Here is a 55,601-nt window from a genome sequence, read left to right as displayed (position 1 = left end):
CAGGTCAATTGGGTGTTCGCGCTCTTGGCGCTGTCGACCCTGATTGTCTCGGTGATCTACGCGACGCGGCTGCTGAAGGGGCTGGTGTTCGGCCTGCCGCAGCCGAAGCCGCCGCTCGCCGACATGACCTGGCGGGAGTATTGGCCGATCCTGGTGATGGGCATCGGCACGCTGATCGTCGGCCTTTATCCGCAGAGCCTGCTGGCGCTGCTCGAGCCGGCCATCAAGGCCGCGCTGATCCACACGCCGTGATCGCCGCGCCATGACCGCAGCCCAATTCGCCGCGCTCTCGCCACTCGTGGTGCTGGCCATTGCCGCCGTCGCGGCGATGATGCTGGTGCCGCTGGCGCGGCTGCAAATCGTGCAGGCCTCCGCGGCGGTCGGGCTGGCCCTGGCCGCCGCGCTGGTGCTGCTGCGGATCGGCGCACCCGCAGCGCCGATGGGGGCGCTGTTCACCGACGACGGGCCGGCGCGGTTCGGCATCGTGTTCGCGTGCCTGGTATCGCTCGGCGCGCTGGTGTTTCTGCGCACCGGCCACCCTGCCAAGGAGGCGCCGTCGCTCTTGGTGCTGGTGGCGATCGGCGCCGCGACATTGGCCGGCGCCGGCCACGCTGCGACGCTGTTTCTCGGCATCGAAATCCTCAGCCTGTCGCTGATCGCCTTGTTCGCGTTTCGGCTGACCCGGCAGGGGCTGGAGGCCGCCTACAAGTTTCTGGTGATGAGCGGGCTGGCGTCTTCGGCGCTGCTGCTCGGCATCGCGCTGATCTTCGCCGAAACCGGCGCGCTCGATTTCGCCGGCTGGGGCGGCCGCGGCGCGCTCGCCGCGTTCGGCACGGCGCTGCTGCTCGCCGGCCTCGCCTTCAAGTTCTCGCTGGTGCCGTTTCACATGTGGACGCCGGATGCGTTCGAAGCCGCGCCCGCCAGCGCCGCGACGCTGGCCGGCGTGGTGTCGAAATCGGCCGTCGCGATCGTGATCCTGCGGCTCGCACTGACCGCGCATCTGCCGGAGCCGGTGTGGAGCGAAGGGCTCGCCGCGCTTGGCGGCGCCTCGGTGCTGATCGGCAATCTGTTGGCGCTGCGGCAGCCGCAACTGCCGCGGATGCTCGGCTATTCGACCATCGCTCATTCCGGCTACATCGCGCTGATCATCGCCTCCGGCACGCCGCATGCCGGTGAGGCGGTGCTGTTCTATCTGGCGATCTACGCGCCGGCGATGCTCGGTGCGTTGTGCGTTTCCGCCGCGCTCGGCCGTGCGCCGACGCTGCCCGATCTGCACGGGTTGATGAAGCGGCGGCCGCTGGAAGCGGTCGCACTGTCGCTGTCGCTGTTGTCGCTCGCCGGCCTACCGGCAGCCGGTGGCTTCATCGCCAAGCTGTTCCTGCTGCGGGTGCTGATCGACGGCAGCCTTTGGGTGCTGGTGGGGATCGTGGTCGCCGGCTCGTCGCTCGGCTTCTTTTACTACGCGAAGTTCTTCACCGCGCCGCTCGTCGGCCACACCCACGACGAGTCCGAGCCGCTGCCGCAGCTCGATCGCGTCCTGTTGATTGTCTGCATCGCGCTGATCGTGATCTTCGGCGTAGCTCCGGCCGGGCTGCTGAACGTGGTCACTGCTACGATGGCGCCGTAGCTCCGACGTCACCTCTCCCCGCGCGCGGGGAGAGGTCGGATGGCGCAGCCATCCGGGTGAGGGGGCCTGTCCGCGAGGTCGAGAGTCAGTGGTCGCGTCAGCCCTCACCCCAGCCCTCTCCCGCAAGCGGGAGAGGGAGCTTGCTGCACCGGGAAAGCGTATCGCTTCCCGTTCTTACGCCGCGTTCGCCAAGCGTCCGGCGGCGAGGCCGCGGTCGATGTCGGCGAGGATGTCGTCGATATGCTCGAGGCCGATCGACAGCCGCACGTAGCCGTCCGACACGCCGGTCGCGAGCTGCTCTTCGGTGGAGAGCTGCGAGTGGGTGGTCGAGGCCGGGTGGATCGCCAAGCTGCGGGCGTCGCCGATATTGGCGACGTGATAGAGCAGCTCGAGCGCGTCGATAAACTTGCGACCAGCCTCGCGACCGCCGGCGAGTTCGAAGCCGACCAGACCGCCGAACTTGCCCTGGAGATACTTTTCGGCGCGCTCGCGGGCGACGCCGCTCTGCTTCGACGGATGGATCACCTTCACGACCTCGGGGCGCTTCTCCAGATAGTCGGCGACCTTCTGGGCGTTCTGGACGTGACGTTCGATCCGCAGCGGCAGGGTTTCCAGACCCTGAATGATCTGGAAGGCGTTGAACGGCGACAACGCCGAGCCGAGGTCACGCAGCAGGGTGGTGCGGGCCTTGATGATGTAGGCCACGGGGCCGATCGGCTTCACCGCCTCGACCCAGACCGCGCCGTGGTAGCTCGGGTCCGGCGTGTTCAGCGCCGGCTGGCGCTGCGGGAACTGCTCCCACGGGAAGTTGCCGCCGTCGACGATCAGGCCGCCGATCGAGGTGCCGTGGCCGCCGAGATATTTGGTCGCCGAATACACCACGATCGCGGCGCCGTGCTCGAGCGGCTTCACCAGCAGCGGCGCTGCGGTGTTGTCGACGATCAGCGGGATGCCGTGCTTGCGGCCGATCGCGGCCACTTCCTCGATCGGAAACACCGCCAGCTTCGGGTTCGGCAGGGTCTCGGCATAGTAGGCGCGGGTGCGCTCGTCGGTGGCGCGCTCGAACGCCTGCGGGTCGGACGGATCGACGAAGCGGACTTCGATGCCCTGGTCCTTCAGGGTGTTGGCGAACAGGTTCCAGGTGCCGCCATACAGGTCGGTCGACGACACCACGTTGTCGCCGACGCGGGCGAGGTTCTGTAGCGCAAAGGCCGACGCGGCCTGGCCGGACGCCACCGCGAGCGCGGCGACCCCGCCTTCAAGAGCCGCGACGCGCTGCTCCAGCACATCGGTCGTCGGATTCCCGATCCGGGTGTAGATGTTGCCGAGCTCCTTCAGCGCGAACAGGTTCGCCGCATGCTCGGTGTTGTGAAACTGGTACGAGGTGGTCTGGAACAGCGGCACAGCGACCGAGCCGGTTGCTGGATCGGCGCGCCAGCCAGCATGCAGGGCGAGGGTTTCGGGGTGGAGCTTCTGGGTCATGGCGAGATCCTTCCGGCAATGAAATTCGGGCTGTAAACTGCGCGCTCATGACGGCAACGCAGGTCCGCGGGCCGTCATCAGGACGCCGCAGGGTGCCCAAGTCAATCAATGGGCAGAAATAAAAATCTCCGTCTCGGCAGTATGGCCATGGCGGTGCGTTCATTCCTCACCGATTGTGGGAGGAAAGAGAAAAATTTTCCCAATCCATGCAATTGAGAAGCCCAGCGCGGGGACGGCCCCGGCGCAAACAGAAAAGGCCACCATTGCTGGTGGCCTATCTGTCCGATCCGATGAAAGAGATGCTCCGGCGGGGATACCGCCGAGGTAGGCTTAGGCGTCGAGATTGCGAAGCTGGGCGCGGTTGCGCAGTTCGATCTGGCGGGCGCCGGAGAAGCCCAGGATACCCTTGCTCTGCAGCTGCGACAGCGCGCGGGAGACGGTCTCGAGGGTGAGGCCGAGATAGTCGCCGATGTCGCGGCGGCACATCGGCAGTGCCATCATGCCGGCGACGGCGAGGCGGCGGTCCATTTCCAGCAGGAAGTTGGCGACCCGCTCCATCGCATTCTTGCGGCCGAGCAGCAGCATGTGGTCTTCGGCGTGGCGCAGCTCACCGGCGGTCATCGACCAAAGGCCGCGGGCGATGTTGATATCGGTGGCGGCGGCCTGTTCGAGGCTGCGGCGCTTGATCAGGCGAACGGTGGTGTCGACGATCGCTTCGGCGGTGAGGCGGTGGGTCGGTCCCGACTCCAGCCCGAACACGTCGCCCGGAAGATAGAAGGCGCCGATCTGGCGGCGGCCGTCGGACAGCAGCTTGTAGCTGCGCACGGCACCGGACACCACCTGGTAGACGTATTCGGACGGCTCGTCCTCGCCGTAGATTTCCTCTTCCTTCTTATAGGTGAATTCGGAGGCGATCAGACCGGCGTGACCGGTGGTCGCGAAGAACTGCTCTGCCGGAGAACACGAAGAGGGATCGATGGGCGCGTGGGCGGTGGCGGGCGTCCTGAGCGACTGGTTCAGCATCTGGCCATCTCCTTTGATCGGATGGCCAGGGTTGTACGGAAGATTCCGAGGACGAGGTATTTCGCTCCATATCTTAAGTGGGTTCCCCTAAGTAGGTTTACGGAGGCTGGGAGCGTGCGCCCCCGTCCGCTTCCGCGGGGAAACTGAAGTCTTAACAGGATCTTAAGATTAAAGAGCGAAGGAGCCGGCGCGGCCCGCTCAGGCTGCGGCGCCGCTCTCTTCGAGAGCGGCCCGGATATGCCAAACTAGGCTCTCTTCGAGGTGTGGTTTCACCACCACGTGCTGCACGCCGACGACGCTGGCGCGGCTGGAGATCGTCTCGTCCGGATAGCCGGTGATCATCACGATCGGCGCGCGCACCTTGCGCTCGCGCAGCCCGCGGGCGAGGTCGATGCCGTTCATGCCGGGCATCTTGTAGTCGATCACGATGCAGTCGACCGGGCCTTGGTCGATGGCGTCGAGTAGCGCCGGCCCGCTCCGGAACGTGCGCACCGCGAAGCCATCAGTTTCCAGCAAGAAACGCAGCGATCCGAGCACGCCCTGATCGTCGTCCACGACGTAAACGATGGTTTTTGCGGGTGCGTTCGGCATTACCAAACCTCACGCACCAATGAGCGCTGCGAAAACTGTCATACTGGTAGCATACGGGCTACCAACGAAGCCGGATTGATCTGTCTCAATCCTTGATAACGCCACCGCGCATCGCCATCCGCACGAGTTCCGACAGGCTCGAGGCTTGCATCTTGGTCATCACGTTGGCGCGATAGACCTCGATAGTACGCGGGCTGATATCGAATTCGCGCGCGATCACCTTGTTGGACATGCCGGCAATCAGGCCGTCCATCACCTGGCGTTCACGCGGGCTGAGCGACTGGATCCGTGCCGCAATATCCTGCGCCACAGCTTCGCTCTTGGCGCCTTCCTGGGCCTGTTTCAGCGCCGTTTCGATCAGTCCGATCAGGCGGTCGTCGTCGAACGGTTTTTCGATGAAGTCGGAGGCGCCGAGCTTCATTGCCTCGACCGCCAGCGGCACGTCGCCGTGGCCGGTCATGATCAGCACCGGCAGCTTGCTGCCAGCCGCTTTCTGGCGCTTCAACAGGTCGAGACCATCGATCCCCGGCATCCGGACGTCGGACAGGATGCAGCCGAATTCCACGTCCGGCAGGTCGAGAAATGCCTGCGCGGATTCGTACAGTCGGACCTCGTAGCCGGCCGAGCTCAGCAGGAAGTCGATCGATTCCCGCATCGCCAGGTCGTCGTCGATCACATGCACGGTTCCCTTAGGCATCAGTCAAATCCCCGACAGGCGCCAGCGGCAGCGTGAAGCGGAACGTCGCGCCGCCGGCGCTGTTCGTTTCCGCCCACATCCGGCCGCCATGAGCCTCGATGATCGAACGGCTGATCGAAAGTCCGACCCCCATTCCGGTTTCCTTGGTGGTGAAGAACGTCTGAAACAGCTTGGCTTTGACCTGCTCCGGCAGACCGCTGCCGGTGTCCGAGACGGTGACCTCGACCATGTCGTCCGCCACGCGCGCATTGCCGGCGGACAACTCCTTCTTATCGGAATTGGCCATCGCTTCCAGCGCATTGCGGAACAGATTGACCAGAACTTGCTGGATCTGCACCCGATCAACCAGCACCAGGTCATGGGCCGGGTCGAGATTGAAGCGCAGCACGACGCCTTGTTCCCGGGCGCCGGTGAGCCCGAGCGCGCCTGCCTCCTCGATCAGCTTGGCGAGGCTCTCGACCCGTTTTTCGGATTCGCCGCGCGCGACGAAATCGCGCAGCCGGCGGATGATCTGCCCGGCGCGCAGCGCCTGCTCGGCGGCACGTTCCATCGCGCTTTCGATCTTGACGGTGTTCGGATCGGTGCTGCCGGCGAGCAGCCGGCGCGAGCCCTTCATGTAGTTGCTGATCGCCGACAGCGGCTGGTTCAGTTCGTGCGCCAGCGCCGAGGCCATTTCGCCCATCGCGGTCAGCCGCGAGACATGGACCAGTTCGGCCTGCAATTCGTGCAGCCGCGCCTGGGTCTGCTGATACTCGGTGAGGTCGCGGATGAAGCCGGTGAAGTAGCGCTCGCCGCCGGATTCCATCTCGCCGATCGACAGATGGATCGGGAAGGTGCTGCCGTCCTTGCGGCGGCCGGTGACGATGCGGCCGATACCGATGATGTGGCGTTCGCCGGTGTTGTTATAGCGATCGATGTAGTTGTCGTGACGGGTGGCGTCGGGGCGCGGCATCAGCACGCTGATATTCTGGCCGATCGCTTCGCGCTCGGACATGCCGAACATCCGCTCCGCCGCCCGCGAGAAGAACCGCATGATGCCGCGGCCGTCGATCAGGATCATCGCATCCGGCACGGTGTCGAGGATCGAGCGAAGCTGGCCCTGCTGCAGCCGCAGTTCCTGCTCGAGCATCTTCTGCTGATCGATGTCGAGCACGATGCCACAAAGATAGGAGGCGCCGTCCTCGTGCACGACGCCGCCGCGGGCGCGCAGCCAATGGCTGGGGCGGTCTTTCTCCGCCACCCGGTACATCACGTCGATCTTATCGCCGTGCTCGATCGATTGCTGCAGTGCGAGGGCGATTTGCTCCCGATCGTCCGGATCAACCAGGGAGATGAAGGTGTCGTAGGTGAGGGGAGCGTCCGCCGGCACGCCCAACAGCTTCCGCGCGGTCGCCGAACACGCCAATTCCTGGGTGGCGAGATTGAGCTCCCAGGTGCCGACGCCGTACCCGTCGATGCCCTGCTGCAACCGGCGATCGCGCGCAAGGAGTTCGGTCGACGGTGGGGCTGGTTCGGTCACGCGACGCCTGAAATGCTCTCTTTGCCGCTCTTAACACAACGGCATTCCGATCCGCAACACGGCGCGCGGACGCGACTTCACAACCAGCGGAAGGCGGGGCGCCCGCCGCTGTGAGGGTCACTTAAACGGCGGCGGCGCGCGGATTTCAACTCGCTTTTTTGGCCGCCCGATCGTCTTCCGGCGAGTTCAGGTAGAACCCGGACATGGTATCGACCCAGCACAGATGATCGTGCACTTCACGCACCCCGCAGACGTTCTCGGCGACCACCACCGCGGCCTGCCGCGACCGCTCTTCGGTGATCACGCCGTTGAGGTGCACCACGCCGTCCCGCACCAGCACGCTAAGGCCGAACGGGCGCCAGTCGTTGCGTTCGATTTCGGCGATGATCTTGTCGCGGATCTTATCGTCCGCCGCGTTCGGCTCGGGGGCTTGGCGCGCCAGGTCGGCGACCGCGCGCAGCAGGTTCTTGCGGGTGACGATTCCGACCAGCAGATCGCCGCGCATCACCGGGAAGCGCTTGACGTGATGCTTCTCCATCAACTTCACGATGGTCTCGATCGAGGTGTCTTCGCTGACCGTGTAGGGATGGTGCGTCATCACCTCGCCGACCTTGCGGCCGTGCTCGTGGACGAAGTCGCCGGCACAGGTGCCGGGGCCGAGCAGCATCCGCAGCCAGCGGCCGCGCCTGCGCTGGGTGCCGATTTCGGCGCGGCGGATGAAGTCGCCTTCCGAGATGATACCGATCAGCTTGCCGTCGTCGTCGACCACCGGCAGGCCGCTGACGTGATTGTCGATCATCGCATTGGCGGCATCGACGATCGACGCATCCGGGCCGATCGTGACAAGTTGCCGGGTCATGATTTGGTGAGCACGCATATCCAGTCTCCCCTAAGCCGCGGCGGCAATCCGAACGCCACGCCGGTCGCACCGTGGCTTGTTGTGTCGCTGACCTTCGCGACGCGTCAATGCGAGATCAACGCGGGCAAGGTCAGCGATTTGAAGATGCCTCTCGTCACACCGCCGAGGATGAACTCGCGCAGCCGCGAATGGCCGTAGCCGCCCATCACCAGCAGGTTGGCGCCGCTGTCGGCGGCGAACGACAGAATGGTGTTGTGGATGCTGCCGGGCGGCGAGGTGAGCTGGTGTCCGGTCGCCGCCAGATCGTGGCGCATCAGGTGGGCCAGCAGTGCAGTCGACGACGCCTGTCCGACCACGTCCTCATCTTCGTTGACGGAGACGACGTCGATCATCTTCGCCCGGGTGAGGAACGGCATCGCGTCATGCACTGCGCGCGCCGCGGGACGTCCGCCGTCCCAGCAGATCAGGATGCGGTCGAAGGCGAGCGGGCCTGAATGGATATAGGGCACCATCAGCATCGGCTTGCCGGAATTGAACAGCACCGCTTCCGGCAGCGGGTCCTGGTGACCCGGCTTGGCGCGGTCCGGCTGCACCAGGACGGTGAGGTCGTAGAGCCGCGAGATTTCCGACAGGGCCTGATTGGCCAGCACCGGCGTATCGCAGACCGAGCGGGCGCCGTGCGTGACGCCGGCGGCGCGGGCCGCGATCTCGAATTGATCGAGCCGTGCGGCGGCCTCATCGGCATCGGTGTTTTGCTGGGTGGCGGCAGCATAGTATGCGGCCGATGCGCCCACCATGATGGCCGGATTGATCGGCTGATAGGTGCAGACGATGCCGTCCAGATGCGCATCGAATGCCTTCGCGACCGAGACGGCGCAGGCGACCACGCCGTCGGCCGGTCGATCGGCCGGGATGTGGGCGACGATGTCACTCAGCATTGCAGGACTCCCGCTTCCAAGCGTGTCGGATCGGGAGCGGAATATATGGCGGTGCTTGCGGGTTACTTTGATCTAGCTCATCGTATCTGAAAGCTCTGTTGCGGGATCATGGCTCCGTTGCAGTGGCCGGAAGCGGTGAGCGGTTGGCTGCAGGATTGTGGTTGCCGCGGTGGTTCCCGGGAGGTGCCCGATGACGTACTCGACGGTGATGGTCGCGCTCGCGTTCGACCAGCCCAACGCGTGTCGTCTCAGCATCGCGGCGGAATTGGCAGAGCGCTTCGAGTCGCGCCTGATCGGGATTGCGGCTTCCGAACTGAGCCCGCCAGTGTACTACATGTCCGGCAGTCAGGCCGAGCGCCTGATGGTGGAGGGCCTCGCGACCATCAAGCAGCGTCTGTCGGATCTGGAAGCCGAATTCCGCCAGGCGATGAGCGGCCACACCCGCGAACTGCAATGGCGCAGCGCCATCGAACAGCCGTCGCGCTACATCGTGCAGCAGGCGCGCGCCGCGGACATCGTGGTGTGCGGCGCCGGCGTGTCGAGCCTGCTGTCCGATCCGTTCGCGTCAGCGGCTCCGGCCGACCTCGTGATGGAGATCGGCCGCCCGCTGCTTGTGGTGCCGCCGAACGTCTGCCGGATCGATCTGTCGAGCGTGCTGGTGGCGTGGAAGGACAATCCCGAGGCGCGGCGCGCGATCGTCGACGCGCTGCCGCTGCTGCGCCAGGCTAGCCACGTCACCGTGGTCGAGATCGTCGAGAGCGAAGAAGACCATGGCCGCGCCGCCGCGCTTGCCGGCGTGCATGACGTCGTCGATTGGCTGTCGCGTCATCACATCCATGCCATCGGTGAGGTGCCGGAGCACACCGGCGATGTCTCCCGGCAGATCACCGACATCGCTCGCCAGGTCGGCGCTGGCATCGTGGTGGCAGGCGCCTACGGGCGTTCGCGCTTCCGCGAATGGATTCTCGGCGGCGTCACCCAACATCTCTTGGAGCAGACCTCGCGCTGCGCCTTCCTGGCGCGTTAGCGATCTTCAAACACAATTGGCTGTGCTCCGGCGCCACAAACTCGGCGTCGGCGTGTCTAATGCCGGGGATGCACGGCGTGCCGCCGCCGGCCGCGGTGACTGCTCAGATTTGCCAGCGCCAGCCGTTTGGCGAGCTCGGCGCAGATCAGATAGCAGATCACGATCACGGCCAGCATCAAGCCGAGCTGTGCCCCGATCGGGGCGAAGCCGAACACCGATCGCAATGGGCTCATCACCAAGGCGATGGCGAAGGCGAGTGCTCCGAGCGATGTCGCTGCCAGGATCCAGTGCGGGCGGCTGGTCCAGAACGGGCCGCTCGAACGGATCAGGAAGATCACCAGGATCTGGGTCGCGATCGATTCCACAAACCATGCGGTCTGGAACGTTGCTTCCTGGGCGTCGAAGACGTTCAGCAGCACCGCGAAAGTGGCGATATCGAACACCGACGATACTGCGCCCATGATCATGGTGAAGCGCAGGATGCTCTTCATGTCCCAGCTGTGCGGCCGTTCGACATCGCCTGAATCGACGCTGTCGAACGGAATGCCGATCTCGGACAGGTCGTAGAGCAGGTTGTTGAGCAGGATCTGCATCGGCAGCAGCGGCAGGAACGGCAAGACGATCGAGGCCAGCGCCATCGACAGCATGTTTCCGAAATTCGAGCTGGTGCCCATCCGCACGTATTTGAGGATGTTCGCAAACGTCCGCCGTCCTTCGCGGACGCCGTCCGCCAGCACGGCGAGATCGGAATCCAGCATGATCATGTCGGCGGCCGCACGAGCGACATCGGTGGCGCCTTCGACCGAGAGGCCGACATGGGCCGCCCGGATCGCCGGTGCATCGTTGATGCCGTCACCCATGAAGCCGACGACGTGACCCCGGCGCTGCAGCGCCTGGATGATTCTGGTCTTCTGGTCCGGATCGACCCGTGCGAACAGATCGACGTGCTCGATCCGCGCGGCGAGCGCGGTCTCGCTGAGCTCCGCGATCTCGGCGCCCGTCAGCATTTGCGCATTCGGCAGACCGACCGCATTGGCGACATGCTGTACCACTGCGCCGTGATCGCCCGAGATCACCTTCAGCCTGACGCCGAGCGATTGCAGCGTCGCGATCGCGGCGGCGGCATCCGGCTTCGGCGGATCCGAGAACACGCAGAAGCCCATCAGGACGAGGTCGCGTTCGTCGGCGAGGCGGATCGCGGTGGTGCCGGCCGGCATCCGCTTCGCCGCAACCGCCAGCAGCCGGTAGCCAAGCGTCACCTGAGCCTGTTGCTGCTGCTCCAGCGCGGCTCGCGCAGTGTCGTCGAGCGGCCGGACCGTGCCATCGCCGCCATCAAGCCCGGTGGCTCGCGACAGGATCGCCTCCGGGGCGCCTTTGCTGATCAGCCATGGCCCATCGCCGTCGGCGGCGAGCACCGAGACGCAGCGGCGTTCGAAATCGAACGGTACTTCGCCGAGCCGCTGCCAGGAGCCAGTTTCCGGCAGGTTCGGATGGGACAAAACGGCCTGGTCGAGCGGGCTCCGGACGCCTGTTTCGAACCGGCTGTTGATCGTGGCGAAGGTCAGCAGCCGATCACTGGTGGCGCCGTCAGGGCCAAGGTGATCGACAAGTGTCACGGTGGCTTGCGTCAGTGTGCCGGTCTTGTCGGTGCACAAGACGTCCATCGCGCCGAGGTCGTGGATCGCCGACAGCCGCTTGACGATCACCTTCTTGGCGGCCATCCGCAGCGCTCCCCGCGCCAGCGTCACCGTCATCACCATCGGCAGCAGCTCTGGCGTCAGGCCGACGGCGAGCGCCACCGCAAACAGGAACGACTCGATCGGCGGGCGGCCGGCGACCAGATGGGCCAGCAGCACGAACAGCGTGAGAAACACAGTGAGCCGGAGGATCAGCAGGCCGAGGCTGTGCACCCCTTTTTCCAGCGCGGTCTCCGGCTCATTCGCTGCCAGCGCGGTAACGATGCCGCCGAACCGGGTGTCTTGCCCGGTCGCCACGACCAGCATCACGGCGTTGCCTCCGACCATGCTGGTCCCTGCGAACAGCGCGTTGGCCGCGTCTGCCGGGGTCGGACTGTGGCACGGCCCGCTGTTCTTTGCCGATGGAAACGCCTCGCCGGTCATCAGGGATTCGTTGACCTGCGCGTTATGGGCCTCGATCACGACGCCATCGGCCGGGACCAGATCGCCGGCGCGTAGTTCGACCACGTCGCCGGGCACGATGTCCTCGACCGGAAGTGCGGTGAGCTTGCCGTCGCGATAGACGTCGGCCCTGACTGCAACCGAGCGGCGGAGGTTCTCGGCCGCCGCTTCGGCATGATGCTCCTGAACGATGTCCAAGGTGATCGAAAAGGTGATCACCGTCAGGATGATGACGAAGCTGCCGAGATCGCCGCTGATGCTCGAGATCGCGGCGGCGACGAGCAGGATCGCCACCAGCGGATTGAGCATCCGCTTGGCGATCTTGGCGAGCAGCGATTGGCCGGCCGGCGGGTGGAAGGCGTTGCGGCCGTAGCGTGCGAGCCGGTGTACGGCCTCCTCGGAGCTCAACCCTTCGCGCCGACTCTCGAACTGGGCGAGCAGCGTCTCGATCGGTTGGAGCCAGAACAGCGGGCGATCTTGCACGTGAAAACCGATGTGTTGATCGGCATCAAGGGACGGAATATCGCCAGATGCGATCATGTCGCAAAAGTTCGACGCTACACCCGCTTAACCATCGGGCAAGCCTCAATGGATTCCACGGACGCGTGACTAAGCGATGACATCTTCGTCGTCCTATATGTCGGTGGCAATACCCGCTGCGAATCCGGTCAAATGACCGCATATTCGAGTGCGTCGAAGTATCAGTACGAGGCCATGATGCTGCAGACACCGGTCACCCCCTTTGCTGCCGAACCGCCCGCCCCCAAGCCGCCGGCCCGGCACCTCGGCCCGAGCGACAGTGACCGCACCCTGCATGCGACGCTGGCGCCGCTGACCGGCGGGTTGTCGCCGACGGCGCTGACGCTTGCCTATGCCGACTGGCTGTCGCATCTGTTCTGGGCGCCGACGCAGCGGATGGATCTCGTCAACGATGCGCTGCGCCGCGGGACGCAACTCGCCGAAGCCTCGGTCGGCCAGACCGAGCCGTGGTCGCTGATTGCTCCGCAGCCGCAGGACCGACGCTTCAGCGCGCCGGAATGGCGCGAGCCGCCGTTCAACCTGATGGCGCAGGGCTTTCTGCTGGCCGAGCAGTGGTGGCACGACGCCACCACCAACATTCGCGGCGTCTCGGAGCAGAACGAGAAGATCGTCGAGTTCGCGACCCGGCAGATGCTCGACGTCTTGGCGCCGTCGAACTTCGCCCTCACCAACCCGGAAGTGCTTCGCCGGACCGTGTCGACCGAAGGGCGCAATCTCGCCGACGGCTTCCGCAACTGGTGGGAAGATCTGCTCGAACTGATGGCGCACGAGCCGAAGCACGATTTCGTCGTCGGCAAGGACGTCGCGGTGACGCCGGGCAAGGTGGTGTACAGCAACAAACTGATCGAGCTGATCCAATACGCGCCCGCCACCGAGACGGTGCGACCGGAGCCGATCCTGATCGTGCCGGCCTGGATCATGAAGTACTACATTCTCGATCTGTCGCCGCACAATTCGTTGGTGAAGTATCTCACCGATCACGGCTACACCGTTTTTATGATCTCGTGGCGCAATCCGACCGCCGCGGATCGCGATGTCTCGCTCGAAGATTATCGCCGGCTCGGTGTGATGGCGGCGCTCGACGCGATCGGCGCGATCCTGCCGGAACGGCCTGTGCATGCGGTCGGCTATTGCCTCGGCGGCACGCTGCTGTCGATCGCGGCGGCCGCGATGGGACGCGACGGCGACAGCCGGCTCAAATCGATCACGCTGTTCGCGGCCCAGACCGACTTCACCGAAGCCGGCGAGCTGACGCTGTTCATCAACGAGAGCCAGGTCGCCTTCCTCGAAGATATGATGTGGAATCGCGGCGTGCTCGACACCACGCAGATGTCCGGCGCGTTCCAGATCCTGCGCTCCAACGATCTGATCTGGTCGCGGCTGGTGCATGAATATCTGATGGGCGTGCGCTCCGAGCCGAACGACCTGATGGCCTGGAACGCCGATGCCACGCGGATGCCGTATCGGATGCACTCGGAATATCTGCGCAAGCTGTTCCTCGACAACGATCTGGCCGAGGGCCGTTACACCGTCGATAGCCGGCCGATCGCGCTGTCCGACATCCACACGCCGATCTTCGTGGTCGGAACGCAGCGCGATCACGTCGCGCCGTGGCGGTCGACGTTCAAGATCCATTTGCTGGCCGATGCCGATGTCACCTTCTGTCTGACCGGCGGTGGCCACAACGCCGGCATCGTCTCCCCGCCATCCCCGAAGGCGCATGGTTATCAAGTGATGACCAAGGAAGCCGATGGTCCGTATGTCGGGCCCGACGATTGGCTGAAGCAGGCGCCCCATGCCGAAGGCTCGTGGTGGACCGAATGGGTGCATTGGCTCGGCACCCGTTCCGGCGAACCGGTTGCGCCGCCGCGCATCGGATTGCCGGACGTCGATCCGGGCGCCCTGCCGGACGCGCCCGGGAGCTACGTGCTGCAGACCTGAGCGGCCTGCGGCAGCGCCGCCAGCGCCCGCGACAGCGTCTCGGCCGGCGTGCCGCCGGCGTCGATCGTGGTCCAGCCGACCACGCCCTGCGCGTAGGTTTGCTGCTGCCGGACGATCTCCGGCGTCGCATCGGACGCATCGCCGGTGCGGCCGGCGACCCGTGCGATCCGCGTGGCGAGATCGGCAGTGAGAAACAGGCCGTGGAACGGGATGCCGAGCCCGGTCGCAACGCTTTCGATCGCGTGGCGCTCCTCGGGCTTGGAGAACACCGCATCGACGATCACCGAATGTCCCTGTTTCAAGATATGCGCGGCGCGCTCGGCCAGACCGCGATACACCGCCTCCGTCACTTCAGCGGTGTAGGCTGTTGCCGGGAGCCGCTCGGTGTCGGCGACGCCGTGCAGCCGTTTGCGGGCCACATCCGAGCGCAGCACCACGGCGCCGGGCAGGGGCGGGACGTGGCCTGAGAGAGCGCGAGCCAGCACCGATTTGCCGGTGCCGGATAGCCCGCCGACCGCGATCAGCCGGGGCGGTGGCGGCGCGATCAGCCGCAGCGCCAGATCAAAATAGGATTCGGCAATCGCCCGATTGGCTTGCCTGATCGTCTCATTGGCGGCGGGCCGTGCCAGCATCACCTTGGCGCGGATCGCGGCGCGCATCGACAGAAGCAGCGGCAGTGCCGACAGCGCATCGAGATTGTCCGCGCTCGTCACCGCGAGATAGCGATTCAAAAGTTGTGCGGAGTCGCTGCCGTGGCCGTAGTGCAGCAAGTCCATCAGCGGGAAGGCGAGATCGTACAGCACGTCGACCGAGGCGAAGGCCGGGTCGAACTCGATGGCGTCGAACAGCGTCGGCTTGCCCTCGATCACCACGATATTGGCAAGGTGCAGATCGCCGTGGCACCAGCGAACGAAGCCTGCGGCACCGCGCTGCTCCAGCAATGGACGCAGCCGGCCGAGCGCATCGCGACTGCTCGTGTCGAGCATCGCAACGTCGGCTGCAGCAAAACCGCCTGCAGCAAGCTCGTTGGTGTCGTCAGCCAGGATCGGTTCGATCGATGCGACCCAAGGCACAGTCGCCGCCAAAGGCGCGGCCTGATGCGAGGCGGCGATCGCATCGGCGACGGCGTCGATCAGCTCGGGGCCGAGCGAACCGGCGCGGGCGAGATGATCCAGCGTGGCGCTGTCGTCGAAGCGCATCATCTCGACGGCCCATTCCACCGCGGGCCCGTCGCCGCCGATCTGTAACGCACCCTTGTCAGTGCGTGTGATTGGCACGACACGGCGATAGATCGCGGGCGCGAATCGGCGGCCGACTGCGAGCTCCTGCTCGCAGGCGATCTTTCGTTTGGCGAGGGTCGAATAATCCAGAAATGGGAATTTGACGGCGCGCTTGATCTTCAGCGCCGGTTCCCTTCGAGAAAAACCGCTGCGCCATGGGTGTCGATCTGCACCACGGGCGTGTCGCCGGCACCACGGCCCAGGAAGTCGAAGACGTCTCGTTGCTGGGGCGCGGCGGAGGTGGCGTCTGGGGCGGACATCGGGACTACTACTTAGGCGGCTGCGGAACTGTCCGAGGATGGATCACGTTGCATCCCGATTGCGCAATCCGGGCGGGCAGATCATGAGCATTGTTGTAGGAAAAACAAGCGGCGCCCCGAATTGCCGGTGGTTTGACCTTGATCAATTCAATTCGCCAAAGCTGCGGTCAATTTGCACACCAACGACGATTAGCAGGGCCGCCATTGGGTCGCCACAAATCGTTGGCGAAAATTCCGAGTGATTGGGTCCGGTCTTGTATAAGTTTCTAGAGGCAACCGTTGCCGACCATATGACGCGAGCGGTGAAATCCGTGTCGCGCGAATTGACCATGCGCGAGCTGGAGGACAAATTCGAACACGACGACTTCAACGCCTATCCGGTGGTGGAGGACCAGCGTGTCATCGGCATGGTGACAAAGTACGATTTCTTGAGTTGTTTTGCGTTCCACCCAACCCAGATGCTGCCGCATTACGACGACCTGATGAACCGGACCGTCGGCGACATCATGTCGGGGGACTTCCTCTACGTGCACTCCGATACCAAGCTCACCCGGGTGTTGCAGTTGATGGTCGAACATCAGACCCGCAGCATCCCGGTGTTGGACGCCGATCGCAAGCTGGATGGTATCATCTCGCGCGAGGACGTCATCAAGGCGCTGGCGACCTTCACCAAGGTACGCTAACTGCGCGAGCAGTACGCGTCCCTCCGTCGCGCCAAGCCGACATTGGATTGTTGCAGCAACTGTCGTACACCTTTCCCGCGCAGATTCCGGATCGTGCGACGGCTGCCGTTCGCGGCCGGCCGTCCGGTGTCGAGGTGAGATGTCGACCTATCGATTGAGCACCCTGCTGTCGCCCGGAGCCGTGGCGGTCGTCGGCGCCAGTCCGCGGCCGGCCTCTCTTGGCCGCGCCGTTCTGACCAATTTGCGCGAGGCGGGATTTAAGGGGCAGATCGGAGTCGTCAATCCGCGCTACCCGGAGATCGGCGGCATCAAGACCGTCGGCTCGCTCGCGGAACTCTCCTTCGTTCCGGATCTGATTGTCATTACGGCGCCGCCGCGCTCGGTCGCCAAGGTCGTCGCCGAAGCCGGCGAACTCGGCGTGGCCGGTGCGATCATCATCAGTTCGGAGATGGGGCGCGGCAAAGGCTCCTATGCGGAAGCCGCGAATCGCGCCGCGCGCAAGTCGGGCATCCGGCTGATCGGGCCGAACTGTCTCGGCATCATGATTCCGGGCGTCAATCTCAACGCCAGCTTCGCCGCCCACATGCCGCGGCGGGGCAATTTGGCGCTGATCTCGCAGTCGGGCGCCATTGCGGCCGGTATGGTGGATTGGGCGGCCGTCAAGGAGATTGGCTTCTCCGGCATCGTCTCGATCGGCGATCAGCTCGACGTCGATATCGCCGACATGCTCGACTTCTACGCGGCCGATCTCGAGACCCGCGCGATCCTGCTTTACATCGAAGCCGTCACCGACGCCCGCAAGTTCATGTCGGCGGCGCGCGCCGCGGCACGGGTCAAGCCGGTGGTGGTGGTGAAGTCGGGCCGCATGGCGCACGGCGCCAAAGCGGCCGCGACCCACACCGGCGCGTTCGCCGGCGCCGATGCAGTGTACGAGGCCGCGTTCCGCCGCGCCGGCATGCTGCGGGTGTACGATCTGCGCGAGCTGTTCGACTGTGCCGAGACGCTCGGCCGCGTCAGCGCGCCGCGCGGCAAGCGCGTCGCGATTCTCACCAATGGCGGCGGCATCGGCATTCTGGCGGTCGACCGTCTGGCCGAACTCGGCGGCGAGCCGGCGACGCTGTCGGCCGATCTGCACAAGAAGCTCGACGCGATCCTGCCGACCTCGTGGTCCGGCTTCAATCCGATCGACATCACCGGTGACGCCGACGCCGAGCGCTATGCAGCGACGCTGTCGATGCTGCTCTCCGATCCGGACAATGACGCGATCCTGGTGATGAACGTGCAGACCGCGGTGGCGTCGCCGCGGGATATCGCCCGCGAAGTGATCCGTGTGGTTGGTGAGGAGCGGGTTCGTCGCACGTTGTTCAAGCCGGTGTTTGCGGTCTGGGTCGGCGCCGAGGAGGCGGTCACCCATGCCTTCGACGCCGCCTCAATCCCGAACTATCCGACCGAGGACGACGCGGTTCGCAGCATCATGAACATGGTGCGCTATCGCGAGGCGGTGCAGCTTCTCACCGAAGTGCCGCCATCGCTGCCGAAGGATTTCGACCCCGACACCGAGACGGCCCGCGCGATCGTCGAGAAGGCGCTGCGCGAAGGCCGCACCTGGCTCGATCCGCTGGAGATCAGCGGTCTGTTTGCGGCGTATCAGATCCCGATGATTCCGACGCTGGCGGCCACCAATGCCGAGGAAGCGGTGTCATGGGCGTCGTCGTTCCTGTCGCAGGGCGTCACCGTAGTGGTGAAAGTGCTGTCGCGCGACATCCCGCACAAGTCCGATATCGGCGGCGTAGTGCTCAATCTCACCAGCGTCGAAGCGGTTCGCGTTGCGGTGAACGAAATCATGGCGCGCGCCGCCAAGCTGCGCCCCAACGCGCGGCTCGAAGGCGTGATGGTGCAGCCGATGATCCTGCGCCCGAAGGCGCGCGAGCTGACCATCGGCATTGCCGACGATCCGACCTTCGGTCCGGTGATCGCGTTCGGTCAGGGCGGCACCGGCGTCGAACTGATCGACGACCGGTCGCTGGCTTTGCCGCCGCTCGATCTGCCGCTCGCCGAGTCGCTGATCGCGCGTACCCGTGTCTCCAAGTTGCTTTGTGCCTATCGCGACGTGCCCGAGGTGAAGCGGAGTGCGGTGGCGCTGACGCTGGTGAAACTGTCGCAGATGGCGGCCGACCTGCCGGAGATCCGCGAGCTCGATGTCAACCCGTTGCTCGCCGATGAAAGCGGCGTGGTGGCGATCGACGCCCGCGTCGTGGTGCGCCCGCCGGAGCGCAAATTCGCCGGCCTCGGCAATTCGCACTTCGCCGTGAAGCCGTATCCGACCGAATGGGAGCGGCATCTGACAGTGAAGGACGGCTGGCGCGTGCTGGCGCGGCCGATCCGTCCGGACGACGAGCCGGCGATCCACGAATTCCTCAAGCACGTCACGCCGGAGGATCTGCGGCTGCGGTTCTTCGCGGCGATGAAGGAGTTCAGCCACGCTTTCATCGCCCGGCTCTCGCAGATCGACTACGCCCGCGCGATGGCGTTCGTAGCGTTCGACGAAATCACCGGCGAAATGCTCGGCGTGGTCCGCATTCACTCGGACTCGATCTATGAGAGCGGCGAATACGCGATCCTGCTGCGCTCCGACCTGAAGGGCAAAGGCCTCGGCTGGGCGTTGATGAAACTGATCATTGAATACGCCCGTTCCGAAGGCCTGCACTATGTCTGCGGCCAGGTGCTGCGCGAGAACACCGCGATGCTGCGGATGTGCCGCGATCTCGGCTTCGAAGCCAAAACCGATGCGTCCGAGCCGGACATCCTTAACGTTCGGTTACCGCTGACCGAAGAAGCCGCGCGCGCCGCCAGATCGGCGTGACGACAGTGTCGCCTGAGAGCGCCCCCTCGTTATGAAGCTCTGCCGTGCTTGCTAGAGCCGGTTCACCGAGACCACACGGAAAGTGTGCATGTCACCTTCCTCGCGCAGTGACACGTACTCGCCCTGGACGAAACGTTCGTCGGCGAAGTGATAGCCGGCTTCGTCGGGCAGTTTCGTGGCACTGTCATATTGAAATGCCCATGATCCACCCGGACGGTGCACCAGGTGACCGAGGTTGTCCGGCTGATGTGGCCGCTGCCGCGCCACACGGCAGGCTTCGCGGTGCTTCTTCCAGATTTCGGCGTCGATTCGGTCATCGCCGTTGAGCGGAGCGATGATCACATAGGCGATGTTCGCTTCGCCTTCAGGATGTCCAGGTTCTCGTGCGAGTTCGAGCCTGATCTGGCGGAAGCACGCCGGCAACGAGGTGTTGAGGATTGCGGAGGGCGTAGCTTTGGTCATTGTTTCGCTCCTGGCATCGCGCAGGATGCTGACGCAGAGCAGAAGCGGCATAATTGATTTGCATCAATCGCGGTACACGACGCAAACTGTGCGCTGCAACGCGTCGGGGCGAATCGAAACGGAGCAGCGCATGCTGGCCTTCGAGACCGGATGGGACCAGCCGTGAGCCTCGCGCCTGTGCTGAATGCCAAGACCGATGGCGATACGCTGGAGCTCAAGCCGAAAGGGGCTTGGACCGCGACCAACAGCAAATTCATGGAGCAATTGTCTGACGACGTTGCTCCTCAGATCGCGGCGGCGAAGTCGCTCACCATCGATATGGCGGAGATCGGCGAGATCGACACGATCGGCGCCTGGGTGCTCGAAAAGCTGTCGCGCAGCGCTGCACAGGCTGGCCGCACCGCGCAGTTCAAAGGCATTTCCGCGAGCTACGCGGAGCTGATCGATGAGGTGCGGCAGCTCAATCGTCGTGGGCCGACCCCGCATCCGAAGCCTAATCCGATCATCGCGAAGCTCGACGAAATCGGTCGGTCGGCCTGGAGCGCAACTACCGATATTGCGGTGTTTCTGGAAATGCTCGGTGCCCTGGGTGCCGCGCTGCTGGGTGTGCTGCGGCGACCGCGCTCGCTGCGACTGACCTCGTTGACTTACCAGGTCTACAGGGTCGGCTGGCAGGCGATCCCGATCATGGTGCTGATCACCTTCCTGATCGGCGCGATCATCGCCCAGCAGGGCATCTTCCACTTCCGCAAGTTCGGTGCTGATTCTTATGTCGTCGACATGGTCGGCATCCTGGTGCTGCGCGAGATCGGCGTGCTGATCGTCGCGATTATGGTCGCCGGCCGGTCGGGGAGTGCCTATACGGCCGAACTCGGCTCGATGAAAATGCGGGAAGAGATCGACGCGCTCTCGACCATGGGACTCGATCCAGTTGAGGTGCTGATCCTGCCGCGGATCATCGCGCTGGTGATCGCGCTGCCGATCCTGGCCTTCATCGGTTCGATGGCGGCGCTGTATGGCGGCCTGCTGACGGCGTGGTTCTATGGCGGGATGCAGCCCTCGGTATTCATCGCCCGGCTGCATGAGGCGGTGTCGCTCAATTCCTTCCAGGTCGGGATGTGGAAGGCGCCGTTCATGGCGCTGGTGATCGGCATCGTCGCCTGCAGCGAGGGCCTGCGGGTCAAGGGCAGTGCCGAGTCGCTCGGCCTGCAGACCACCACGTCGGTCGTGAAGTCGATTTTTCTGGTGATCGTGCTCGACGGCTTGTTCGCCGTGTTCTTCGCGTCGATCGGGATGTAGCGATGGACGCGCTCGCTCAACTCTACGCCATCCGCGTCGCCGACCTCGTGGTCGGGTTCGGCCGGCAGACCGTGCTCAATCATCTGTCGCTCGATGTCCGCCGTGGTGAAATCCTCGGACTGGTCGGCGCTTCGGGTGGCGGCAAATCGGTGCTGATGCGCACCATCATCGGGCTGATCCCCAAGCAAAGCGGCCACATCGAAGTGATGGGCCACGATACCGAGCGCGGCTTCGGCCGGGCGCGCGGGGCGGTGGCGGCGACCTGGGGCATCCTGTTTCAGCAGGGCGCTCTGTTCTCCTCGCTCACCGCGCGGCAGAACGTGCAGTTCCCGCTGCGCGAGATGCTCGACATGTCGGAGAAGCTGCAGGACGAGATCGCCACCGCCAAGCTGGAGATGGTCGGCATCGCGCCCGACGATTGGGACAAGTATCCGTCGCAGCTGTCCGGCGGCATGACCAAGCGTGTGGCGCTGGCGCGCGCGCTGGCGCTCGATCCTTCGATCGTGTTTCTCGACGAACCCACCAGCGGCCTCGACCCGATCGCGGCCGGTGACTTCGATCAACTGATCAAGACCCTGCAAACCACGCTCGGGCTCACCGTGTTCATGGTGACCCACGACCTCGCCAGCCTCAACGTCGTCTGTGATCGCGTCGCGGCGTTGGCCGACGGCAAGATCGTGGCGGTGGGGCCGATGCGCGAATTGCTGCAATCCGAACATCCCTGGGTGCGGGCCTATTTCCACGGCAAGCGCTCGGCGATGCTCCAGCCCAGACAGGACTAGGACGCCACGCCATGGAAACTCGTGCTCCTTTCGTGATCGTCGGTGCGTTCGTACTCGCGGCGATCTTTGCGGTGTTCGGCTTCGTGTTCTGGCTGCACAACACTTCGGGCGTCGGTGCGCGCACCAGCTACCACGTCCAATTCCGCGATCCGGTGCCGGGGCTGCTGGTCGGCGCCGCCGTGCTGTTCAACGGCATCCGCGTCGGCGAGGTCACGGCGCTGTCGCTCGCTTCCGATGATCCGCGGCGGGTCGATGCGACCATCGCGGTGGCGCCGTCGACGCCGGTCCGTCCGGACACCAAGGTCGGCTTGGACTTCCAGGGCCTGACCGGCGTGCCGGTGGTGGCGCTGGAAGGCGGCAAGCAGCTCAGCGGCTCGGCGATCGCCACCACGCTGGTGGCCGAGCCGGGAGCCGGCATGAGCATGACCCAGGCTGCCCGCGAGGCGCTGCGCAAGGTCGATACCGTGCTCGGCGAAAACTCCGGTCCGCTGAAAGACACCATCGCCAACTTCAAGACGTTCTCGGAGTGGCTGGCGGGGAAGACCGAGAAGCTCGACGGCATCCTCGGCGGCGTTGAACGGATGACCGGGGCGAACGAGCCGGTGGTGAAGAAGGTGGTGTACGACCTGTCGGCCGCGACCGGCTTCCCGCCGCCGTCGCCGCCGCTCAAGGCGCAGCTCACCATTCCGGAATCCAATACGGTGGTGCTGTTCGACAGCCAGAAGATGCTGCTGGCGCCCGGTCTGGACGTTCCGGCCTTTGCCGGCGCGCAGTGGAGCGACAGCCTCCCGAAGATGCTGCAGGAGAAGCTGATCCAGAGCTTCGAGAATTACGACATCGCCCACGCCCCGATGCGCCCGAACGATGCCGTGCAGCCGGACTATCAACTGCTGACCGACATCAGGAGTTTTCAGGTGATCGGTGAAGCGGATGCGCTTCGCGCTGAGATCGCGTTCAGCGCCAAGATCATCGACAAGGAAGGCAAGCTGGTTGCGGCCAAGCTGTTTCAGCAGGCGACGCCGCTCGACAAGCCTGAACCGGCTGCGGCCGTCACCGCGTTCGACAAGTCATTCGATACCATCGCCAAGGAGCTGGTGCCGTGGGCAGCGCAGGCGCTCGCAGCCGGTCACGCCGACACAGAGCCGGCTTCGACGCCCCCGGGCAGGCCGATTACCGCTCCAAGGTCTTCAGGTACGACAAAAGGTCGTTGATCTGGTCCGGATCGAGTTCGAACGCCGGCATCCGCGGGTGGCCGGTATAAATACCTTCAGCAAACGCCTCTGCCAGCGTCTCGACAGGATAGCGCGTGTGAAGCGTACGGAACGGCGGGGCCTGTTCGAGCCGACTTTTACCGCTGCGGCCGATGGCGTGGCAGCGAGCGCAGTGTGATTTGGCGAAGCTGTGCCCGCGGCGCTCCGACGGAGTCGCGGCGGCCGCCGCTTGGCTGGCCACAATTAGCAGGATCGCCGTGCAGGCAAGTAGTCGTCCCATGAGCCGCCCGGTCGGTAAAAACAGGTCGCCAAACAACGACTTGCACGATGCATGACGGTCGTGTCATGACCTTGATCTGTGTCAAGCTGCCTTGACGAATTGCCGACATATTAACTCTTCTGGCGCAGAATGGGCGGTCAGTTGACGGCGATGCGCGCCAGGAGAGTTCAGTCTGGCGACCGCATGGAGTGATGGATGCCGCATCTCGCTTATCCGACGACGACTTGCGAGGGATTTCGCTGTGAGACGCACTGCGCGGTGCGTGGGCTGGCGATCTGTGGCGAACTCGGCCCTGCCGACCACGAAGAGTTCGAACGTCTTGCCCAGCATGTCCGCTATGGACCGAAGGAAGCGCTGTTCTCCGAGGACGAAGTTGCTGATTCGGTTTACAGCCTGATCGAAGGAATCGCCCGCCTGTACAAGCTGCTGCCCGATGGCCGTCGCCAGATCATCGGCTTTGCGCTTCCCGGCGATTTCCTCGGAATGGCACCAGGTAACCGCTACTCCTTCTCGGCCGACTCGATCGGCGGCGTGACCGTCTGCAAGTTCTTCCGCGGTCCGTTCCTGCGCTTCATCGAAAATCGCCCACAGATGTTGCTCCGCATGAACGACTTCGCCACCCGCGAACTCAGCCTTGCCCAGGATCAGATGCTGCTGCTCGGCCGCCGCTCGGCCGAGGAGAAGGTCGCTGCCTTCCTGGTCGGTTGGCGCGATCGTCTGGCCCGGCTGGAAGGCGTCACCAAAACCGTCAGCCTGCCGATGGGCCGTCAGGATATCGCCGATTTCCTCGGCCTGACGATCGAAACCGTAAGCCGCACCTTCACCAAGTTGGAGCGGGAAAAACTGATCGTGATCGTTCCGGACGGGGTACGCGTGCTGGACCCGAAACGCTTCGACGCGCTCGCCGCGGCCTGAAACGCTTCACTTTCGGCCGCGCATCCGCCCGGAATCCCACCCGAGGCTACCGATGCGCGACGAAACGCCGGCCTATCTTCGAGCCCGGCATTACTTCTACGAAATTCTTGAATCCCAGGCGCAGACCTCGCGCATGGGCGTCGTCGTCAATCGCTTCATCGTCTTCTTCATCGTGCTCAGCGTCGGGATCACGGTGATGGAGTCGGTGCCGGCGATGCGCGACGACTACAGCCGGCTGTTCCAGGCGCTGGAGTTGCTGTGCCTGGTGGTGTTCTCGATCGAATACTACATCCGGATCTGGATCGCGCCCGAGCATCTGCCGTACCACCACATGAGCCCGCTGCGCGCTGCGTGGGCCTACATGGTCAGCCCGCAGGGCATCGTCGATTGCATCTCGGTGATGCCGCTTTGGATCGCGCTGTTCGGTCCGGACGACCTGCGGGTCTTGATCATCCTGCGGATGCTGCGGCTGCTGAAATTCGCCCGTTATTCGTCGGGCATGCGGTCGCTGCTGGAAGTGCTGGAGAGTGAGCGCCGGGCGTTGATGGCCTGCCTCGTGATCCTGGCCTGTGCCACTCTGGTCTCGGCGACCGCGATGCATATTGCCGAGGGGCACGTGCAGCCCGAGAAGTTCGGCACCATTCCAGACGCGATGTGGTGGGCGATCGTGACGCTCAGCACGATCGGTTATGGCGACGTTGTGCCGGCGACCGGAGTCGGCCGGATGATCGCCGCCGCCACCATCATCTGCGGCCTGATCATGATCGCGTTGCCGGTCGGCATCGTCGCCAATGCGTTCTCCGAGGTCATCCACCGGCGCGATTTCATCGTGAATTGGAGCATGGTGGCGCGGGTGCCGCTGTTCTCCCATCTCACGGCCGGCGACATCGCCCACATCATGCAGCTATTGCAGGCGCGGCAGATCGAGCGGGGCGAAGTGGTGTTTCGCCGCGGTGAGCCCGCGACCGCGATGTACTTCATTGCCGAAGGTGACGTGGAGATCGAGCTGGGTCCTGAAGACAAGGGCCGCCGCATCCGGCTCGGCACCGGACACTTCTTCGGCGAGATTGCGGTGCTGAAGCGGGTCGAGCGCTCGGCGACCGTGAAGGCGGTGTCGCGAACGCGGCTGCTGGTCCTGGATGGCGCCGATCTGCGGGCGCTGATTACTCGCGAACCGAGCATCGCACGCAAGATCAACCAGATTGTCGAAGGCCGCACCGGCCGTAACCTCAACCTCGAGATCGCCGATCTCGAGGGGCAGGCCGACGTGTCGGTGGAAGAGAACGTGTAAAACGCTAAAGGCGCTTATTCCGCCGCCATCGCGTACAAGCCCGCGATCTTGATCGGGCGATGCTTGCTGCGGCGCTTCGGAAATTCACTGGGGCGCGTCAGCGAGCGCTGGGCAGCCAGAAACGCCATCACTTTATTTCCGGCGTCAGCAAACGAGGCGCCGAGCGGCAGGCCGAACTTGCGGCAATCTTCCGGCGACAGCGGCTGTCTGGCGTGGCGGAGCGCCATCGCCGGTCCCCACCACCAGCCCGGAGCCGGAGACCGGTCGTCCGCCGGAACGGCGCGCCAAGCCGCCATTTCCTGAGCCAACCGGTTGAATTCGATGTGCTGTGCCGGATGCATGTCGTACGTCCCTGTTGTGCCGGCATAACGGCCGAAAGCTCAAAAGGTTGCAGGTCGCTGGCGTCCGCCACCGCACGCGCAATGGTCCGGTACCGTTCTCAGTCGGGAAAACTCGTGCTAACCATTCGCATATGAACCAGCGTGCCGCGATCGACATCCGCCATTCCACCTGTCCGCACGACTGCCCCTCGGCCTGCGCACTCGACGTCGAAGTGATCGACGGCTCGACCATCGGCCGGCTCCGCGGCTCGAAGCGGCAGACCTACACGGCCGGCGTCGTCTGCGCCAAAGTCGCCCGCTACGCCGAGCGCATCCATCATCCCGACCGGCTGACCTATCCGATGCGCCGTATCGGTCCGAAGGGCTCCGGACAATTTGCGCGCATCTCCTGGGACGAGGCACTGGACGAGATCGCAGCGCGGTTCGATGCCGCCGAGGCGGAGTTCGGCGCGGAGTCGGTGTGGCCCTATTACTATGCGGGCACCATGGGGCTGGTGATGCGGGACGGCATCAACCGGCTTGCCAACGTCAAAAAGTACTCGCGGTTTTACTCGACGATCTGCGCAAATGTCGCCTGGGCGGGCTTTGCGGCCGGTGTCGGCAAGGTCGCCGGCGTCGATCCGCGGGAAATGGCGAAGTCGGATCTGATCGTGATCTGGGGGACTAATCCGGTCTCGACCCAGGTCAACGTGATGACCCACGCCGCTCGGGCCCGCAAAGAGCGTGGCGCCAAGATCGCGGCCATCGATATCTACGATAATGAGACGATGCAGCAGGCCGATATCCGGATCATCCTGCGTCCGGGGACCGATGGGGCCTTCGCCTGCGGCGTGATGCACGTGCTGTTTCGCGATGGGCTCGCGGATCGCGGCTATCTGGCGCGCTACACCGACTGTCCGGACGACCTCGAAGCGCATCTTAAGACGCGGACGCCAGCATGGGCCTCTGCGATCTGCGGCGTGCCGGAGGCGGAGATCGAAGCATTTGCGCATGCGGTGGGCCACACCAAGCGCAGCTTCTTCCGGCTCGGCTATGGCTTCACCCGCAGCCGCAACGGCGCCGCGCAGATGCACGCCGCGCTGTGTATTCCGGCGGTGACGGGGGCGTGGCAGCACGAAGGCGGCGGCGCTTTCTTCAACAATGGCGCGATCTTCGGCTTCGACAAGACTTTGATCGAGGGGCTGGATCAGCTCGATCCGGCGACGCGGGTACTGGATCAGTCCAAGATCGGTCGCATCCTCACCGGTGATGCCGAGGCGCTGGATGGCGGCGCGCCGGTCAAGGCGATGCTGATCCAGAACACCAATCCGATGACCGTCGCGCCGGAGCAGGAGTTGGTCCGCGCCGGCTTCGCCCGCGAAGATCTGTTCGTTGCGGTGCATGAGCAGTTCATGACCGAGACCGCGCTGGTGGCCGATATCGTGTTGCCGGCGACGATGTTCTTGGAGCACGACGACCTGTATTACGGCGGCGGCCATCAGCACATCTCGGTCGGCGCCCGGCTGGTCGAACCGCCCGGCGAATGCCGCTCCAATCACGAGGTGCTCCAGGGGCTGGCGCAGCGGCTCGGCGTCGATCATCCGGCGTTCGCGATGACGCCGCGGGAGGTCATCGATACGACGCTGAAAGCCAGCGGCCATGGCGGCATCGAGCAGCTCGAGGCCGATCTTTGGCGCGATCTGCAGCCGGATTTCCGCGCCTCTCACTTCCTTGACGGTTTCGGGCATCCGGACGGCAAGTTTCACTTCCGGGTCGACTGGGGTAACGTCAACCTCGCGCGCAAACTGCGGCTGGGACCGTGGCAGGAGATGCCAAGCCTGCCGGATCACTGGGCGGTGACCGAACAGGCCGATGCGCAGCATCCGTTCCGGCTTGCTACGAGCCCGGCCCGCAGCTTCCTCAACACGACCTTCAACGAGACGCCGTCGTCTCAGGCACGCGAAGGCGAGCCCAACGTGATGATGCACCCGGCCGATGCTGCCGAGGTCGGCGTCGGTGAGGGCGACCTGGTGATGCTGGGGAATGCCCGGGGAGAAACGATGCTGACGGTCCGGCTCAGCAGCGGACTGCGGCGCGGCGTCTTGATCGCCGAATCAGTGTTTCCGAACCGGGCTCATCGCGGCGGACGTGGAATTAACGTTCTGACCAGCGCAGAATCAATCGCGCCGCACGGCGGTGCGGCGTTTCACGATAATAAAGTCTGGGTAAAGAAGGCCGATGCGCCACTCGCGAAGCGCGACTGAGGTCCGATTAATCCGGTCGTAACCGGAGGTCGGCAGTCGTTATCGCTTCGCGAGTTGCGCGTTCAGGCTCAGCGCTGGTGGCCGAGGCCGATACCGAGCTTCAGCGCCTTCTGGCGCAGCGAGCCGACGGTCCGATTGGTCAGACGGGCGATTTCCGCCACCGGAGTGCGCGCCTTCGAATGCGCCTTCAACTCCTTGATGTCTTCCTTGGTGTACTCGCGGCGAGTGATCTTGCCCTTCTTGGCGGCCTTGGCCTTGGTAGCGGTCTTCGCCGCGGCCTTGGTCACGACCTTCTTGGCCTTCTTCGACTTCGCTGCGGTCTTCGCAGTCTTTGCTTTCGCTTTCTTTGCCACGCGTAGGCTCCTTTAGTGAAGCGCCCTTCTACTACACCCATTCCGTGCCGACAATTCGGAAATTGAGAATTTCGAACTGATCGAGGCGGCTTCGGTTAGCATTAGTTTAAGTGTGTGTAGTTGGCAATTTGGCGAAATTAGGTACTCGCGCGTAGTGACTATCGCCGTTTTGTCGATGTCTTGGCTCGTTGACACCGGTCAAACTGCTGCAAATCACTACACCGGCCCGGTTCGTGCCGGGTTTTCTCGCAAAGTGGAAACTTGCCACCCAAGAGTGCAAATCGGTGCCCGTCAGCCGTGTATTTCCGAGGGTCGGTGCTGCTGATGGAGACGATTTGTCGCGAATAACGCGGTGGGACGTGGTCGCGCTTAGTGTGCGCGGGCTACGCAATCCATCCAACCAAAGGCGTATCGGGGGGCGCCGGCGAGATATCAGCGCGACGAGAACAGTTGAATGCGATTGATCAGCGCGGCTGTTTCGCGTTTGGCGCGAGTGCGGCGCGAGTGCGGGCGAGCGTGCGCTCGTAATAGTCCTCGCGCTCTTGCTTCAGGCTGATCTGCAGATTTCGGAAGGCTGCAATGCGTTTCGCGATCTCTTCGCGTTCTCGCGATGCAATCGTTTCAGGACGAGACACTTCAGCCTCGGAGTGTTGGGTCGCCGGAGGTATTTGCGCCCGTGAGTCGGTTTGGAACTCGGTATTTCCGCGAGCCCCGGTCTGAATGCCCGCCGCAGCCGCGTCCTCAGAGCCATTATCCAGGCTGCTGCTTTCGCTGAAATCAGCGGACTCGGAGTTTGGCAGTTGCGGCGTCGTCATTGCTCTTCCTAAAATTCATCATTGGGAGCGCTGATCAGGGGCGTCAATCGAAATCGCCGCCAACGGGCTGCGGTGGTGGATAAATCGTACGGTTGGTTGCGGTGAAAGCGGTACTCGGTAGCCCAGCGCGAAAGTTGAAGCGGGCACCAATGGCCAAGATCGATCTCGACTTCCTGAGCATCGAAGAACTCGCCGCCTTGCGGGACGAAGCGACCGATATGCTCGCCGAGAAGGTTGCGGCGCGCCAAGCCGAGCGCGCGATGCTGTTGCGCTACGGCAAGATCACCAAGAAGGGGCCCGCTGCCGCCAAGGCAAAGCCGCGGAAAGAAGCCAAGGACGCTGGATATTCCTCGAAAGATCAGTCCGCAGCGGCGTAAGCAGCCAGCTGCTGCGACCTATAGGGCGCCGACTAAGGATGTAGGCGGTTGTTTGAGTCCGGCGCGATGACGCCGCGGCGCTGCTCACGGCTTGCAATCTCTTGCCGCATCGTTCTTATTTCCGGCTCGCGGTGACGATTGATCGGTTTTGCGCCGCGTGGCTGCTTTCCTCAGATCTCCTACCGGAAATCCATATGTCGGATCATCACGGCCCTCTCCGCGTCGGCATCGGTGGCCCCGTGGGCTCGGGCAAGACTGCGCTGATGGACCTGCTCTGCAAGTCGATGCGCGAGCGCTACGACATCGCGGCGATCACCAATGATATTTACACCAAGTGGGACGCCGAATTCCTGGTGCGCTCCGGCTCGCTGACGCCGGACCGCATCGCCGGGGTGGAGACCGGTGGCTGCCCGCATACCGCCATCCGCGAGGATGCGTCGATGAATCTCGCCGCCGTGGCCGAGATGCGCAGCAAGTTTCCGGGGCTCGATCTGGTGCTGATCGAGTCCGGCGGCGACAACCTGGCCGCGACATTCTCGCCCGAACTCGCCGACATCACCATTTATGTGATCGACGTCGCCGCAGGAGACAAAATCCCCTCCAAAGGCGGCCCAGGTATCACCCGGTCCGACCTCCTGGTGATCAACAAGATCGATCTGGCGCCCTATGTCGGCGCCTCACTGGAGAAGATGGATACCGATGCCAAGCGAATGCGCGGCGCGCGGCCGTTCGTCATGACCAATCTGAAGAAGAGCGACGGACTCGATCGCATTATCGGCTTTATTGAAGAGAAGGGGGGCCTGACGCCGCGGCAGTCGGCCTGAGCCTCCGCCGGCGCAGCTAGCTGCGGTATCTCCGCGTGCGCTGCAGTACCAACTTCGTGATCGTTGGGACGGGAACGAAATCAGGCCGGGCGTGGTTGAACCGCTCTTGGAATTCGTGCCCCACCGACCGTCCTCCAGGATCGTTCAGTTGCGCTCAGGTCGACGCTTCTTCATGGTGGGGCCGGTTTCGATACGTTGAATAGGTGAGGCGGACGCTCCGCCTCGGACAACGAGTAAGAGCGTGGTTCGGCTTGGCTTCATCATCGGCTTGATCGCTATCATCGGGGTGGTGCTTTCAGGCTTTTCCGCATCCCGCGTCTATGAGCAGGAAGCGGCGATCCAGCGCATTGCGCTCGGACGGGCCATCGACGTCCATGCCAGCCAGGTTCAGGACCGCCTCACCGAGCGCGAACTGCTCGGCCGGGTCGCTTCAGGCCTGTTTCGCAAGCCCTCGGTGATCAAGGCCGACATGCTGCAGCCGCTGCGGTCGTCGATTTACACCTTCAAGACCGATTTCGTGCTGGCGACCTGGGTGGCACGGCTGAAGCCCGAGGAAGTGCCGGCCGCCGAAGCCGAGCTGACCAAGGCTGGTTTTCCCGATCCGACCGTGCGCGACTATGACGGCAAGCCGCTCGATCTGAGCAGCCCGGTGCCGCTCGACGTCGTGATGGATGTCGAGCCGCGAAACGCCGAGACCATGGCGCTGACCGGCCGGATGCTGGATCATGATCCGGTGCTCGGCCGTACCTTTGCGCAGGCCCTGGCCGAGGGCCAGCCGCACGTCTCCGATCCGGTGCCGCTAACGGGCAGCGGTCCGGTCGGTGTCGTTCTGGCGGCGCCGGTGATGAACACCGACAGCTCGGACATCGTCGGCTTCGTCACCTTCTCCTATAAGCTCGCCACGCTGATGCTCACCAACGACGATCTGTCGTTGTTCTCGGTGGTGCTGAAGGATCCGAGTCGCGAGGGTTATGAACTGCTCGCCGACGAGAGCGGCGAGATCACCTCGCGGGTGGATAATCGCGAAGGAGCCAATCCGATCATCGTTCGCACCGTGACCTTCGGTAATCGGGATTGGTCGCTGGCCTATTACCCGAAGATCGATCCCTATGACCGCGCTCAGAAAATGGCGCTGATCATCGGGCTTGCCGGTCTGGCGCTGACGCTGATCGTCTGCGGGCTGTTCGGCTATGTCAGCTACAGCAACATCCGGCTGCGACGCGAAATCCAGATGCGGATTGGTTTCGAGCGCCGCTTGACTGCGGTGATCGACGAGCTCAACCACCGGGTGAAGAATATTCTGGCGGTGATCCAGTCGATCGTGACCCGAACGCTGCGCCACGGCTCGGATCTCGACGTCGCGCGCGAGCTGCTGATCGGGCGGATTCATGCCATGTCCAACGTCGTGTCGCTGCTCAGCGACAGCCAGTGGCAGGGCGTGATGCTCAAGGGCCTGTTCGAAGGACGGGCAATCCCGCATGCCGACCGCATCGAGGTTGACGGTCCTGATATCGCGGTCAGCGCGCGGGCGGCACAGAGCCTGTCTCTGCTGTTCTTCGAGCTGGCGTCGCATTCCGATGAAGGCTTGGCCGTGGTCGGCAAGCACCCGCGGGTGGTTGCGAGCTGGACCGTCACAGGCGAAGCCAAGGACGCAACGTTTCATTTCCGCTGGGAAGAATTCAATACCAGTGCGGCGACCCGGCGTCCGGATAGCGAGTTCGGCATTATCCTGCTCGACCGCGTGGCGCCCGAAGCGCTCGGCGGCACGTCGAAGCGCTACTTCACCGACGTCAGCTATGTCTATGAGCTGACCGCGCCGCTCGATACTGTCGTGGACGTCAACGAGCGTGATCGCACCGGGCAGATCACTGCGCCGGTGCGCCCGATCCGTAAATCCCCGAAACAGCCGCGCTAGTTCGCACGCAAACAGCCGGATCTGGCCGAAGCATGCTCGGGCAGATCTCGGTCTGTTGGCGAGGGGAGCCCCGCTTGGATCGTGTTTGGGGAGTGATACCGGCGCCAGAGATCGCTCGATGCGTCATTGGATCGAGCGATCCCCGCCGGGTCGGCGGTGGATCAGCCGTTGCCGCCAATCACGGCACGGACGGTGTCGTCGGGTCCGAAGTCTTCAGCACCGTCGACATAGAGCAGCGCGCTGAGCTTGGATCTGGCCCGGTTGACGCGGCTCTTGATAGTGCCGACCGCACAACCGCAGATCGCGGCGGCGTCTTCGTAGGAAAACCCGGAGGCTCCAACCAGGATGAGCGCTTCACGCTGGTCCTGCGGCAGCTTGTCGAGCGCAGCGCGGAATTCCTCGAATTCCAAATGTGCGGTCTGCCCCGGCTGCGACTTCAGGGTCTTGGCGTAGCTGCCATCGGCGTCTTCGACCTCCCGGCGCCGCTTGCGATAGTCGGAGCGGAACAGGTTGCGAAGGATCGTGAACAACCACGCGGGCAGGTTCGAGCCCGGCTGAAACGAGTCGATGTTGGCGAGCGCTCGCAGCAGGGTTTCCTGGACCAAGTCGTCAGCACGATCGGCGTTGCCGCTCAACGAGATGGCGAACGCGCGCAGGCTCGGCACGGCGGCGAGAATGTCGTCACGAAGGGAATCGGTGAGAGGCATTAGTCCCTCCCTTCGGTCGCGGTCGAGTCCGAGGCATTGGCCGCTTCGGCCGCCTGCTGCGGATCGTCGAGCTTCTTGATCAGCTCCGCGAACCGATCAGGAACGCCTTGCCGGACCACGTCGTCGTACATCGCGCGCAATTGATGTCCGATCCGGGCCTGGATTTCGGCGTTGAGACCTCCCTTAGTGCCTGGAGCCGACTTCTTCATGGTTTGAGCCTTGAATTCTTGCATGACTGATCCAATGTTTTCCCCATGGTCAAGTCCCCTGAACTTCGAGGGTTTTCTTGATCTGTCGCCGTTCACGGGACCCTAATGCGATCCCGGCATGAAAGTTCCACACGGGAATGGAACTTTTGCCCCGCTCGGGCGTAGTTGCCCTCGCAGAGGTGCCGGCCCGCCGCTGGCGATGGCCGAATGACTGATGGAGTGGGGATGTCGAGATCACAGGTTGTTGCAGAGCATTTGCCCTTGCTGCGCCGCTATGCGCGCGCGCTGACCGGTAGCCAGACCTCCGGCGACGCTTACGTAGGCGCCATGCTGGAGGCGCTGCTCCAGGATCCGGCCCTGCTCGACGAGCGGCACGGTCCTCGGGCCGGTCTTTTCCGTTTGTTTACCCAGATTTGGAACTCGGTCGCCCTGAACGACGAATCCGACGTTCGGACGCTGCCGATGCCTTCGGAGCGGCGCCTGTCGGCGATCACTCCGCTCCCCCGCCAAGCCTTTCTGCTGCTGTCCCTCGAAGGTTTTTCGGAAGAGGAAGTCGCCTTCGTACTGCAGGCCGAGGTCACCGAAGTCCGTCAGTTGGTCGAGACCGCCGGCAAGGAGATGGCCGAGGAGATCGCCACCGACGTTCTCATCATCGAGGACGAGACCTTCATCGCGATGGATCTCGAGAGCTTGGTCAAGGGCTTGGGCCATAACGTGATCGGTGTCGCCCGCACCCACGCCGACGCGATCGCGCTGGCACGGACCAAGAAGCCCGGCCTGATCCTGGCCGACATCCAGCTCGCCGACGGCAGCTCCGGCCTCGACGCGGTTAACGAACTGCTAAGGACCTTCGAAGTGCCCGTGGTGTTCATCACCGCCTATCCCGAGCGCTTCCTGACCGGCGAACGTCCTGAGCCGGCCTTCCTGATCTCCAAGCCGTTTCAGCCTGCGATGGTCTCAGCGGTCGCCAGCCAGGCGCTGTTCTTTCAGCGCAACTCGCGCAACCGTAAGCCCAACGCGGTCGCTTCCTGATCACTCCGCCATTACGCCGAAAACGACCAACGCCGTCCGGCTCTGCCGGGCGGCGTTTTGCTTTTGCGAGTGCGTGATCCTTCGGAATCAAACAGGGCGCGGCTGGCATCACACAGCCGCGCCCTGTATCGCCGGCTTCGGGGCAGGGGGACTTAACCGGCGCCGGATGAACGCCGGTAGGCAAAAACCGTTCCGCGTCAACTGCTAAAAACGTTAACACGCTCTGTTGATCGATGGTTATCGAACCGCTTTGCCGCTCTCGCGATTAATCATTGTGTGCATCGCGAACGCGTAGTTGGCGGTGCCGCAACAGGGAAAAGCGGCATAACGCCAGCTACAACAAAGCGGCAAGATACCATGTCACAGATCGTGCGGGGAATTTTGGGCGCCATTGCTATCACCGGAACGCTTGGCGCGGCTCAACTGGCTGTCGGCGAAGACCTCGGTCACGCCGGACTGATGCATCAGGCGTCAGTCGCCGCACCGGCGGCCCAAGATGTCAACCGTTTGGGCAAAGCCGATCGTGCTGGTATCAGCGGCGATATGCAGCCCGGCCAGACCTTTTCCGTGACGCTGATCGGCCAATCGGTTCTCGTCCGAATCCCCAAGGAGCAGGCCGATGGAGCGGCGGGGAGCGCGCCCGCGGCCACCACCAAGCCGTCGATGGCGCCGAAGCGGATCGTGGCCTGCGAGCCGGTGGTGAGTGTCCTCACCGAGGTTGCCAAGCAGCTCCAGCCGGGACGTTGCGTCGCGTAACGCTTTCATCAGACAACAGAGCATCCGACATCCGCCCCTGGGGCGGATGTTTTCGTTTGAGGCGTTCGCGGTCAGCGGGCGTTAGGCCGGCGTGCCGGCCTCAGTCGCCGCCGGGAAGCTGCGGTGTGTCCTCGGGCATCAGGTGCTCCTTGAGCACCAGCCCGACGATCAGCAGCGGGGAGGCCAGGAAGCTTCCCATCGGCCCCCACAGCCAGGTCCAGAACGCCAGGGTGATGAATACCGCCAGCGCGTTCAGCGACAGCCGCCGCCCGATGATGGTGGGGGTGATGAAGTGGCCTTCGAAGAAGGTCAGGAGCGTGAAGCCCAACGGGGCCAGCAGTCCGGCTCCCAGGGTCGGCATGCTGATGATGCCGACCACCGTGAGCACCACGAACATCACGAACGGCCCGATGATCGGGATGAAATTCAGCACCGCGGCCAGCGCCCCAAGGCCGGCCGGGTTCGGCATCCCCGCGGCGGCGCAGATCAGGCCGGTGGCGGCGCCGTAGCACAGGTTGATGACGGTGACGGTCAGCAGATAGGCGCCGAGGCTGCCTTCGATCTCGTTGAGGATCCGCAGCGTCCGCAGCCGGGCATCGCGACCGGCGAACACCATCACCAGCGATCGGCGGAGATCCTTCCAGCTCGCCACGAACAGCACCAGCATGACCAGAAACAGCAGCAGTTCGGTCAGGGTCGGGGACAGGAATTCGAACACCCAGTCGATCTTCGGCATCTGAACCGAGCTCTGCGGCAGGCTTTCGGAGCCGCTCAACGAGCTTTGGATCTGCCGCCACATCTGCAGCGGCCGATCGAGCACGTGCAGCTTTTCGCGCAGCAGGGAGCCGACCTCGGGAATCCGGCTGCTCCACTCGATCAGCGGCGCCGAGATCAGCCCGATCATGAAGGTGACTGTGCCGAGCCCCAGCGCCACGATCAGCACCGCGCTGACCGCGCGGGGAATCCGGAAGCGCTCCAGGAAGCTCGCCGCCGGCGACACCATGGTGCCGACCACGAAGGCGGTGACCATCGGCAAAAAGAATGGCTTTCCGACGTACAGCAGGCCGACCAGCAGGATCACCAGCAGGGCGACCAAAGCGAGCGCAACGACTTCGGTGCGCCGGATCAGCGGCGGCCGCTCGTCCTTGCTGTCGGGAAGCGGCGTGCCGGCAGGCTCGGCTGGAAGTACGCGCAATGGACCACCCAGCGTCTGAGTTATGTGTGGAGACGTGGAAGTCGACGGCGAGCGGGCCGGATGACGGCGCAACCATCGAAGACTGCCGCTGCGTGCAACGACGATCGACCAAGAAGGTTCCGGGCTCGCTGCTGACGACTTCACGCATCGCTTGAACCAGATATGGGAACGGACTGGAGCGGGACCGCGTTCTCTCGCCGACGCCGAACGGACGTCGCAACTAACAGCGGGGACTCTCCATGATCACCACGATGCTGTCTGCATGCGTTCCGCAGCGGGGACGCGCGTTCAATTCGGTGGCGGCGACCGGTGCTGCGCTTTTGCTCGCGCTTGCGCTTCCGGCGACGCCGGCTGCCGCCCAGGCGCTCGGCTATGCGGCGCAGCCCCCACAGTTCGCCCCGTTCGAATCCGACGAGGCGGTGATTGCGCCGTCCGAACCCGCCGATAACGATGTTGCGGTCGACGCGAACGAGGACGCGCAGCTCCATGACCGGCTGCGCCGGACGGTGGTGAGCTATCCGAGCAAGGAGCCGGCCGGCACCATCGTGATCGATACCTCGAACACCTATTTGTATTACGTGCTCGGCGGCGGTCGGGCGATCCGCTATGGCGTCGGCGTCGGCCGCGAAGGCTTCACCTGGGCCGGCGTCCAGACCATCACCCGCAAGGCCGAGTGGCCGGACTGGCGGCCGCCGGCGGAGATGATTGCGCGTCAGCCCTATCTGCCGCGCTTTATGGCCGGCGGCCCGGGCAACCCGCTCGGTGCGCGGGCGATGTATCTCGGCTCCACCGCGTACCGCATCCACGGCACCAATGATCCTTCGACGATTGGCAAGTTCGTCTCCTCGGGCTGCATCCGGCTGACCAATGAGGACGTCGAGGACCTGTTCAGCCGGGCCGGGATCGGGACACGCGTCGTGGTGCTGCCGAAGTCGGGCTCGCATCCGATCGAAGCGCGCGCGACCCCGCGGCCCGGCCGGCAGGCCATGAACATCTCAGCCTCGTCGATCGACTAACGCCAGACAGCCGGAGACCGTCATGCGCAAGCTCGCCTCACGCCACATCGGAATCGGTGCCGCGGCACTTGCGGGTGTGACCGTGGTGACGCCTCCGGCGCATGCGCAGGATTTCTTTCAGGCGCTGTTCGGCGGCTTCCAGGCGCCGCGCTATCAGCCGCGGATGCCGGCGCTGCCGTTCGCCGACGATGGGTATGGCCGGGACACCCGTGAGCGGATGTCACGTCCGAGCGCACGCACCTATTCGACCGGCGGGCAGGCGTACTGCGTCCGCACCTGCGACGGCCGCTACTTCCCGATCTCGTCCAGCGGCGGCGATACCAAAGCCGAGACCTGCAACAGCTTCTGCCCGTCGAGCGACACCAAGGTGGTGTACGGCTCGTCGATCGAGAACGCCCGCACGTCCAGCGGCAAGTCGTATTCCGAATTGCCGAACGCCTTCAAATTCCGCACCGAGATCGTCGCCGGCTGCACCTGCAACGGCAAGGACCAGTTCGGCCTTGCCAAGATCTCGATCGAGGATGATCCGACGGTGCGCAAGGGCGACATCATCGCCGGCAAGGACGGCCTGATGGTCGCAGCCCGTAACGCCTCCGGCAACGACGGCAAGGTGGCGCTCGCCCCGGCCTCCGGCGCCGATCACGTCCGCGCCGGCTATTCCAAGGTCCCAGTGCTGGCTCAGGACTAATCCCTCGGCTGCCAACAGTTGGGAAGCCGCGCGTCTGCCGCGCGGTATTTCTCATGGGAAGTTACGCTAGTTCCGAATTTGGAACTGATCAGCGTCTTGGCGATTGATCCGGTGCGGCGCGACCGCGGGTTGGAGCTAGGAAGATGAGCATTCTGATCGGAATTCTGATTACATTTCTCGTCGTCATTTTGGTGCTGTATCTGATCAACATGCTGCCGATGGACGGCCGCGCCAAACAGATCGCACGGATCATCGTCATCATCATCGGCGTCGTATCGCTGTTGAAATATCTGGCGGTGTTCTAAGTCAGCAATCCGGCCGGGCGATCGCCCGGCCTTTTCTTTGGTCGCCGCAAAGCAGAATCGCCGTCAGTTATCTCGATACTGCCGACAAGCAAAAAGCCCCGGCTCTCGCCGGGGCTTCGCGTGTCGAGCTGTGATGTCGATCACTTAAGGGTCGAGAACCAGTCGTCGACGTCTTTGCGGACCTGGTCCTTGGCGTAGCCGTAGCGCTCCTGCAGCTTGCCTTCGAGCTGGTCGCGGCGGCCTTCGATCACGTTGAGATCGTCGTCGGTGAGCTTGCCCCACTTCTCTTTGACGTTGCCCTTGAACTGCTTCCAGTTACCTTCAACGCGGTTCCAATCCATCCTGTCCTCCAGTGTTTGGATGCCGGTCAACGGGCAGTGCTGAGGATGGTTCCGGCTTCCGCTGCGGCAAGCCGTCACCCGAGGCTTGCGGTCTGCGGCCTTGAAATCAGCAGCAAGTAACGAGCTACCAAAGCAAAAGACCTCCCCCTGGCGGGGGAGGTCTCGTGACTGCGGAAATAATAGGTCTGATGCCTTAGTGCGCCGAGTCGAGGTGCGCCGCCTTCGCTTCGCGGCGGCGCTCATGCAGGATAAACTCGGTGTAGCCGTTCGGCTGAGCGCGGCCCTTGAAGATCAGGTCGCACGCGGCTTCGAACGCGACGCCGTCGAAATCCGGCGCCATCGGCCGGTACAGCGCATCGCCCTCGTTCTGCTTGTCGACCACCACGGCCATCCGTTTCAGCGAATCCATCACCTGCTCCTTGGTGACGACGCCATGGTGCAGCCAGTTGGCGAGGTGCTGGCTGGAGATCCGCAGCGTGGCGCGGTCTTCCATCAGGCCGACGTCGTGGATGTCCGGCACCTTGGAGCAGCCGACGCCCTGGTCGATCCAGCGCACCACGTAGCCGAGGATGCCCTGGCAGTTGTTGTCGATCTCCTGGCGGACATCGTCCGGCGCCCAGTTCGAATTCGACACCGGGATGGTGAGGATGTCTTCGAGCTTGGCGCGCGGGCCGCCCTTGGCCAGTTCCTCCTGGCGCGCGATCACGTCGACCTGGTGATAGTGCAGCGCGTGCAGCGTTGCTGCGGTCGGCGACGGCACCCAGGCGGTGGTGGCGCCGGCCTGCGGGTGGCCGATCTTCTGCGCGATCATGTCGGCCATCTTGTCCGGCGCCGCCCACATGCCCTTGCCGATCTGGGCATGGCCGGGCAGGCCATCGACCAGACCGGTGTCGACGTTCCAGTCCTCGTAGGCCTTGATCCAGGGCTGCGCCTTCATCTCGTTCTTGCGGATCATCGGACCCGCTTCCATCGAGGTGTGGATCTCGTCGCCGGTGCGGTCGAGGAAGCCGGTGTTGATGAAGCAGATCCGCTTGCTCGCATTCTGAATGCAGGCCTTGAGGTTCACCGTGGTGCGGCGCTCCTCATCCATGATGCCGACCTTCAGCGTGTTCTCGGTCAGTCCGAGCATCTTTTCGACGCGGCCGAACAGCTCGACGGTGAGGGCGACTTCGTCCGGACCGTGCATCTTCGGCTTGACGATGTAGACCGAGCCGGTGCGGCTGTTGCGGGTCTTGCCGAGGTGCTTCAGATCGTGGATCGCGATTAGGCCCGACACCGCGGCGTCGAGGAAGCCTTCCGGGATCTCCTGACCTTCGCTGTCGAGCACCGCATCGGTCCACATGTGGTGACCGACGTTGCGCATCAGCAGCAGGCTGCGGCCGTGCAGCGAGATTTCCTTGCCGTCCGGCGCGGTGTAGGTGCGGTCGCCGTTGAGCGCGCGGGTAACGGTCTTGCCGCCCTTCTCGAAGCTCTCCGACAGCGTGCCGTCCATCAGGCCGAGGGTGTTGCGATAGATCAGCACCTTGTCGTCGGCGTCGACGGCGGCGACCGAGTCTTCCATGTCGAGAATGGTCGAGACCGCCGACTCGATGATCAGGTCGGCGACGCCGGCCGGGTCGTCTTTACCGATGGCGCTGGCGCGGTCGATCTTGATCTCGATGTGCAGGCCGTTGTTGACCACCAGCACCGCGCTCGGACCAGCGGCATCACCGCGGAAGCCGGCGAACTGCGCCGGCTTCTTCAGACCGGTGGCATTGCCGCTCTTCAGCTTGGCCGATAGCTGGCCGGCGATCACGCTGTAGCCGGTGACGTCGCTGTGGCTGCCGGTGGCAAGAGGCGCGGCCTGGTCGAGGAACGCCTTGGCCTTGGCGATCACCTTGTCGCCGCGGGCCTTGTCGTAGCCCTTGGCCTGGGTGGCTTCCTGCGGGATCGCGTCGGTGCCGTAGAACGCGTCGTACAGCGAGCCCCAGCGTGCATTCGCGGCGTTCAGCGCGTAGCGCGCGTTCGACAGCGGCACCACCAGCTGCGGGCCGCACAGCTTGCCGATCTCTTCGTCGACATTGGCGGTCTCGACCGGCGCGGTCGCCGGCTCGGGCTGCAGGTAGCCGATCTCCTTCAGGAACGCGGTGTAGGCCGCCATGTCCTGCTTCTTGCCCTTGTTGGCGAGATGCCACGCATCGATCTTGGCCTGCAGATCGTCGCGGGTCTTCAGCAGCGCGCGGGTCTTCGGCGCCAGATCACGAACGATCGCAGCGAGTCCGGCCCAGAATACGTCGGGAGCGATGCCGGTTTTCGGCGCGGCCTCCTTGGCGATGAAGTCGAACAGCACAGGCGCGATTTTCAGTCCGTGGGCGTCAATACGATTCATTTTTGGATGTCTCGCGAGAAAACGGCGCGCTGGCGCCTTTTCAGGGGTCAAATGACCGGTCGCCGCGTAGCGGCGCCGGGTGCTCCTTTTAGCGTCAAAGGTCGCCAAAAGAGAAGGCCCGCCCTGTCTGGCCGCGGTCAGGCGCCGCCGGGAACCCCTTTCGTTCCCGGCCCCAACGCCGATCTGCCGGGAGTCGCGGCAGGAAGGCGGGCGGCATGGCCCTTGCTCAGCTCAGACTCCAGATGCGGCCGAGAAAGACTGTCTCTGATAAGTGGCGACGAGGGCTGAAATTTCTCTACGGATCGGCGGAGGTGGAATGGAATGATTTTCTTCCGACCCTGCTTGTGTCGCGGAAGCGGAGAAAATAATTCTAAACAGCCCCAGGTGGCGATGGAGCGGACATGCGATTTCTTCCAGTGTTTCTGGATCTGGCGACGGGACCCGTGGTGCTGGTGGGTGCCGGCGAGATGGCGCGCGCCAAGCTGCGGCTGTTGCTCGGCGCCGGTGCTTCGGTCCGCTGGTACGTCACCGATGGCGACCGCGATCTGGCCGGCCTGACCGAGGCCGAGCGGGCGCGGGTGAGTTTCCCGGACGGCGATCCGGCCGCCGCCGACCTCACCGGGACGATCGCGCTGCTGTGTGCGGGCGCTGGCGAGATCGCCGCCCCGCTGGCCGCGAAGGCGCGGGCACTCGGCGTGCCGGTCAATGTCATGGACGAGCTGTCGCACTCGACCTTCATCTTTCCCGCGATCGTCGATCGTGGCGACGTCGTGGTGGCGATCGGTACCGGCGGGTCTTCGCCGGTGGTGGCGCGCCGCCTCCGCGAACTGATCGAAACCGTGGTGCCGGCGCGGATCGGCGAACTGGCCGCGCTGATCGGCCGCTGGCGCACGCCGATCAAGGCACGGATTCCTGAATTCCCGCTGCGCCGCCGGTTCTGGGAGCGCGTCGTCGACGGTCCGATCGGCCGCGCGGTGCTCGACGGGCGGCTGGCCGATGCCGAGACCGAACTGAAGAAGATCGACGATGCCACCGACTACGCGCGGCATTCGCTCGGCCGCCGCGCTGACGGTCACGTCAGCATCGTCGGCGCCGGTCCCGGTGATCCTGATCTCCTCACCTTGAAGGCTCTGCGGGCGCTGTCGGACGCCGACGTGGTGTTCTACGACGAGCTGGTTTCGCCCGAGATCCTCGACCGCATCCGGCGCGACGCCAAACGCGTGCCGGTCGGCCGCCGTGTCGGCCAGCCGGGCATCGGTCAGGACGCGATCAACAAGCTGTTGATCGAAGCGGCCCGGTCCGGCCAGCGCGCGGTGCGGCTGAAGGGCGGCGATCCATTCGTGTTCGGCCGCGGCGGCGAAGAGGTCGAAGCGCTGCGCGAGGCCGGCGTGTCTTACGCGGTGGTGCCGGGCATCAGCGCGGCGCTTGGTGCGGCCTCGCAGTTCGAGGTGCCGCTGACCTATCGCCACGAGGCGCTCCGCATCACCTTCCTCACCGCCCACAAGGCCAAGGATGCCGAGGCCGTCGACTGGTCGGCGCTGACTGATCAGAGGATGACGGTCGTGGTGTATATGGGCATGAGCGCGGCGCCGACGATCCGCGAAGGGCTGCTCGCCGCCGGCCGCGCGGCCGATACGCCGGTCGGCGTGTTCGCGCGGGTGACGCGTCCGGACGCTGGTTCGGCTGTCGGCACGCTCGATGAGCTGCCGGCGCTGGTCGAGCAGGTCGACGGCGGGCCGGCACTGCTGGTGATCGGCGACGTCGTCGCGCACTCGGCGCCGTGGCGCCAGCAACAACTCCTGCAACTCGTTTCGACCTATCAGATGGCCGCCGAATGACGTCCCCGCTGCAACAGAAGATCAAGATCACCGGTCCCTCGGTGGTGACTGCAAACCGCACCACCGATGGCGTGGTGATTTACCGAACCGCGCAGAGCGGCTGGTCGACCGATCTGGCCGACGCCGCCATCGTGCGCGAAGCCGAGCCGGCGCGGGCGCTGCTCGCCGCTGCGACCGCCGACGATGTCGGCGCGGTCGGTGCCTATATCGCGCCGGTGGAAATCGGCGCCGACGGGGCAATTAGTCCCGGCAATCTGCGCGAGAAAATCCGCCGCGACGGCGTCACCATCGCGCTGCCCGTCCAGGCTTGAGGGCTGTTTCATGTATGCTTATGACGACATCGACCGCGCCATCGTTCACGAGCGGGTCGAAGAATTCCGCGACCAGGTGAGCCGCCGCCTGTCGGGCGACCTCACCGAGGACGAGTTCAAGCCGCTGCGGCTGATGAACGGCGTCTACCTGCAGCTTCACGCCTACATGTTTCGCGTCGCGATTCCGTACGGCACGCTGTCGTCGGCGCAGCTCCGGAAGCTGGCGCATGTGGCGCGGACCTACGACCGCGGCTACGGCCATTTCACCACCCGGCAGAACATCCAGTTCAATTGGATCGCGCTGAAGGATCTGCCCGATGCGCTTGCGGATCTTGCTGAAGTCGGCATCCACGCGATGCAGACCTCCGGCAATTGCACCCGCAATGTCACCGCCGATCAGTGGGCTGGCGTTGCGCCGGGCGAGGTCGAGGACCCGCGGGTCTGGGCCGAGATCCTGCGCCAGCACACCGCGCTGCATCCGGAATTCTCGTTCCTGCCGCGCAAGTTCAAGTTCGCCATCACTGCGTCCGATCACGATCGCGCCGCGATCAAGATCCACGACATCGGCCTGAAGCTGGTCAGGAACGACGCGGGCGAGACCGGCTTCGAAGTTCTGGTCGGCGGCGGGCTTGGTCGCAGCCCGTTCATCGGCCGCACCATCAAGTCGTTCGTCGCAGGCCGTGACATCCTCAGCTACATCGAGGCGATCCTGCGCGTCTACAATCAGTACGGACGCCGCGACAACATCTACAAGGCGCGCATCAAGATCCTGGTGCACGAACTCGGTATCGAGAAGTTCGCCGCCGAGGTCGAGCAGGCGTGGCGCGAGATCGCCGACGGCCCGCTGACGCTCGACGACGAGATGATCGAGGACATCCGCTCGCGCTTCATCTATCCGGCCTATGAAAAGCTGCCGGCCGAACCGGACGAGCTGCGCGCTGCGGCCGGCGACCCGCGCTTCGAAGCGTGGCGCAACAACTCGGTCGCGCCGCATCGCCAGGATGGCTATGCCATCGTGACGTTGTCGCTGAAGCCGGCAGGCGGCCCGCCCGGTGATGCCACCGCCGAACAGATGGATGCGGTCGCAGATCTGGCCGACAAATACTCGTTCGGCGAGATCCGCGTCGGCCACGAACAGAATTTGGTCCTGCCGCACGTTGCCAAGCGCGACCTGCCGGCGCTGTGGGCCGCGCTCGACAAGCTCGGCCTCGCCACGCCGAACGTCGGTCTGGTCAGTGACATCATTGCTTGCCCGGGCCTCGATTACTGCTCGCTGGCGAATGCGCGGTCGATCCCGATCGCTCAGGAACTGTCGCGCCGGTTCGCCAGCCCCGAGACCGCCGCGCTGATCGGGCGGCTGCACATCAACATCTCCGGCTGCATCAATGCCTGCGGCCATCACCACGTCGGGCATATCGGCATTCTCGGTGTCGAGAAGAACGGCGAAGAGTTCTATCAGATCACCATCGGCGGTCGTGCCGACGAGGGCGCTGAGCTCGGGGTGCTGATCGGCCCCGCGGTGCCGTACGGCGAAGTCGCCGACGTGATCGAAGATATCGTCGAGGCCTATCTCAGCCTGCGGCAGCGGCCGGACGAATTGTTCGTCGACGCCGTCAAGCGCCTCGGCGTCGAGCCCTTCAAGGAGCGGGTCTATGCCACTCGTTAAGAACGGACAGATTGCGACCGATGAGTTCGTCCTCGTCGCCGACGACGCAGAGTTGCCGGCCGCTGGTTCGGTGTTGATCTCGGCTACGCGCTTCCTGGCCGATCCCGAGCGGCTGGTGGCGCGCAACAGCCCGCTCGGCGTGATCTGGCCGAACAACCGCGATGTCGCCGAGCTGAAGCCCTGGCTCGACCGCCTGGCGCTGATCGCGCTGGTGTTTCCGACCTACAAGGATGGCCGCGCCCACAGCCAGGCGCGGCGGCTGCGCGAGGTCTATGGTTATCGCGGCGAACTGCGCGCCACCGGGCAGGTGCTGCGCGATCAGTTCACCTTCCTGGTCCGCAATGGCTTCGACGCGCTCGACGTCAAGAAGGAATCCGACGCGCACGCCTTCGGCGAAGCGACGCATCGCTACACCGAGTTCTATCAGCCCACCGGCGACGGTCACCGCAGCGCGCTGCAGCTCCGCCGCCAGCGGCATCTGACGTCGGCGAGTTAAGCCGCAGTTCTCCACGCTGTCATTGCGAGGAGCGTAGCGACGAAGCAATCCAGAGGCCGCACGCGTGGCTCCTGGATTGCTTCGCTTGGCTCGCAATGACGGGGAGAAGCTTCGACCATCACGCCGCCGTTGACCTGGTGCGCGCTTTGCATCAAATGCGCCGCCATGAGCAATCAGCTTCTCGACCGTATCGTAGCCGAAATCGCCGATGAGATGGCGCAGCGGACGGACCGCGGCGAGGTGGCGAGCTACATTCCGGAACTGGCGCGGGTCGATCCGAAAGCCTTCGGCCTCGCGGTGATCGGTGCCGACGGCCATGTCGCCGCCGCCGGTGATGCCGACGTGCCGTTCTCGATCCAGAGCATCTCGAAGGTGTTCACGCTGACGCTGGCGCTCGGCAAGGCCGGCGATCGGCTGTGGCGGCGGGTCGGCCGTGAGCCGTCGGGCTCCGCCTTCAACTCGATCGTGCAGCTCGAGCACGAGCGCGGCATTCCGCGCAATCCGTTCATCAATGCCGGCGCGATCGCCGTCACCGATCTGATCCTGTCCGGGCATCAGCCACGCGAAGCGCTCGGCGAGATCCTGCGCTTCATGCAGTTTCTGGCAGGCGATTCCACGGTCGCGATCGATGAAGCGGTGGCGAAATCCGAGCAGCGCACCGGGTTCCGCAACGCTGCGCTCGCCAACTACATGAAATCGTTCGGGGTGCTGGACAATCCGGTCGAGTACACGCTCGGCGTCTATTTCCATCATTGCGCGATCGCGATGAGCTGCCGGCAGCTGGCGATGGCCGGCCGCTTCCTGGCGCATAACGGCCAGAACCCATCGACCGGACTCAACGTGGTGTCGAGCGAACGCGCGCGCCGCATCAACGCGCTGATGCTGACCTGCGGCCACTATGACGGTTCGGGCGAATTCGCCTATCGGGTCGGCCTGCCGGGCAAGAGCGGAGTCGGCGGCGGCATCCTTGCGGTGGCGCCGGGCAAGGCCTCGATCGCGGTGTGGGCGCCGGGGCTCGATGCCGCGGGCAACTCCCATCTCGGGCGCGTCGCGCTGGAGGCGCTGACCAAGCGCATGGGCTGGTCGATCTTCGGCGTCTGACGATCCGGCGGGCGACCCGGCGCAACAAAAAGGGCCGAACGCGTGCGCCGGCCCTTCGTCAGTCGCTCTGATGATCGCGGCGGCGGCGCCGCGCAAGCTGCGGTGTCATGGCCGCTTGGTGGACTGCTCTTCAAGCATCGCGATCTCGTGATACCAGCTCGAGCAGGTCAGGATATTGGCCGGATTCGACGTCGCCTCGCTGCTCGGAAGCGCGGTGCGGTTGGCTCCATCCCGGCCGCCGACCGGGAACTGGTAGATCTTGGCGGAGGTCTGATTCAGGCTACTCACGCGATCTCTCCTTTCTCTCCTTCGGGTCGATGAAGCTGGCTCGACGAGCGGTCCGGCCGCGCGTCGCAACGGATGATAACGCGATTGCTTCGCGTGCAGGCAGAATGATCAACAAAGAACCAGCCGTTGGCGTTTCTTTGCGCATTCGCCCGTTTGCTGACGAACTCGGCACTGGATTGATGCAACGCGGCCGGGATGGCTTGGTTGCGCATTCCCCCTTCCGAGAAAATCCTGCGCCCGAGGGGTTAATTTTGTTCACCGCCGTGGGTGCGGGGAAATACGGAGGAATCTGGCGTTTCGCGCTCTACGACGGGGCAGGGCCGATACGGTCTTGCGCGTCGAAGTTGCCGCGGGACCGCCGCGGACCTGCCTGCGGCGATTTGGCTCATTCTGGCATATTAAATGCTTCATGTTCGCAGGACCGAAGGCCGCCGGGTGCGGTTCCGTGTCCGTCATCGGCCGAATGCCGGTGGCATCTCCAACGAGAGGACCGCATGACCAAGTACAAGCTCGAGTACATTTGGCTCGACGGCTACAAGCCGACGCCGAACCTGCGCGGCAAGACCACCATCAAGGAATTCGAGATCTATCCGACGCTCGAGCAGCTTCCGCTGTGGGGTTTCGACGGCTCGTCCACGATGCAGGCCGAAGGCCATAGCTCGGACTGCGTGCTGAAGCCGGTTGCGATGTACCCGGACGCTGCGCGGAACAACGGCATTCTGGTTCTGTGCGAAGTGATGATGCCGGACGGCGTCACCCCGCATCCGACCAATACCCGCGCCACCATTCTGGACGACGAAGGCGCCTGGTTCGGTTTCGAACAGGAATACTTCTTCTACAAGAACGGGCGCCCGCTCGGCTTCCCCGAGGCCGGCTATCCGGCGCCGCAGGGCCCGTATTACACCGGCGTCGGCTACAAGCACGTCGGTGACATCGCCCGCCAAATCGTCGAAGAGCATCTCGACCTCTGCCTCGCCGCCGGCATCAACCACGAAGGCATCAATGCCGAGGTGGCGAAGGGCCAGTGGGAATTCCAGGTGTTCGGCAAGGGTTCGAAGACCGCCGCCGACCAGATGTGGATGGCGCGCTACCTGATGCTGCGTCTCACTGAGAAGTACGGCATCGATATCGAGTTCCACTGCAAGCCGCTCGGCGACACCGACTGGAACGGCTCGGGCATGCACTGCAACTTCTCGACCAGCTACATGCGGGAAGTCGGCGGTAAGGAGTATTTCGAATCGCTGATGAAGGCGTTCGAAGACAACCTCGACGACCACATCGCGGTGTACGGTCCGGACAACCACATGCGGCTCACCGGCAAGCACGAGACCGCACCGTGGAACAAATTCTCCTACGGCATCGCCGATCGCGGCGCCTCGATCCGCGTGCCGCACTCCTTCGTCAACAACGGCTACAAGGGCTATCTGGAAGATCGCCGCCCGAACTCGCAGGGCGACCCCTACCAGATCGCGTCCCAGGTTCTGAAGACGATTTCGTCGGTCCCCACCTCGAAGTCGGCGGCCGCCGCCTGAACCTCCACGGCGACTGCTCGCGGCCCGGACGCAAGTCCGGGCCGTTGCCGTTTTGATCCTCAGCCCGATTGCTCTGGTTTTGCTTTGGCGCGTTTTTTCGCGCGGACTCCTGGTCCATTCGGTCACCAGCCCTCGGCCGCCATCTTCACCTTTCAGCCACTGTTGACGTGCAACAACTGCCCGGCGCGTCGTGAGCCGGTGACGGGCCGGCAGTGCCGATCGCGCGCGAATGGGGAATCTGGACAATGTTTCGCGGGGTGATGGCCGTTCTCGGCCTGTTGGTGCTGGCCGGTTGTGCCGGCGGCGATGTCGCACCGTCGGTCGATACGCCGTCGATGTATCAGAGCATGGCGCGCGAGGGTGCCAAGGTCGATGTCGCCGCAGCGGCCGTCATGATCTCACAATATCGCCAGAACAACGGGCTCGGCCCGGTGACGGTCGATCCGGCGCTGACCAAGCTGGCCGAGGACCAGTCCTCGACCATGGCAAGGCGCAACAAGCTCGACCATGACGTCAAGGCGCCGCTGGCCCAGCGGCTGAACGCCTCGGGGTATCCGGCAGCGGTTGCGGTCGAGAACGTCTCGGCGGGCTATCACACGCTGGCGGAAGCGTTTTCGGGCTGGCGGGATTCGCCGCCGCATCGGGCCAACATGCTGAAGAATGGCGTCGACCGGATCGGCATCGCCGCCAGCTATGCGCCGGGCACCAAATACAAGGTGTTCTGGACCATGATCCTCGCCTCCACCGACACGCCACGATAAAGCGGGCGTGATCGACTCCCGCCGTTGGCGCAATTGACGCTGGCGCCGCGCATCGCCAAGTTGCCGGCGTTCTTGCTTAAGGTGCGACCGACCAGATGGACTCGACACCGCACAGGAAGGCCGCAAGGCCCTGCGACGCGCGCCGCGTGCTGGTGCTGCAAGGCGGCGGGGCGCTCGGCGCGTATCAGGCCGGCGCCTATCAGGCGCTGTGCCATCACGATTTCGAGCCGCAATGGCTCGCCGGCATCTCGATCGGCGCCATCAACGCTGCGATCATCGCCGGCAATCCGCGCGAGCAGCGCGTCGAGAAGCTGAAGCAGTTCTGGGAGATGGCATCGTCGCCGGTGCCGTGGCAGCCGCTGCTGCGCGATGATCATGTGCATTCGTTGTTCAACGAGACCTCGGCGGCGATGATCGCCACCTTCGGGGTGCCGGGCTTCTTCACCCCGCGGTTTCCGCCGACGCACCTGCTGCCGTCTGGCAAACCCTCCCACCTCAGCTATTACGACACCGCGCCGCTGCGTTCGACGCTGGAGCGGCTGGTCGATTTCGACCGCCTCAACCACAACGGCATCCGCCTGAGTGTTGGTGCGGTCAACATCGTCACCGGCAACTTCGTGTATTTCGATACCACCAAGCAGACCATCGGCCCTGAGCACATCATGGCTTCGGCCGCGTTGCCGCCCGGCTTTCCGGCGATCGAGATCGACGGCGAGTTTTATTGGGACGGCGGCGTCGCCTCCAATACGCCGCTTGACTACGTGCTGGACTGCGAGCAGCGCGACGATCTCTTGATCTTCCAGGTCGATCTGTTCAGCTCCCGCGGCCGCCTGCCGGAAACATTGCTGGAGGCCGCCGAGCGCGAGAAGGACATCCGCTATTCCAGCCGCACCCGGCTGAATACCGACAAGAACAAGATGATCCACAACACCCGCAAGGCGCTGCGCGATCTGATCGATCGGCTGCCGGCGGAATTGCGTGACGATCCGGCCTACGCCATCCTGCATGAGGCGGCCAAAGAGAACACCGTCACCGTCGTGCATCTGATCTATCGTAAGCGGGACTATGAGGCGTCGTCGAAGGACTACGATTTCTCCCGGCTGAACATGATCGAGCATTGGAAGGCCGGCGAGCAGGACGTCTACGTCTCGATGCGCGACCAGAGCTGGCAACAGGCGCCGCAGGACGGCGAGACCATGGTGACCTGGGACCTCACCCGGGATGCATTCGAATAAGCGGCCCGATCTGCGCCGCTTTCTCAACCTCGCGAACAGGAGCGGATGATGACGAATCTGACAGGCAAGACGGCGGTCGTGACCGGCTCGACCTCGGGCATCGGGCTCAGCTATGCGCGCGCCTTCGCCAAGGCCGGCGCCAACGTCGTGATCAACGGCATGGGCGACGCGGACGCGATTGAGAAAGAGCGCAAGGCGATCGAGACCGATTTCGCCGTCAAGGCAGTATATTCTCCGGCCGACATGCTGAAGCCCGCCGAGATCGCCGAGATGATCAAGCTCGGCGAAACCACCTTCGGTTCGGTCGATATCCTCGTCAACAACGCGGGCATCCAGTTCGTGTCGCCGATCGAGGACTTCCCGGTCGAGAAGTGGGACGCGATCATCGGCATCAACCTGTCGTCGGCGTTCCACGGCATCCGCGCCGCGGTGCCGGGCATGAAGAAGCGCGGCTGGGGCCGCATCATCAACACCGCCTCGGCGCACTCGCTGGTCGCCTCGCCGTTCAAGTCGGCCTATGTGGCCGCCAAGCACGGCATCGCCGGCCTGACCAAGACCGTGGCGCTGGAGCTCGCCACCCACAAGATCACCTGCAACTGCATCTCGCCCGGTTACGTCTGGACGCCGCTGGTCGAGAAGCAGATCCCCGACACCATGAAGGCGCGTAGCCTCACCAAGGAGCAGGTGATCAACGACGTCCTGCTCGCCGCTCAGCCGACCAAGCAGTTCGTCACGCCGGAACAGGTCGCGGCACTTGCGGTCTACCTCTGCGGTGACGACGCCAGCCAGATCACCGGCGCCAACCTGTCGATGGACGGCGGCTGGACTGCGGCTTAAGGCGGGTTGAGGCCGCCCACATTCGGTCGGGCTCCGCCTTCGCCTCACGAACGAACGTCATCCTCCGCGCTAGCGGAGGATCCAGTATTCCAGAGCGTCATGGCCGTGGAACACTGGATCGCCCGTAATGCCGGGCGACAACGTTGGTCGATGAGTAGGGCGCCTAATCGCTCTGCTGCATCGGCGCTCGCGCCGTATGACGGTGTGCAGAATCTCGATCTTGGATTCTTGCACGCGATAGAAGACCCGAAATGGATAGCGCACCACGGCTGCCGATCGAATGTCGGGACGTTGTGTGACCTTGGGCGCCGAAGCGGGAGCCGATGCGATCCGAGCAATCACATTTTCGATCCGCGCGCCGATCGATCGGGCAACTCTCGGGTTTGCGTGCTCGCCGTAATAGGCTGAGATCTGGTCGATGTCGGCGAGAGCCTGCCGGGAGTAAACGACCTTCATCGACCGAATTTGGCGAACGCAGTTCGGATTTCGTCGTCGGTTGCCTGTTCGCCTGCGTCGAGCGCAGCAACCGCAGCATCGATGATCCGCAGTTCTTCGGCGCTGGCGTGATACCGGTCGGCCTGAAGCTCGCTTTCGATCTCGCGAGCGACAGCGGCCAGTTCCTCCCGCGCCGCCACCGGCCAGGATTCCGCCCGCTTGATCAGATCCTCGAGGTTGTCCGCGCTCATTCTGAAACTATAGCACGAGACGGTGAGACGGTCAGTAGCGTCCAGACCGCTTGATCTAGCCTTTGCTGCCGAACGCCAGCACATGCAGGCCGAGGCGTTTGCAGACGATCCAGAACAGCATCACGGTTTCGAAGGTCAGCGCCGCTTGATGCTTGCGGCTATCTTTTCGCCCGCTTTTGCACTGCTTGCTCCAGAGCCATCCGGATGTAGCGTTGATAGGGGACACCTGCAGCCTTCGCCTGCTGGCGGACGGCAGACAGCAGTTGCTCCGGCAGTCGCAGGTTGACCGATTTGTCTTTCGGCTTCATTTCGAACTGCATGGTGACCATGCCCGACAGGTCGTAATCGGAGAGGTCCGCGTCGGCGACGAAGGCTTCCGCCTCGGCGTCACTTTCCAGCTTTGGCAGCTTCTTCTTCATAGGCGGCGATCTCCTTGCGGTGCATGTAGCGGGCGCTAATAGGCCGGATGAGCGTTCGCTCGCGCAGCGTTCTGAGGGTGAAGACCACGAACACCATTCGTCCCGCTTCGGTGCGGCCAATTGCCTTGAAGCGCTCCTCGGTCGTGGAGTGAGCCGGATCAGGAAACACGCTTACCGGGCCGCGAAACAGGCCTTCGATTTCGGCGACCGTCACGCCATGTTTGGCGCATTTGGCTCGGTTTCCGAGATCCCAATCAAAGCCGGCAACTTTCATCGGCCGCCTCTAGCCAAATAGGCATTTGTATAGACAAATGTCAATGCGCAGCCAATATCCGAACTGCCTCGAACAGAGCCTTAAGTCGTCTCAGTGCGCCTTCGCGCCGAACGCCAACACGTGCAGGCCGAGGCGTTTGCGGACGATCCAGAACAGCATCACGGTTTCGAAGGTGAGGGCTGCGGAGGTGGCGGCGGCGGCGCCGTAGCCGCCGAAGCGGGGCACCAGGATCAGGCACAGCGCGAGATTGACTGCGAACGCCAGCGCGTAAGCGAGCGCGCAGACATGCTGGTGGCCGAGCATGTTGAGCAGCCGCTCCACCGGCCCGATCGCGGCGCGGACCATCAGGCCGATCGCCGCAACGAACATGATGCCGTAGCCGGACGTGAATTGCGGCCCGAACAGCCACAGCAGCGGTTCGCCGAGCGCCAGCAGCGCCAGCGTTGCGACCAGCGACGGCCAGAACGTCCACACGATCGCGTGGCGGACATACGCCGCCAATCGGACTTTGTCGCCGGCGGCGTTGTATTCGGTGAAGCGATGCGCGGTGGTGGCCGACATCGCGTAGTGAATGAACGACACCAGCGCCAGCGTCTTCACCACCGCATAGTAGATACCGACTTCCTCGGGCGTGCTGAACTGCTGCAGCACCAGCACGTCGGTGTAGGACAACAGCAGATAGAAGCTCTCGACCAGCAGGATCGGCAGTGAGGTGGCGAGCCAGCCGCGGATGTCGTAGGCACGCGGGCCGGGCGGGACGTGGCCGGCGAGCCGGCGGTTGAGCGCGATCATCTGTCCGAGCATCGCGATCCACACTGCCGCGCAGCTCGCCGCCATCGCGGCCACCGCGCCGAGCTCGAAGCCGATCACGAACAGCCCGGCGGTGAAGCCGATGATCAGCGCCTGCCGGATGATGAATTGCGGCATCAGCCCGAGCCGCATCCAGTCGTGCGAGCGGGCGATGCCGTCCTGGGTGTTGGCGACCACAAAAGCCGGCAACGTCAGGCAACCGAGATACAGCGGCACGACGGTGGCGTCGCCGATCAGCGGCGCCAATGCCCAGACCAGGAGCGCGAGCAGCAGCGACACCACGCTCGAGGCCGCCAGCGTGCCCCAACGGCTGCCGGACAGAAAGCCGCGCAGCCCGTCGAGCTCGCCGCGCGCGCGATATTCCGGAATGATCTTCTGGGCCGAGGCGGAGATGCCGAAATCCAGCATCGATCCGAGCAACAGCACCCAGGTCCAGACATAGACGTAGATGCCGTAATCCGAGCCGCCCATCCAGCGCGCCAGCAGGATCTGCGCCCCATAGGCGAGGCCGGCACTGACGACACGGATCAGGAAGATGGTGCCGGCGAGCCGGTTGGTGAGCGAAGCTTCGTTGGAACCGCCGAACAGAGCGGTGAGGCGCGCTTTCAGCGCCGCCAGGGGCGTTGCTGGTGGAGAATCCATGACAGCCAAAAGCGTTTCCCCGAACCGGCCGCGTCGGGCGCGACGCGGCGTCGATCTCGTCTAGCAACCAAATGTTAAGATTCGGTTCGGTGTGGCAGGGACGCCGTCACCCCGCGCCGCCATACGCAACGTGTGCAGTCAACTGCGGGCCTTGCGCCAGCGCGCGCATGAGGTTGTGAGCCTGCCGCGGCATCTCAAATGATCTGAGTGTGTGCTCACCTGGATGTGCGATGACGGCGAGTTGTTCATACGCGTTGGAAAGCTTCTAATCGTTGCTGATCACTTTGCTGGCAGGCAGCGAGATGCGTGATGCAGGCTGAGATTGCGGGCTCAGGAGCCGCGTCAGGAAAATCACTACAACGCAAGTTGTCACAGCCCAATTCGTGAGCAGCTAAGTAACAACACGGTGACGTCGAATGTCGATTTATAGCGATGTAGTCAGTGGTTGAGCGAACTAACTATTAAGGCCTGACTCGTAGCTTTGCGTGGCCGGACCGGGGCCGTCATGAGTGTCCGTGCAAGTCGTTCTCAGCTGCTGAACCGGAATTTGCCGTGACCTCTTCCGTCAAGCCCACGGGCGTTGAAGTATTCTTCGACGCCGACGACATCATCGTGTCCAAAACCGACCTGAAGGGTCGGATCACCTACGCCAACCGCGTGTTCACCGACATCTGCGGCTACAGCGAAGCCGAATTGCTGGGCCAGCCGCATTCGATTGTGCGGCATCCCGACATGCCACGCTGTGTGTTCAAGTTGCTGTGGGACACGCTCGCCGACGGCCGCGAGATCTTCGCTTACGTCAAGAACATGACGAAGCACGGCGATCATTATTGGGTATTCGCCCACGTCACGCCGTCCTTCGACTCCAAGGGTACGGTGATCGGCTATCACTCTAATCGCCGCGTGCCGGAGCGCCGGGTCGTTGCCGCGCTGGAGCCCGTCTATGCCGAGCTGCTGGCGCAGGAAGCCCGGCACCGCAATGGCAAAGATGCACTCGCGGCCGGTTATCAGCACATGATCGATTTCGTCAGATCGAAGAACATTTCCTATGACCAACTTGTCTTCTCTCTCTAAGGCCGGTCTCTGTCTCGCCATCACCGTGGTCGGTTCGCTTGCTGCCGCGGCGGGTGTGGTGTTCGGTTTGCTCCTGCTGTCGCAGGTCGGGCTCGGCGTATCGCTGCTCGGCGCCGCTGGCGTTGCAGCGATGCTGCTGCGGCTGCGCCGGATGCTGGCCCAGATCGACGAGGTCTGCGGCCGGATCGCCGACGGCGATTTCGAGGCCCGGCTGATCGGCTATCGCGACGGCGGCCGCCTGCTTCAAATGCAGAGCAGGTTCAACGACATGATCGACCGCTGCGACGCGTTCGTGCGCGAGTCCAGCGCCGCGATGGCGGCGATCCGCGACGACAAATACTATCGGCACATCCTGCCGCAGGGCCTGCGCGGCTCGCTGCTGATCGCCAGCCGCACCATCAACGAGGCGATGCAGGCGATCGAGACGCGGGTGGCGGC

56 protein-coding genes and 1 pseudogene (2 of these 57 only partly in view) are annotated in these 55,601 nt (G+C 64.3%); 31 read left to right on the top strand and 26 right to left on the bottom strand.

All coding sequences use genetic code 11. The features are described from left to right. Both LRC39_RS21500 and LRC39_RS21495 read left to right on the top strand, forming a co-directional pair. Window positions 1-252, top strand: the end of a protein-coding gene (locus tag LRC39_RS21500; RefSeq protein WP_107345846.1) for a complex I subunit 4 family protein. The gene continues 1,191 nt to the left of window position 1, outside the view; the window shows 252 of its 1,443 coding nt (coding positions 1,192-1,443); its start codon lies beyond the left edge, outside the window; its stop codon occupies window positions 250-252. A 10-nt stretch (window positions 253-262) separates the two neighbouring features. Next, the gene (locus LRC39_RS21495) at window positions 263-1,627 is read left to right on the top strand and encodes an NADH-quinone oxidoreductase subunit N (protein WP_346295575.1); all 1,365 of its coding nucleotides are present in this window, start codon (window positions 263-265) and stop codon (window positions 1,625-1,627) included. 174 nt (window positions 1,628-1,801) lie between these two features. On the opposite strand, the gene LRC39_RS21490 is transcribed toward LRC39_RS21495, so the two are convergent. The 7 genes from LRC39_RS21490 to LRC39_RS21460 form a co-directional block, all read right to left on the bottom strand. Then, on the bottom strand, window positions 1,802-3,109 hold the full coding sequence (locus tag LRC39_RS21490) for an O-acetylhomoserine aminocarboxypropyltransferase/cysteine synthase family protein (RefSeq protein ID WP_107356819.1): 1,308 nt from the start codon (window positions 3,107-3,109) through the stop codon (window positions 1,802-1,804). A 330-nt stretch (window positions 3,110-3,439) separates the two neighbouring features. Further along, window positions 3,440-4,132 (bottom strand): helix-turn-helix domain-containing protein, encoded by a 693-nt coding sequence (locus LRC39_RS21485; RefSeq protein ID WP_107356818.1) that lies wholly within the window; start codon window positions 4,130-4,132, stop codon window positions 3,440-3,442. A 198-nt stretch (window positions 4,133-4,330) separates the two neighbouring features. Beyond that, window positions 4,331-4,723 carry a response regulator gene (locus LRC39_RS21480; RefSeq protein WP_107345842.1) on the bottom strand — a complete coding sequence of 131 codons (393 nt, stop codon included), beginning with the start codon at window positions 4,721-4,723 and terminating at the stop codon, window positions 4,331-4,333. Between the two features lie 85 nt (window positions 4,724-4,808). Next, window positions 4,809-5,420 (bottom strand): response regulator FixJ, encoded by a 612-nt coding sequence (gene fixJ / locus LRC39_RS21475; protein ID WP_107345841.1) that lies wholly within the window; start codon window positions 5,418-5,420, stop codon window positions 4,809-4,811. After that, entirely contained in the window at window positions 5,413-6,939 is a 1,527-nt protein-coding gene (gene fixL, locus LRC39_RS21470; RefSeq protein WP_346295574.1) for a sensor protein FixL, read from the bottom strand. Before fixL ends, fixJ begins: the two co-directional genes overlap by 8 nt. Before the next feature lie 145 nt (window positions 6,940-7,084). Next, entirely contained in the window at window positions 7,085-7,816 is a 732-nt protein-coding gene (locus LRC39_RS21465) for a CBS domain-containing protein (RefSeq protein ID WP_107356816.1), read from the bottom strand. Window positions 7,817-7,902: 86 nt separating this feature from the next. After that, window positions 7,903-8,736 (bottom strand): universal stress protein, encoded by an 834-nt coding sequence (locus LRC39_RS21460; protein ID WP_107345838.1) that lies wholly within the window; start codon window positions 8,734-8,736, stop codon window positions 7,903-7,905. 190 nt (window positions 8,737-8,926) lie between these two features. Between LRC39_RS21460 and LRC39_RS21455 the strand changes: the two genes are divergently transcribed. Then, window positions 8,927-9,763, top strand: a complete 837-nt coding sequence (locus LRC39_RS21455) for a universal stress protein (RefSeq protein ID WP_107345837.1) — start codon at window positions 8,927-8,929, stop codon at window positions 9,761-9,763. Between the two features lie 56 nt (window positions 9,764-9,819). On the opposite strand, the gene mgtA is transcribed toward LRC39_RS21455, so the two are convergent. Next, window positions 9,820-12,384 carry a magnesium-translocating P-type ATPase gene (gene mgtA / locus LRC39_RS21450; RefSeq protein WP_346295573.1) on the bottom strand — a complete coding sequence of 855 codons (2,565 nt, stop codon included), beginning with the start codon at window positions 12,382-12,384 and terminating at the stop codon, window positions 9,820-9,822. Between the two features lie 231 nt (window positions 12,385-12,615). Between mgtA and LRC39_RS21445 the strand changes: the two genes are divergently transcribed. Next, a complete protein-coding gene (locus tag LRC39_RS21445; RefSeq protein WP_430624951.1) occupies window positions 12,616-14,382 on the top strand; it encodes a PHA/PHB synthase family protein in 1,767 nt (588 codons plus the stop codon). On the opposite strand, the pseudogene LRC39_RS21440 reads toward LRC39_RS21445, so the two are convergent. Next, window positions 14,364-15,922, bottom strand: a pseudogene (locus LRC39_RS21440) (AAA family ATPase). The gene LRC39_RS21445 and the pseudogene LRC39_RS21440 overlap by 19 nt on opposite strands. A 254-nt stretch (window positions 15,923-16,176) precedes the next feature. Here LRC39_RS21440 and LRC39_RS21435 point away from each other — a divergent pair. Together LRC39_RS21435 and LRC39_RS21430 are read left to right on the top strand one after the other, a co-directional pair. Next, on the top strand, window positions 16,177-16,605 hold the full coding sequence (locus tag LRC39_RS21435; protein WP_199851765.1) for a CBS domain-containing protein: 429 nt from the start codon (window positions 16,177-16,179) through the stop codon (window positions 16,603-16,605). 139 nt (window positions 16,606-16,744) lie between these two features. After that, entirely contained in the window at window positions 16,745-19,468 is a 2,724-nt protein-coding gene (locus tag LRC39_RS21430) for a bifunctional acetate--CoA ligase family protein/GNAT family N-acetyltransferase (protein ID WP_264053325.1), read from the top strand. 51 nt (window positions 19,469-19,519) lie between these two features. Here the strand turns inward: LRC39_RS21430 and LRC39_RS21425 are convergent, their stop codons facing one another. Continuing rightward, complete coding sequence (locus LRC39_RS21425; protein WP_346297538.1) at window positions 19,520-19,930, bottom strand: hypothetical protein; 411 nt, start codon at window positions 19,928-19,930, stop codon at window positions 19,520-19,522. A gap of 150 nt (window positions 19,931-20,080) precedes the next feature. On the opposite strand from LRC39_RS21425, the gene LRC39_RS21420 reads away from it, so the two are divergent. Genes LRC39_RS21420 through LRC39_RS21410 form a run of 3 tightly spaced genes read left to right on the top strand, consistent with a single transcriptional unit; the run spans window position 20,081 to window position 23,222 of the window. Then, a complete protein-coding gene (locus LRC39_RS21420; protein WP_164571883.1) occupies window positions 20,081-21,229 on the top strand; it encodes an ABC transporter permease in 1,149 nt (382 codons plus the stop codon). A gap of 2 nt (window positions 21,230-21,231) precedes the next feature. Further along, window positions 21,232-22,011, top strand: coding sequence for an ABC transporter ATP-binding protein (locus LRC39_RS21415; RefSeq protein WP_107345830.1), 780 nt, complete (start codon window positions 21,232-21,234; stop codon window positions 22,009-22,011). Window positions 22,012-22,022: 11 nt separating this feature from the next. After that, window positions 22,023-23,222: an ABC-type transport auxiliary lipoprotein family protein gene (locus tag LRC39_RS21410; protein WP_346295572.1), complete on the top strand. Its 1,200-nt coding sequence runs from the start codon at window positions 22,023-22,025 to the stop codon at window positions 23,220-23,222. Here LRC39_RS21410 and LRC39_RS21405 read toward each other — a convergent pair. Further along, complete coding sequence (locus LRC39_RS21405) at window positions 23,182-23,502, bottom strand: c-type cytochrome (protein ID WP_346297537.1); 321 nt, start codon at window positions 23,500-23,502, stop codon at window positions 23,182-23,184. The genes LRC39_RS21410 and LRC39_RS21405 overlap by 41 nt on opposite strands. Window positions 23,503-23,697: 195 nt before the next feature. On the opposite strand from LRC39_RS21405, the gene aadR reads away from it, so the two are divergent. Then, the gene (gene aadR, locus LRC39_RS21400; protein WP_011159769.1) at window positions 23,698-24,417 is read left to right on the top strand and encodes a transcriptional activatory protein AadR; all 720 of its coding nucleotides are present in this window, start codon (window positions 23,698-23,700) and stop codon (window positions 24,415-24,417) included. 52 nt (window positions 24,418-24,469) lie between these two features. After that, window positions 24,470-25,708: a cyclic nucleotide-gated ion channel gene (locus LRC39_RS21395; RefSeq protein ID WP_264074520.1), complete on the top strand. Its 1,239-nt coding sequence runs from the start codon at window positions 24,470-24,472 to the stop codon at window positions 25,706-25,708. 14 nt (window positions 25,709-25,722) lie between these two features. On the opposite strand, the gene LRC39_RS21390 is transcribed toward LRC39_RS21395, so the two are convergent. Further along, window positions 25,723-26,049, bottom strand: coding sequence for a hypothetical protein (locus tag LRC39_RS21390; RefSeq protein WP_346295571.1), 327 nt, complete (start codon window positions 26,047-26,049; stop codon window positions 25,723-25,725). A gap of 131 nt (window positions 26,050-26,180) precedes the next feature. Between LRC39_RS21390 and LRC39_RS21385 the strand changes: the two genes are divergently transcribed. Then, entirely contained in the window at window positions 26,181-28,292 is a 2,112-nt protein-coding gene (locus LRC39_RS21385) for a molybdopterin-containing oxidoreductase family protein (protein WP_346295570.1), read from the top strand. A 68-nt stretch (window positions 28,293-28,360) separates the two neighbouring features. On the opposite strand, the gene LRC39_RS21380 is transcribed toward LRC39_RS21385, so the two are convergent. Together LRC39_RS21380 and LRC39_RS21375 are read right to left on the bottom strand one after the other, a co-directional pair. Continuing rightward, window positions 28,361-28,645 (bottom strand): hypothetical protein, encoded by a 285-nt coding sequence (locus LRC39_RS21380; RefSeq protein WP_011159765.1) that lies wholly within the window; start codon window positions 28,643-28,645, stop codon window positions 28,361-28,363. Between the two features lie 464 nt (window positions 28,646-29,109). Beyond that, window positions 29,110-29,460 (bottom strand): hypothetical protein, encoded by a 351-nt coding sequence (locus LRC39_RS21375; protein ID WP_346295569.1) that lies wholly within the window; start codon window positions 29,458-29,460, stop codon window positions 29,110-29,112. 149 nt (window positions 29,461-29,609) lie between these two features. Between LRC39_RS21375 and LRC39_RS21370 the strand changes: the two genes are divergently transcribed. From LRC39_RS21370 to LRC39_RS21360, 3 genes are all read left to right on the top strand, one after another. Continuing rightward, window positions 29,610-29,837, top strand: a complete 228-nt coding sequence (locus tag LRC39_RS21370) for a hypothetical protein (RefSeq protein ID WP_346295568.1) — start codon at window positions 29,610-29,612, stop codon at window positions 29,835-29,837. 194 nt (window positions 29,838-30,031) lie between these two features. Beyond that, the gene (gene ureG, locus LRC39_RS21365) at window positions 30,032-30,661 is read left to right on the top strand and encodes an urease accessory protein UreG (protein ID WP_107345824.1); all 630 of its coding nucleotides are present in this window, start codon (window positions 30,032-30,034) and stop codon (window positions 30,659-30,661) included. 241 nt (window positions 30,662-30,902) lie between these two features. Continuing rightward, the gene (locus LRC39_RS21360; protein ID WP_346295567.1) at window positions 30,903-32,576 is read left to right on the top strand and encodes a CHASE domain-containing protein; all 1,674 of its coding nucleotides are present in this window, start codon (window positions 30,903-30,905) and stop codon (window positions 32,574-32,576) included. A 161-nt stretch (window positions 32,577-32,737) separates the two neighbouring features. Here LRC39_RS21360 and LRC39_RS21355 read toward each other — a convergent pair whose 3' ends face one another. Together LRC39_RS21355 and LRC39_RS21350 are read right to left on the bottom strand one after the other, a co-directional pair. Then, window positions 32,738-33,283 (bottom strand): sigma-70 family RNA polymerase sigma factor, encoded by a 546-nt coding sequence (locus tag LRC39_RS21355; RefSeq protein ID WP_011159760.1) that lies wholly within the window; start codon window positions 33,281-33,283, stop codon window positions 32,738-32,740. Next, on the bottom strand, window positions 33,283-33,516 hold the full coding sequence (locus tag LRC39_RS21350) for a NepR family anti-sigma factor (protein WP_199851764.1): 234 nt from the start codon (window positions 33,514-33,516) through the stop codon (window positions 33,283-33,285). Before LRC39_RS21350 ends, LRC39_RS21355 begins: the two co-directional genes overlap by 1 nt. 201 nt (window positions 33,517-33,717) lie before the next feature. Between LRC39_RS21350 and LRC39_RS21345 the strand changes: the two genes are divergently transcribed. Together LRC39_RS21345 and LRC39_RS21340 are read left to right on the top strand one after the other, a co-directional pair. Then, entirely contained in the window at window positions 33,718-34,524 is an 807-nt protein-coding gene (locus LRC39_RS21345; protein ID WP_107345822.1) for a response regulator, read from the top strand. Between the two features lie 357 nt (window positions 34,525-34,881). Further along, on the top strand, window positions 34,882-35,280 hold the full coding sequence (locus LRC39_RS21340) for a hypothetical protein (RefSeq protein ID WP_346295566.1): 399 nt from the start codon (window positions 34,882-34,884) through the stop codon (window positions 35,278-35,280). Window positions 35,281-35,380: 100 nt separating this feature from the next. On the opposite strand, the gene LRC39_RS21335 is transcribed toward LRC39_RS21340, so the two are convergent. Further along, on the bottom strand, window positions 35,381-36,475 hold the full coding sequence (locus tag LRC39_RS21335) for an AI-2E family transporter (protein WP_205523377.1): 1,095 nt from the start codon (window positions 36,473-36,475) through the stop codon (window positions 35,381-35,383). A 239-nt stretch (window positions 36,476-36,714) separates the two neighbouring features. On the opposite strand from LRC39_RS21335, the gene LRC39_RS21330 reads away from it, so the two are divergent. The 3 genes from LRC39_RS21330 to LRC39_RS21320 all read left to right on the top strand — a co-directional run bounded on the left by LRC39_RS21330 (window position 36,715) and on the right by LRC39_RS21320 (window position 38,484). Next, the gene (locus tag LRC39_RS21330; protein ID WP_346295565.1) at window positions 36,715-37,491 is read left to right on the top strand and encodes a L,D-transpeptidase; all 777 of its coding nucleotides are present in this window, start codon (window positions 36,715-36,717) and stop codon (window positions 37,489-37,491) included. 22 nt (window positions 37,492-37,513) lie between these two features. Continuing rightward, window positions 37,514-38,179 carry a DUF2865 domain-containing protein gene (locus LRC39_RS21325; RefSeq protein ID WP_346295564.1) on the top strand — a complete coding sequence of 222 codons (666 nt, stop codon included), beginning with the start codon at window positions 37,514-37,516 and terminating at the stop codon, window positions 38,177-38,179. Window positions 38,180-38,322: 143 nt separating this feature from the next. Next, window positions 38,323-38,484, top strand: a complete 162-nt coding sequence (locus tag LRC39_RS21320; RefSeq protein ID WP_199851763.1) for a Thivi_2564 family membrane protein — start codon at window positions 38,323-38,325, stop codon at window positions 38,482-38,484. A gap of 140 nt (window positions 38,485-38,624) precedes the next feature. On the opposite strand, the gene LRC39_RS21315 is transcribed toward LRC39_RS21320, so the two are convergent. After that, window positions 38,625-38,825 (bottom strand): CsbD family protein, encoded by a 201-nt coding sequence (locus LRC39_RS21315; protein ID WP_107345818.1) that lies wholly within the window; start codon window positions 38,823-38,825, stop codon window positions 38,625-38,627. Window positions 38,826-39,018: 193 nt separating this feature from the next. Then, window positions 39,019-41,193, bottom strand: coding sequence for a malate synthase G (locus tag LRC39_RS21310; protein WP_346295563.1), 2,175 nt, complete (start codon window positions 41,191-41,193; stop codon window positions 39,019-39,021). A gap of 401 nt (window positions 41,194-41,594) precedes the next feature. On the opposite strand from LRC39_RS21310, the gene cysG reads away from it, so the two are divergent. From cysG to LRC39_RS21285, 5 genes are all read left to right on the top strand, one after another. Continuing rightward, window positions 41,595-43,031 (top strand): siroheme synthase CysG, encoded by a 1,437-nt coding sequence (gene cysG, locus LRC39_RS21305; protein WP_346295562.1) that lies wholly within the window; start codon window positions 41,595-41,597, stop codon window positions 43,029-43,031. Then, window positions 43,028-43,342 (top strand): DUF2849 domain-containing protein, encoded by a 315-nt coding sequence (locus LRC39_RS21300; protein WP_164571513.1) that lies wholly within the window; start codon window positions 43,028-43,030, stop codon window positions 43,340-43,342. The genes cysG and LRC39_RS21300 overlap by 4 nt, the downstream gene beginning before the upstream one ends. A 10-nt stretch (window positions 43,343-43,352) precedes the next feature. Then, entirely contained in the window at window positions 43,353-45,008 is a 1,656-nt protein-coding gene (locus LRC39_RS21295) for a nitrite/sulfite reductase (protein ID WP_346295561.1), read from the top strand. Further along, a complete protein-coding gene (locus LRC39_RS21290; protein WP_346295560.1) occupies window positions 44,995-45,504 on the top strand; it encodes a DUF934 domain-containing protein in 510 nt (169 codons plus the stop codon). The genes LRC39_RS21295 and LRC39_RS21290 overlap by 14 nt, the downstream gene beginning before the upstream one ends. Window positions 45,505-45,669: 165 nt before the next feature. After that, a complete protein-coding gene (locus LRC39_RS21285) occupies window positions 45,670-46,605 on the top strand; it encodes a glutaminase (RefSeq protein ID WP_264074507.1) in 936 nt (311 codons plus the stop codon). A gap of 105 nt (window positions 46,606-46,710) precedes the next feature. Here LRC39_RS21285 and LRC39_RS21280 read toward each other — a convergent pair whose 3' ends face one another. Together LRC39_RS21280 and LRC39_RS21275 are read right to left on the bottom strand one after the other, a co-directional pair. Beyond that, window positions 46,711-46,893 carry a DUF2735 domain-containing protein gene (locus LRC39_RS21280; RefSeq protein ID WP_346295559.1) on the bottom strand — a complete coding sequence of 61 codons (183 nt, stop codon included), beginning with the start codon at window positions 46,891-46,893 and terminating at the stop codon, window positions 46,711-46,713. Further along, entirely contained in the window at window positions 46,890-47,105 is a 216-nt protein-coding gene (locus LRC39_RS21275) for a hypothetical protein (protein ID WP_346295558.1), read from the bottom strand. Before LRC39_RS21275 ends, LRC39_RS21280 begins: the two co-directional genes overlap by 4 nt. 282 nt (window positions 47,106-47,387) lie before the next feature. Between LRC39_RS21275 and LRC39_RS21270 the strand changes: the two genes are divergently transcribed. The 4 genes from LRC39_RS21270 (at window position 47,388) to LRC39_RS21255 (ending at window position 51,258) form a co-directional block, all read left to right on the top strand. Then, window positions 47,388-48,425, top strand: coding sequence for a glutamine synthetase beta-grasp domain-containing protein (locus tag LRC39_RS21270; RefSeq protein WP_107345811.1), 1,038 nt, complete (start codon window positions 47,388-47,390; stop codon window positions 48,423-48,425). 245 nt (window positions 48,426-48,670) lie between these two features. After that, entirely contained in the window at window positions 48,671-49,186 is a 516-nt protein-coding gene (locus LRC39_RS21265) for a CAP domain-containing protein (RefSeq protein ID WP_012497455.1), read from the top strand. Between the two features lie 95 nt (window positions 49,187-49,281). Beyond that, on the top strand, window positions 49,282-50,421 hold the full coding sequence (locus LRC39_RS21260) for a patatin-like phospholipase family protein (protein ID WP_264074505.1): 1,140 nt from the start codon (window positions 49,282-49,284) through the stop codon (window positions 50,419-50,421). Between the two features lie 48 nt (window positions 50,422-50,469). Beyond that, complete coding sequence (locus tag LRC39_RS21255) at window positions 50,470-51,258, top strand: 3-hydroxybutyrate dehydrogenase (protein WP_346295557.1); 789 nt, start codon at window positions 50,470-50,472, stop codon at window positions 51,256-51,258. 69 nt (window positions 51,259-51,327) lie between these two features. On the opposite strand, the gene LRC39_RS21250 is transcribed toward LRC39_RS21255, so the two are convergent. The 5 genes from LRC39_RS21250 to LRC39_RS21230 form a co-directional block, all read right to left on the bottom strand. Then, window positions 51,328-51,714 (bottom strand): type II toxin-antitoxin system RelE/ParE family toxin, encoded by a 387-nt coding sequence (locus LRC39_RS21250; RefSeq protein WP_346295556.1) that lies wholly within the window; start codon window positions 51,712-51,714, stop codon window positions 51,328-51,330. Next, a complete protein-coding gene (locus LRC39_RS21245; RefSeq protein WP_346295555.1) occupies window positions 51,711-51,944 on the bottom strand; it encodes a hypothetical protein in 234 nt (77 codons plus the stop codon). The genes LRC39_RS21250 and LRC39_RS21245 overlap by 4 nt, the downstream gene beginning before the upstream one ends. A gap of 158 nt (window positions 51,945-52,102) precedes the next feature. Next, complete coding sequence (locus LRC39_RS21240; protein WP_107345809.1) at window positions 52,103-52,363, bottom strand: BrnA antitoxin family protein; 261 nt, start codon at window positions 52,361-52,363, stop codon at window positions 52,103-52,105. Next, window positions 52,332-52,637, bottom strand: coding sequence for a BrnT family toxin (locus LRC39_RS21235; RefSeq protein ID WP_107345808.1), 306 nt, complete (start codon window positions 52,635-52,637; stop codon window positions 52,332-52,334). Before LRC39_RS21235 ends, LRC39_RS21240 begins: the two co-directional genes overlap by 32 nt. A gap of 90 nt (window positions 52,638-52,727) precedes the next feature. After that, window positions 52,728-54,089, bottom strand: coding sequence for a lipopolysaccharide biosynthesis protein (locus LRC39_RS21230; protein WP_346295554.1), 1,362 nt, complete (start codon window positions 54,087-54,089; stop codon window positions 52,728-52,730). 552 nt (window positions 54,090-54,641) lie between these two features. On the opposite strand from LRC39_RS21230, the gene LRC39_RS21225 reads away from it, so the two are divergent. Both LRC39_RS21225 and LRC39_RS21220 read left to right on the top strand, forming a co-directional pair. Further along, window positions 54,642-55,163: a PAS domain-containing protein gene (locus LRC39_RS21225; protein ID WP_346295553.1), complete on the top strand. Its 522-nt coding sequence runs from the start codon at window positions 54,642-54,644 to the stop codon at window positions 55,161-55,163. Continuing rightward, a protein-coding gene (locus tag LRC39_RS21220; RefSeq protein WP_346295552.1) for a methyl-accepting chemotaxis protein crosses the window boundary here: on the top strand, window positions 55,138-55,601 show its start. Its footprint extends 862 nt past the window's final position; 464 of the gene's 1,326 nt are visible here — the first part of the coding sequence; the start codon lies at window positions 55,138-55,140; its stop codon lies beyond the right edge, outside the window. Before LRC39_RS21225 ends, LRC39_RS21220 begins: the two co-directional genes overlap by 26 nt.

It is taken from the genome of Rhodopseudomonas sp. P1, assembly GCF_039642825.1.
Classification (GTDB): Bacteria; Pseudomonadota; Alphaproteobacteria; order Rhizobiales; family Xanthobacteraceae; genus Rhodopseudomonas; species Rhodopseudomonas palustris_H.
Note: the sequence above shows the minus strand (reverse complement) of the source record. Positions and strands in the feature narration are given on the sequence as shown.

Excerpts from the sequence above, each read along its gene's own strand:
- LRC39_RS21230 (WP_346295554.1), bottom strand. The coding sequence starts at position 54,089 with ATGGATTCTCCACCAGCAACGCCCCTGGCGGCGCTGAAAGCGCGCCTC.
- LRC39_RS21370 (WP_346295568.1), top strand. The coding sequence starts at position 29,610 with ATGGCCAAGATCGATCTCGACTTCCTGAGCATCGAAGAACTCGCCGCC.
- LRC39_RS21330 (WP_346295565.1), top strand. The coding sequence starts at position 36,715 with ATGATCACCACGATGCTGTCTGCATGCGTTCCGCAGCGGGGACGCGCG.
- LRC39_RS21390 (WP_346295571.1), bottom strand. The coding sequence starts at position 26,049 with ATGCATCCGGCACAGCACATCGAATTCAACCGGTTGGCTCAGGAAATG.
- LRC39_RS21285 (WP_264074507.1), top strand. The coding sequence starts at position 45,670 with ATGAGCAATCAGCTTCTCGACCGTATCGTAGCCGAAATCGCCGATGAG.
- LRC39_RS21320 (WP_199851763.1), top strand. The coding sequence starts at position 38,323 with ATGAGCATTCTGATCGGAATTCTGATTACATTTCTCGTCGTCATTTTG.
- LRC39_RS21420 (WP_164571883.1), top strand. The coding sequence starts at position 20,081 with ATGGGACCAGCCGTGAGCCTCGCGCCTGTGCTGAATGCCAAGACCGAT.
- LRC39_RS21385 (WP_346295570.1), top strand. The coding sequence starts at position 26,181 with ATGAACCAGCGTGCCGCGATCGACATCCGCCATTCCACCTGTCCGCAC.
- LRC39_RS21255 (WP_346295557.1), top strand. The coding sequence starts at position 50,470 with ATGACGAATCTGACAGGCAAGACGGCGGTCGTGACCGGCTCGACCTCG.
- LRC39_RS21310 (WP_346295563.1), bottom strand. The coding sequence starts at position 41,193 with ATGAATCGTATTGACGCCCACGGACTGAAAATCGCGCCTGTGCTGTTC.
- LRC39_RS21340 (WP_346295566.1), top strand. The coding sequence starts at position 34,882 with ATGTCACAGATCGTGCGGGGAATTTTGGGCGCCATTGCTATCACCGGA.
- LRC39_RS21350 (WP_199851764.1), bottom strand. The coding sequence starts at position 33,516 with ATGCAAGAATTCAAGGCTCAAACCATGAAGAAGTCGGCTCCAGGCACT.
- LRC39_RS21460 (WP_107345838.1), bottom strand. The coding sequence starts at position 8,736 with ATGCTGAGTGACATCGTCGCCCACATCCCGGCCGATCGACCGGCCGAC.
- LRC39_RS21235 (WP_107345808.1), bottom strand. The coding sequence starts at position 52,637 with ATGAAAGTTGCCGGCTTTGATTGGGATCTCGGAAACCGAGCCAAATGC.
- LRC39_RS21245 (WP_346295555.1), bottom strand. The coding sequence starts at position 51,944 with ATGAGCGCGGACAACCTCGAGGATCTGATCAAGCGGGCGGAATCCTGG.
- LRC39_RS21300 (WP_164571513.1), top strand. The coding sequence starts at position 43,028 with ATGACGTCCCCGCTGCAACAGAAGATCAAGATCACCGGTCCCTCGGTG.
- aadR (WP_011159769.1), top strand. The coding sequence starts at position 23,698 with ATGCCGCATCTCGCTTATCCGACGACGACTTGCGAGGGATTTCGCTGT.
- LRC39_RS21465 (WP_107356816.1), bottom strand. The coding sequence starts at position 7,816 with ATGCGTGCTCACCAAATCATGACCCGGCAACTTGTCACGATCGGCCCG.
- LRC39_RS21430 (WP_264053325.1), top strand. The coding sequence starts at position 16,745 with ATGTCGACCTATCGATTGAGCACCCTGCTGTCGCCCGGAGCCGTGGCG.
- fixJ (WP_107345841.1), bottom strand. The coding sequence starts at position 5,420 with ATGCCTAAGGGAACCGTGCATGTGATCGACGACGACCTGGCGATGCGG.
- LRC39_RS21445 (WP_430624951.1), top strand. The coding sequence starts at position 12,616 with ATGATGCTGCAGACACCGGTCACCCCCTTTGCTGCCGAACCGCCCGCC.
- LRC39_RS21415 (WP_107345830.1), top strand. The coding sequence starts at position 21,232 with ATGGACGCGCTCGCTCAACTCTACGCCATCCGCGTCGCCGACCTCGTG.
- LRC39_RS21355 (WP_011159760.1), bottom strand. The coding sequence starts at position 33,283 with ATGCCTCTCACCGATTCCCTTCGTGACGACATTCTCGCCGCCGTGCCG.
- LRC39_RS21480 (WP_107345842.1), bottom strand. The coding sequence starts at position 4,723 with ATGCCGAACGCACCCGCAAAAACCATCGTTTACGTCGTGGACGACGAT.
- LRC39_RS21345 (WP_107345822.1), top strand. The coding sequence starts at position 33,718 with ATGTCGAGATCACAGGTTGTTGCAGAGCATTTGCCCTTGCTGCGCCGC.
- LRC39_RS21395 (WP_264074520.1), top strand. The coding sequence starts at position 24,470 with ATGCGCGACGAAACGCCGGCCTATCTTCGAGCCCGGCATTACTTCTAC.
- LRC39_RS21425 (WP_346297538.1), bottom strand. The coding sequence starts at position 19,930 with ATGACCAAAGCTACGCCCTCCGCAATCCTCAACACCTCGTTGCCGGCG.
- LRC39_RS21495 (WP_346295575.1), top strand. The coding sequence starts at position 263 with ATGACCGCAGCCCAATTCGCCGCGCTCTCGCCACTCGTGGTGCTGGCC.
- cysG (WP_346295562.1), top strand. The coding sequence starts at position 41,595 with ATGCGATTTCTTCCAGTGTTTCTGGATCTGGCGACGGGACCCGTGGTG.
- LRC39_RS21265 (WP_012497455.1), top strand. The coding sequence starts at position 48,671 with ATGTTTCGCGGGGTGATGGCCGTTCTCGGCCTGTTGGTGCTGGCCGGT.
- LRC39_RS21485 (WP_107356818.1), bottom strand. The coding sequence starts at position 4,132 with ATGCTGAACCAGTCGCTCAGGACGCCCGCCACCGCCCACGCGCCCATC.
- LRC39_RS21270 (WP_107345811.1), top strand. The coding sequence starts at position 47,388 with ATGACCAAGTACAAGCTCGAGTACATTTGGCTCGACGGCTACAAGCCG.
- LRC39_RS21325 (WP_346295564.1), top strand. The coding sequence starts at position 37,514 with ATGCGCAAGCTCGCCTCACGCCACATCGGAATCGGTGCCGCGGCACTT.
- LRC39_RS21295 (WP_346295561.1), top strand. The coding sequence starts at position 43,353 with ATGTATGCTTATGACGACATCGACCGCGCCATCGTTCACGAGCGGGTC.
- LRC39_RS21375 (WP_346295569.1), bottom strand. The coding sequence starts at position 29,460 with ATGACGACGCCGCAACTGCCAAACTCCGAGTCCGCTGATTTCAGCGAA.
- LRC39_RS21260 (WP_264074505.1), top strand. The coding sequence starts at position 49,282 with ATGGACTCGACACCGCACAGGAAGGCCGCAAGGCCCTGCGACGCGCGC.
- LRC39_RS21315 (WP_107345818.1), bottom strand. The coding sequence starts at position 38,825 with ATGGATTGGAACCGCGTTGAAGGTAACTGGAAGCAGTTCAAGGGCAAC.
- LRC39_RS21240 (WP_107345809.1), bottom strand. The coding sequence starts at position 52,363 with ATGAAGAAGAAGCTGCCAAAGCTGGAAAGTGACGCCGAGGCGGAAGCC.
- ureG (WP_107345824.1), top strand. The coding sequence starts at position 30,032 with ATGTCGGATCATCACGGCCCTCTCCGCGTCGGCATCGGTGGCCCCGTG.
- LRC39_RS21250 (WP_346295556.1), bottom strand. The coding sequence starts at position 51,714 with ATGAAGGTCGTTTACTCCCGGCAGGCTCTCGCCGACATCGACCAGATC.
- LRC39_RS21405 (WP_346297537.1), bottom strand. The coding sequence starts at position 23,502 with ATGGGACGACTACTTGCCTGCACGGCGATCCTGCTAATTGTGGCCAGC.
- LRC39_RS21490 (WP_107356819.1), bottom strand. The coding sequence starts at position 3,109 with ATGACCCAGAAGCTCCACCCCGAAACCCTCGCCCTGCATGCTGGCTGG.
- LRC39_RS21290 (WP_346295560.1), top strand. The coding sequence starts at position 44,995 with ATGCCACTCGTTAAGAACGGACAGATTGCGACCGATGAGTTCGTCCTC.
- LRC39_RS21275 (WP_346295558.1), bottom strand. The coding sequence starts at position 47,105 with ATGCGCAACCAAGCCATCCCGGCCGCGTTGCATCAATCCAGTGCCGAG.
- LRC39_RS21455 (WP_107345837.1), top strand. The coding sequence starts at position 8,927 with ATGACGTACTCGACGGTGATGGTCGCGCTCGCGTTCGACCAGCCCAAC.
- LRC39_RS21410 (WP_346295572.1), top strand. The coding sequence starts at position 22,023 with ATGGAAACTCGTGCTCCTTTCGTGATCGTCGGTGCGTTCGTACTCGCG.